Below are 56,004 nucleotides of genomic sequence, written 5' to 3'. Positions count from 1 at the left end.
TCCTGATACAGGCCCGCCTGCTCGGCGAGCTGCTTGCCGTAACGCCAGTCCTGCACCTTCCATACGCCGCCAGCCGGGAAACCCCACTTGAGGCCAATGCCGAATAACAACGGTGTCGCGGTCAGAAAGGACACCGCCGGCGGCAGACCCGCTTTGCCCTTGAGGTTGGTCAGGATTGAGTTGCGCCAGATCGACGAAATGTCGAAAGCACTCACGGCACGAACGCGGGCCACATAGGCGCCAGCATAGATACCGACCACGTCGACACTGGTCATCCCGGTGCGCTGCAGCTTGATCCAGTTGCCGTTGTCCTTGCGCCACTCCACGTCATACCCGACCGCGCCGTTCATGCGGCACTCTCATTTAAGTGCTCACATGACAGACCGACTTTCTTAGCTTTGAGCATCATGCACGGTCACCCTCACTCCCGTAGCCACAATCTCGTACTCAGTCTCAGAAATCTTTTTCACGTCACCACCAGATTGCATTTCGAAATGCTTCAGACCCTCATGTCGAACCATGCCGCTTGAAGAGCGCTCAATGGTCTCGTCCTGATAGATGTTAATCACGTAGTCCAAGTTATCCGTGCCAACCCCAACTATTCTCCCAACATATTTATCTGCCATGTTCGAACTCCTTGCGTGAAATCTCAAAGTAGCTGGTACTGAAAGATGAATCCACAGCATTGAACAGTTCACTTCACCATGATGTTGGTCTGCACCTGAGCGTGCCCGTGCAGGAGAGATACGACCAAGCCCTGAGGCAGGCCGGCAGCGGACTACTGACCAGCCCCACGGGTGGGGAATCTAATCTCGGCAATCCGATCTGCAATGTCGGCCAGCTTCTTTACTCCCTGGAAGCCAATGAACACACCGGCGGCTGTCGCAAGGTTCTGAGGTAGCCCGAAGTATTCGAGGACCGGGATCAGCCCAATGGTGATCAGTGTGCAGATCGCCGCCTCGAGCAGTGTCCTGACGACGAGTCCCCCCGCCGTAGATGATCCTGATGCCGGCCATTAGGGCAGAAAGACCAGCAGCATAAAGAGTTGGCGAATGCTGACTCAGCGATGCAAGCACGATGAGCCAGGTTTCTGGTTTGTCTGGCATGTTTGGCATCCGGATGTCCCTCCCTTTCGGGGAGCGAAGTATATCCGGCCCCAGCATCACTCCCAGCTCAGAGCGATGGGTGTGGTGGAGCCGAAAATGAGAAAGCCCCGAGCTAGTCGAGGCTTTTTTATTCCGCCTCCGCTTAAGTAAGCAGAGGCTTAATTGCTAGCTTTAACTGCCTGGGCCGTCGTAAGACGGGGCTGGCCGCGGCCTTTTTGGCTTGACCGGTTGCTGAGGCTTCTCGGGAGGTACTTGGTTCGGAGGGGTTACAGGCAGCTCCGGGCACTTTGGAAGTTTGAGGGCTTCGTCATTTGCCTCGTCGAAGGAATTGTGAGGACCACCTTTCTCATTTCCACTCTGGTCGTAAACATACCACTTACCGTCTTCTTTCTGGCTGATGGTGTAGCCGTTGGCATTTGACACTCAAATCTCCTCATTGGGTGAGGAACTACTAAACAACAAATCAGGGGAATACAAAAGCCCAACGAATGTTGAGGCCTTGAAAAGGTGCGTGATCTTTCCGAGCTGTCCGCCAAAGACCTTCCCAGCGTCGACGCCCCATTGCATCGATCTCGCTGATCCACTCTCAAGCCACCCTGCAAGCATGTGAGGTCAGGGTGCGCGGGCTGCCGGTGTTGATCCGTAGCACTGCACTTGCCGGCTTATCAGTGTCCAGGCCTTCCGTGAGGCTGCCCTGGCTACAGTGGACTCAAAAAGCTGGTGAGATATCGAAGTAGTAGTCCTTCCCTTCCTCGAAATGCTCGGCGCGATCGGCAGCCACGCTCACGACGTATTCGCCGCACGGGGTGTACTTGCCGTAGATTGAATCCTCTTCGGCTGGATTGGCCGACCACACCGCACCGAAGTGCAGGCGGGTCTCCGAGTCGGACCGAGCGCCAGGCTCTTCGCAAAATGGCGGACTCTCTATGAGCAAGCGCAATCCCAACAACGGTTTTGCCCGGGCTGAACGAAGCTGCCGGGCACTTCTGCGAACCAATCACGTCGCTGTGGTGAACATCGACCCCAGCGGCGCGCAGATCATGGCGAACTGGAAGAGCTGCCGACAGATCCGGAGTCTGGCGATCGCCAACGCGATTTTCGACTTCGCCTATCGCTGGACGATCTACATCAGCGCCATGTGTCGAGACGAGCGCGGCGTCGAGTACGTGAAGTCAGTGGAGATATCGCCGGAGGGAACCTACAAAGTGGCGCGCCTAACGGATGCCATCGAGCATTACTACCTGGAGCTGCGAAACAGCTGCAACCCGAATCACCTGGTTGCATCCGGATGGGTCGCCATCCCTGCAGAGGTTTCGCTCGAAGAGGCTCAGGCCGCCAAGCTGTTCTACGCCGCCGGCGCCTGGCATCAGGTGAAGGTCGCAGCATGAAACGAATCAACAACCAGGTGCGCCAGCGCCGACGACAGACATGGCTGGATCTACCGGCCCACGGAATTGAAGAGGCAGGCCATGGCCAAGAGCAACGCGGAACGGTCAGCGAAAGCCGCGGCAAAGAAGAAGAGTCGCGGCGAAGAGGAACTAAGGCTGCACTGCCTGCCTGGCACGCGCCAAGCCCTGGCTGAACTGATGGCCTGGAGCGGCATCGAGGAACAGGGCGAGGCCATCACGCTGATGATTCATCATCTTCATGCATTAGGGCCTCAAAAGTCCGCGCCTCTGCTGACCCCGCCGCGACACGAAATCACGATCAGCGAAAACGTGTCGCGCAAACTTGAGCTCGCCTACAACCGCGAAGCCCTGCGCATTTGTCACGACGAATACCCCCCCCCAACTGTCGCATCCAGTCATGGAGGGTGGCGCCTCGAGGTTAATGCCGACCGCTATCGTGGCAGGCGAAGAAAGTGCACTGCTACCAGCTGCCCTCATTTCGGTAAATTTGCGCGACCAACTCAAAGCTCCGCAGCAAATGCCTTTTCAGATATACGCGGTTTTTTCCGTAATAAACGGCGATGTCATCAGCGTAATCGCATCCCATTTCTTGATCATTGATAACAAAGGCCCGAGGCCCATACCCTGAAGCTACGCAGAAAGTAAATTTCCCCGCGTCAATCTTGTGTTCCCCACTCGTAACGTGACACGCAGCATTTCTACACGCTCTAACGAGATCAGTGACATCGGTCATGCTTTCAGTGACTTCCATGTCGTCATCGAAATTTATTCTTTGTCCATCTAGTTTGGCTTTCTGCAACAGGTCATTGAGATGGACCAACACAAGCGTTACCGCTGACTCGAACATTACTCCCGCGCTGCTGCCCGCGTTGAAAACTCCGGAGTTGAATACATCCGCACAACGCGTGACTGAGGACTGGATGTCGGCTGCCCTCATCCATGCTGCGAAGTTCTTCGTGTCTTCTGCCATCTGCTTCTCCTTGATCCGGCTCCATGCCGGTCACTCGTAATACCCCACCACAACCCAAATTGCCACTGTCGCATCCGGTCACGGAGGGCGGCGCCTAACCGATCAACGCCATGAATTCAGCAAAGCTGTTTGCCACCGTCTGCATGCTCCCGTCTGGGTCTACACCATCGAAGGTAACTATCGGCCAAGGAGCGGCCACCCGCAGGTTCAAAGCAAACAGCTGACCACCGCCATCGCCTCCAAAAACAAATAGACCAGGAGCAGTTTTCGCAAACATGCCTATTTGCTCAAAATCCGAGGCTGTTTCAGCTGGATCAAGACAAAAATTAAAGAGAGGGTCGGGAAGCGGGCCCTCCCCACCATTGCTGTATTCCAGCAACCGGTAGTACTCGGAGGGTAGTTCTCGGGGCGCTGCAGCACGAAGAGTGTCCAAAGCCTGATAGGCCTCCTTGGTCCGGCTCCATGCCGGGCCGAACACAAATACCCCACTTCAACGAACCAAACCAGTTTTGTGACGCACTTTCAACTACCCCACTGTCGCATCCGGCCACGGAGGGCGGCGCCCAACCGAGGTAACCGCAATGCCAATTGCAACAGATACCGTCGAGTTCCTTGAAGAACTGAACGGCGGCGCATCGCGATTCTGTTGAAAAAGTCGGTCTACCCAAACTGCCTGATCATTTACTCGTGAAAACGCCTTTTTCGCACGCTGCTACGTGAAATCCGAGTCCGGAAGCCTCTGCCAAAAGTAAAGATTTCAATCTCGGACGCGTACTTTTCGGATGCGCAAACCATGGTCGACTTTTTCAACACAATCTCGCCAATGCTGACACTCGGCACCTTCGATCCAAAATGAAAAATAGGTAACCCGTTCGATACAGCGGGTTACCCCTTCAACCGGATGGCTCGCCTATATTTGTTGCATCCGGCCGCGGAGGACTACTCCATCTTGATTGATGGTCGATCGGCGCAACTCTGGATCGTTTTCATTAAGGCACCGAAACTGCAACTCGGCATTGGTATAGCGACCGTAACCAGAATCCCTGAATGCATCTTTTACAGGCATCAGCTGCTTGTCTTTACTCTCACAAAAAGCATTGGCCTCTTGATATAGCTCAGCCTTTACAGCTCCTCCGCTAAAGGTCGTGAAGCTCCCCTCCTTCGCGATCATGTAGGTGTCTCGACCCATGGGCACGACTCCCAGGCCGGAGCAGCCGGCGATGAGTAAAGCAATCGTTGAAACCAGCAAAAGCCGCATCTGTTGCGCTCCATGCATAAGGGGATGGCGATCATAGAGCCATCACTCTGCCGCATCACCAAATTTCAAACCCATTTTCGCATCCGGTGACGGAGGGCGGCGCCAGATTGCTGAGTTGTGGCTACCAGGCACTGGGCGAGCGCCACGACTTCGAGGAATGGCAGGAGACGATGTCGACACTCCTGATCAATCTTGCTGCAGCGTCTGCCGATGAGTCCGCCCGCTTCGCCAGCATGTCGCGACACGTTTATGAGATCCCCGAAAACGTGTCGCGAAAGTTGGAGCTAGCCTACAACCGCGAAGCCCTGCGCATCTGTAACGACGAATAATCACTGCCCGCTGCCGCATCCGGTCACGGAGAGTGGGACCAATTAACGGTTGTTGTGTTTATCCATGACTTTTTTCACTACCCGTGCCTGTTTCGCATCCTGAATAGACTGGGAGATCGCATCATTTTCAAGATGCAGCTTCTCCAGCGACTCAGCTGTGAGAGAGTTTGTCTCGATCAGATTGAGGAGCCCCTGTTGGTAATGCACGTGGGCCGCCAATGGTGTGACAGCCACCGGTCCGGCAATTTTGTCTGCGTACTCAAAAGCCTCACTTCTATGGCGTATAGCGAAGTCCAAAACAGCTTTGGCGCGCTCTCTCTTGGCTTGGTAATGCGCTTGAATCCAAACCGTTACCACTGAGCCGCCTGCGCCGATCGCCGCACCTATCAGCCCTGCTACTGCAGAATCCACATCGCTCTCCTTGATCCGGCTCCATGCCGGTCACCCAAAATGGCAATATTTAGACCATTGCAGCAATAGCAACCGCTAATTGGGACCAGAAAGCCAGGTTTATGCCCTGTTTATCAAACCAAGTTCTGAGTTCTGAGCCTTCAATTGTTCCAGTCGATTTTTGACGGGTAATAGCATCTTGCACAAGTTCGACGGGGGGCTGTGCAGGTAGGTTTTTTAACACCTCAGCAAGATTTTGGGTTGTTGGCGATATGTGATTCAGTTCATTGATATGCCCATTACTACCGTTTTTTAAGTCGACTCCGGTATCGGCAACAATGGTGGCTTTTCCTACTGTAAATGTGCTGTTGTCGGATCGAATTCCAGTAGACATATTACCCCCGTAGCCGTGGCAGCGTTTGAATTTAATCCCTGACCCGCATGGGCAAGGACTATTTCTTCCTGTTTTTTTATTGGACGTCTGGCGCGTATCGAGAACCGTCTCGCCTACGAAAATATTGCCATGACTATCCTTCATGTCTATTCCGGTTTCGAAGCCGGAAGACTGGAAATCAATTGTGTTGTTATGACAATCCACCATCTTTAAACCCGCAACACCCGCCATACCTGCCGCCTTCGGTTTTTCCTACAAATACCCCACTTCAACGAATTACGCCAGCCGGCGAAACGTCTGGTCCTTTAGCGTTCTTTGTGGAGGATGGAAGAAATAGCAGAGATCACGATATCCACATGCTCCTTCTTCGATAGCCCGACTCTCGGCCATTTGTGTTGAGGATCAATGTTTACCGGTTGACCGGTTTCAAGACGCAGCCTTTCAACAAGTGAAGCCATTGAGTTTTCTGACTGCTCAGCTTTTGCGGCTAGATTTTTAACTTCGAACGCAATCTCTGCCAAATTTCCTGAAGCGAGGTTGCGAGAGTAAAGGGTGGCGAACCCTGTCGATCCTGTCCTGAATCGAACCCCATTTCCGCTATCCAGTGGCTGAGCCACTCCGAGCAATTCGGAAAGCTGCGCCTGTGCATCGCTGAATACACCCATTTACGAATCTCCTTTTCAAAAAATCACGTTGCAATACAACGCGAGGATAAGTCTATGTCCGCACAACAGAAGAAACACCCCTTCGATTTCAAAACTCAATATGGACTTGGCTTAAGCACTCAGGATGATGAAATCGTAGTCGATTTCTTCTGCGGAGGTGGCGGTGCCGGTATCGGACTAGAAATGGGCCTAGGTCGCGCGGTGAATATCGCCAAGAACCACAGCGCCAGCGCGATCAGCATGCACACTGTGAATCACCCGGGCGCAGTGCATTTCACGACCGACGTGTTCGATGGTGACCCGGACACCGAGTGTGACGGACAGGCCGTTGGCTGGTTCCACATGTCGCCGGACTGCACGCATCACAGCCAGGCCGCCGGTGGTCAGCCGCGCAAGCGTGAGATTCGAAATCTATCGTGGATCGGCCTGAAGTGGGCAGGAAAGAAAAAGCCCCGCGTCATCAGCCTGGAAAACGTGAAACAGACCCTTCAGTGGGGGCCGCTCATCGCCAAGCGCTGTAAGACCACCGGCCGCGTCGTGAAATTGGGCGGCGGTGTTGCTGCACCAGGCGAAGTGGTACCGGTCCACCAGCAGTTCCTGGTGCCTGACCCGAAACGCCGCGTGCAGACCTGGGCCGTTTTCGTTGCCGAGCTGCAGCACCTGGGCTACGTCGTTGAATGGCGAGTGCTGAGGGCCTGCGACTACGGCGCACCTACCAGCCGCGAACGTCTGTTCATGATTGCCCGCTGCGACGGTCAGCCGATAGTCTGGCCAGCACCCACTCACGCGAAGCACCCCGTGAAGGGCCAGCAGAAGTGGCGCACTGCCGCCGAGTGCATCGACTGGACGATCCCGAGCAAAAGCATCTTCGACCGGCCAAAACCGCTGGCACCTGCCACGCTGCGCCGGATCGCAAAGGGGATGAAGAAGTTCGTCATCGATGCCGCTGACCCGTTCATTGTGCCGATCGCAAACTGGTCCGGCGAAAGTGTGCTGTCAGCACATGACCCGTTGCGCACCGTGACCTCTTGGCCACGCGGCGGCTCGTTCGCCATGGCCAGCCCGATCATCGCGCCAGCAACGCATCAGGGTAGCGATCGCATCAACGACCCGGACGCCCCGCTGCCGACGGTAACCTGCGCCAATCGCGGCGAGCTGACGCTCATCAGCCCGGTGATGGTTGGTGTCGGTGGACGAGCAGGACAAACAGAACCTCGGCCAGGCAGCGAGCCTTTCTACACGATCACGACGAAGGCAGACACTGCGATCGCCGCGGCACACCTGGTAAAATTCCGATTTGCTGACGAAGGCAAGTCGCTCGACGAGCCGCTGCCAACCATCACCAGCGGCGGCAACTACCAGCGTCCGGCCGGGGCCGCACACGCGATGGGTATCTCGACGGTGTTCATGGCCCAGATGAACGGCGGCTTCAACACCACCGACGCCAAGAGCATCAGTGACCCGATGACCACTGTGACCAATACCGGCAGCCAGCAGCAGCTGGTGACCGCCAACCTGGTGCACATGCGCGGCAACTGTGATGCCCGCGACACCACCGATCCACTGCATACGATCAGTGCCGGAGGAACCCACCACGGAGTCGTCACAGCATTCATGGAACGCCAGTTCGGAGCCAGCGTTGGCCAAGCTATGAACGAACCCGCGCCAACCATCACCGCCGGTGGTGGCGGCAAGAGTTCGCTGGTCGAGTTCCAGCTTTCGCCAGAGGTTGAAGCCGGAGCCCTGCGCGTCGCGGCATTTTTGATCAGCTACTACGGCACCGAGAACGTGAGCGGCGCCGGCGAGCCAGCACCGACGATCACGACCAAGGATCGGCTGGGTCTGGTCACCGTCACGATAAAGGGCACGCCCTACGTTATCGTCGACATCTGCTTGCGAATGCTGCAACCAGCCGAGCTGTACAAGGCTCAGGGCTTCCCTGCCGACTACATCATCAGCCACGGCGCCGACGGCAAGCCATTCACCAAGACCCAGCAGGTGCACATGTGCGGGAACAGCGTTAGCCCGCCGCCAATGGCTGCTCTGGCCCAGGCCAATGACCCTTGGCGTGTCACTGATTGCGAAGCAGAAGCTGCCTGATTTACACAAACCACAGCTGCCACGACATCGTGTTGAGCCATGCGATTAGATGGCTCAGTTGCGTTATTACTTGGTCGACTAGCAGTTGCAAGAGCAAGTCTTCGAGTAATCGATACATCAGTGCCACCCCACCAATTTCTGGAAGCCGGGAACTCCGGCGATTGCTAATGCTACTCCGGCAAAGAAGCTTGAAAGGCAAGATGCGTAATTAGTTGTGGCAGACCGCTCGTCACTTCCCCCCCCTCCACCACCCGGGCATGACCCGGCATAGGACGCCCCATGCCCACAGAAAAAATCCGGCCCTAACTGTCTCACCTCGGGTGTATATCATTAGGCGCGATATGGAATATTAGATTTGTATATTGGTATGTGTCCCATGTCGCAAGATCTCAACAACGATTTCAAAGATCGCTCTGCTAATGACTGATCCGCAATGGGACCAATATGAATCGCAGATATACTTTCAGAGCCAATAGGAAGCTCAATGTACGGAACAAGATAATTCCCGCGAGACCTATGAAGCACTGAAGACTTCACATCTGCCCCTGAGACTATTAGTCGAACCTCGTGCTCTGCTTCAAAGTGCCTATTTTTGAACGCCGCTGCACCAATTCTTAACTTTGCAATAGCGGGATCATATTGATACTCACCATAACTTTCTTGATTCCAGTTGCGAAATTCACCAACAACCTCACCTATCAATTGTTTCGCCACTCTATTCTTCTTAACTTGCGTATAAACGCACTCAACCAATGAGTGCTCTATTTCGATAGATTTTCTAGAAAATTCTACGGCAAAATTCCCGTAGCCTCTCCATTGACTTAAAAGATTTGAAGCCCTACTGAAAGAGCAGGTAAATATAAAGCTATCCATATCTGCGCTGAGCGACCCAAGCACCCCCATTAAGAAACCTTTAGAAAAGTTTTCAGCGATATATGAACATTCTGAAAAATCGTATTTTTTAGATTGATTAAGAATGCACCGAACGCCCTCGACCATTTCCTCATAATCATTCAAAAACCCAATATTCGTCAGCCATAGCTTTTTATTTTTTATTATCGAGGCGATGGCGCCTATGTCGCTATAGTGAAAAAGAGACTCATCCTTGCAGCTCATAAAAAACCTTTATGGGAAATTATAATCTGGTACCGAATACTCAATTCAATCATACCCTCTTCCTTTATGTCTCTCTCAAACGTCAGCCGCTATAGCGGCAAGGAATCGTCATGCCTGAAGAAAGGTATCCGCTCGAGGTCGAAAGCGTCGGCTCTGACACCTACATCGTCATGAGCAAAGGCCATCACGACCTGACCGAGTTTATGACCGAGGCCGTGAAGCAGTACCCAGTTTGGTTCCTCGGCGGCGCCGAGCACGTCTGGTGCAAGACAACGCCGCGTCCGGGCGGCTCTTGGTATCACTTCGTCGAGCCCAGAACACGCGGCGCATGGCCGGCGACGTATTGCTGGGAGTACGCCGGCGATTACAAGGAGTGGATGAAAAAGGAGGTGGCGGCGTGATCGCCTTCGCCTGGTTCGCCTACGTGTACTGCTACAAGGGGCCGCGGTGATGACCTGTATTAGGTTTGGCGACGCCATTGTGTGCGTAAGTCCGTTCTATCGCCTGCCACTACGTGACGGCACTCATGTGTTCATGGAGTGGCATCACTACCTCGGCCCGACATTCTTCCGCGACCGCGACTGCAACAGAATCATTGAGCACTGGTACGACGATCCTCGGATGGTGGAGGCCTGTGAGTGGTTTACCGGGCGCGGAGAGAAAGCCTAACCCCTCTTCCACCTACCAGCCTGCCGGTGAACGGTCATCGACACCATTGCGACTCACACGGTATCCCATCGTTGTCTCCGTCCATTTCCATTCCTGGGCAATTTTGCAGAAAGTTTTTGGCCTCTGCGCACGAGGTCATCTGCGAGCAATATTTGCGCCCATCGCATTTGACTGGAGCCGAAACAGACTTCGGCGCAGTCACGACCGTAGAGGTTCTTTGGGTACTCGATAGCCGAGCCTCAGCCCAGGACTGTAATTCAGGGGAAAACTTCCAAGCCAACAGACCAACAACAAGCACTATCAAAATCAGTTTCATCTTGATCCATCCATGATGAGAGACCGTTTGCGTTCTCACGTTGCCTGCATTCCAGCGTAACCCACTAATCCACATACAGCCTGCCGGTGAACGGCGGGCGAGGACTGCGCGTGAATATTTACAGACATTCGTTCGCAGCTGTCTGCCCGTCGGACGGCGAATTGATCATCTACCGGCTGGAAGTTAGGTCTCCGGCGATGATCCGAGTCGAACACATCAAGGCCGCAACCGCGGTCTTCAAGAAAGGCTGGCACGAACAGATCGCCGACCGCCTGGCCGAGGACATCGGCGGCGATCAAACGATCATTGCCACGCATCAGGGCGTCGAGATTGAGACAGTGAGGCTCAGCGGATGATCGCTTATCACGGCACGCCAATTGGCGGCACGCGGCAAGACGGCGCCCGGTTCCTTGCTGGCCGGCATGCGCTTGTACCGTTCCCGCGCCAGGACGACATGGGCATTGTCGCCGATGTCTGCCAGTCGTTCGTCTTCGACAACGGCGCGTTTTCGGTCTGGAAGAAAGGCGGCACGCTGGATGTCGATGGGTACACCCGCTGGGTCGAACAGTGGCATCGACACCCGGGCTTTGACTGGGCGCTGATCCCCGATGTTATTGACGGAGATGAAATAGCGAACGATGCACTTCTGGCAGTCTGGCCGACGGAATTGCGCGGCGTGCCGGTCTGGCATCTGCACGAATCGCTTGAGCGCCTGACGCGCCTGGCTGACGACTGGCAGACGGTGGCTATCGGCAGTTCAGGTCAGTGGGCAAGCCCGGGAACGCCAGCATGGTGGAAACGGATTAGCTCAGCAATGGACGCAATATGCGACGACCAGGGCCGCCCCGCGTGTCGCCTGCACGGCCTACGAATGCTTGACCCAGCGATCTTCCAGCACTTGCCATTCGCCTCGGCTGACTCCACGAACGCCGCGGTGAATGGCGGCAGCATCAGCCGCTTCGGCATGTATGCCCCGCCCACCGCCGGCCAGCGCGCCAACGTCATCGCCGAACGCATCGAATCACACAACAGTTCGCCGATCTGGCAGCGAGAAACTCAGGCCGAGATGGCCATCTAATCCACCACCTTCTGTCGCCATACGCGGCATGGAGCATGCACATGGTCAGATACAAGACCGTAGAGCAGTTCTCTCGGGAGTCGGGCTATACCCCCGACGCCATCAGAACCAAAATCCGCGACGGCAAATGGCCGAAACATCTTGTTTGGCGGAAAGCGCCAGACGGCAGAATTTTAATAGACGTAGAGGGATATTACTCATGGGTCGAGATGGGGGAGGCGTCCGCGCCGCATCTGCAAGTAGTATCGAAATCACTTTCCAATACCAGGGCGTCAGGTGCCGTGAGCGCATCGCGCTCAAGCCCACCGCCGCTAACCTGAAAAAGGCCGAGCAGCACAAGACTGCGATTGAGTATTCGATCGCGAACGGGACTTTCGATTATGCCGCAACGTTCCCGAAGTCGAAGCGCGCCGACGCATTCAAGCGCACCGATGCCAGACAAACCATTGGGGATTACCTGACAGAATGGCTGGAGCGGAAAACTCCGACACTCAAATCAAGCACGGTCGCGTTCTACGAAACGACAATCCGCGCAACCCTCAAACCGATGTTCGGCGACCTGCCTCTTAATGAGCTGTCAAAAAAGATCATCAGAGAAAAGATGTCGACCTATAAGGTGGTCAACAAGACGCTGATGAATGTTCAGAGCTGCTTTCGCTCTGCACTTAACGACGCAGTTGAGGATGAAATTTTGGAGAGCAACCCGCTTTCTGGGTGGGCATACAAGAATCGTGAACAGCTAAAGGAGGAAGATGACGTTGACCCATTCAACCGCGAGGAGCAATTGGCGATATTAGCTGCAGCCAGGGGCGATACGTAGCCGCAATTGCAGTTCTCTTTCTGGACAGGTCTTCGACCCAGCGAACTGATCGCCTTGGAATGGGGGGATATCGACTGGATCGCGGGGGAGATAAGGATCGTCAGGGCCAAGACGCGGGCTGCGAAAGAGCCAGAGTCGACCAAGACGTTAGCAGGAAGGCGCACCGTGAAGTTACTGGCTCCGGCGCGAGAAGCGTTGCTCAAGCAGAAAGAGTTGACCTTCCTGGCTGGCGGCAGGGTGTTTCTCAATACAATCACCGGAGAGCCCTGGAAGCATGCCGGATACATTTACCGGGTCATCTGGATGCCGGCGATGAAGAAGTCAGGTGTTAGGTGGCGGCGACCCTATCAGAGTCGCCACACCTATGCCTCGATGATGCTATCTGCCGGCGAGAATCCAATGTGGGTAGCCAAGCAACTTGGCCACAAAGACTGGACCATGATCGCCAAGGTTTATGGTCGCTGGATGCCCTCCGCTGATGTCGGAGCCGGAGGGCGAGCCGAGGCACTTTTTGCCGGTAATGCCAGCGTTATGACAACATCTCCTCTAGACAGTGCGGTTTAAGTCGAAACGATCCAGGTTCATCACTTTGGTCCACGCAGCCACGAAGTCCTTGACGAACTTCTGCTGCGCATCGGCGCTGGCATAGACTTCGGCCAGCGCACGCAGCTGCGCGTTCGAACCGAAGACCAGGTCAACCCGGGTGCCCGTCCACTTCACCGCACCGGTTTTGCGGTCACGCCCTTCGAACGCCTGCTGGGCATCCGACACCGGCTTCCACTCCACGCCCATGTCCAGCAGGTTGGTGAAGAAGTCATTGGTCAGCGCTTCCGGCCGTTGGGTGAACACACCGTGTTTACTCTGGCCGACGTTGGTGTTCAACACCCGCAGGCCGCCCAGCAGTACCGTCATTTCCGGTGCGCTGAGCGTCAGCAGTTGTGCCTTGTCGATCAGCAAGGATTCGGCGGGCACGCGGTACTGGGTTTTCAGGTAGTTACGGAAGCCGTCGGCAATCGGTTCAAGGAAACCGAAAGACTCGACATCGGTCTGTTCCTGGCTGGCGTCCGTGCGACCCGGGCTGAACGGCACCGTCACACTGTGGCCGGCGTTTTTTGCCGCCTGTTCGACACCCGCGCCACCGGCGAGCACGATCAGGTCGGCCAGGGAGATTTTCTTGCCGCCGCTGTTGAACTCCTTCTGGATGCCTTCAAGTTTGGCCAGCACATTGGCCAGTTGCTCCGGCTGGTTGGCCGGCCAGGACTTCTGCGGCGCCAGACGTAGGCGCCCGCCGTTGGCACCGCCACGTTTGTCGGAGCCACGGAAGCTGGACGCGGCGGCCCACGCCGTCGATACCAGCTGCGAGACCGACAGGCCGGACGCCAGCACCTTGCTTTTCAGGCCCGCCACATCGCTGTCATTGACCAGCGGATGATCGACAGCAGGGATCGGGTCTTGCCACAGCAGTTCCTCGCCCGGCATTTCCGGGCCGAGGTAGCGCGAGAGCGGGCCCATGTCACGGTGAATGAGTTTGTACCAGGCGCGCGCGAAGGCATCGGCCAGTTGATCGGGGTTGGCCAGGAAGCGCCGCGCGATCGGTTCGTAGATCGGGTCGAAACGCAGGGCCAGGTCCGAGGTCAGCATGGTCGGATCACGACGTTTGGACGGATCAAAGGCATCCGGAATGATCCCGGCACCGGCACCGTTCTTCGGTTTCCACTGATGGGCGCCGGCCGGGCTCTTGGTCAGTTCCCAGTCGAAACCGAACAGGTTTTCCAGGTAGTTGTTGCTCCATTTGGTGGGCGTAGTGGTCCAGGTCACTTCCAGGCCGCTGGTGATGGCATCGGCCCCTTTGCCGGTGCCGAATGTGCTCTTCCAGCCCAGGCCTTGCAGCTCAAGGCCGGCGGCTTCCGGTTCCGCCCCGACGTTGTCGGCAGGCCCGGCGCCGTGGGTCTTGCCGAAGGCGTGGCCACCGGCGATCAACGCCACGGTTTCCTCGTCGTTCATCGCCATGCGGCCGAAGGTTTCGCGGATGTCCTTGGCCGAGGCGACCGGGTCCGGTTCGCCTTCCGGGCCTTCCGGGTTCACATAGATCAGGCCCATCTGCACCGCGGCGAGGGGGTTTTCCAGATTGCGGCCATTGTCGGTACGGCTGTCCTCGTTTCTTCCGGGCTCAGCCACCAAGGGCACATCGCCGGGTTTCTGCGCCGGTTTGTCTTCTTTTCCGTAACGCGTGTCACCGCCCAGCCATTTGCTTTCAGAACCCCAGTAAACGTCTTCGTCCGGTTCCCAGACATCCGCGCGTCCACCGGAAAAACCAAACGTCTTGAAGCCCATGGATTCCAGGGCGACGTTACCGGTGAGGACGATCAGGTCGGCCCAGGAGATCTTGTTGCCGTACTTTTGCTTGATCGGCCAGAGCAGCCGGCGGGCCTTGTCGAGGCTGACGTTGTCCGGCCAGCTGTTGAGCGGTGCAAAGCGTTGCTGGCCGGAACCGGCGCCGCCCCGGCCGTCACCGGTGCGATAGGTGCCTGCGGCGTGCCAGGACATGCGGATAAAGAGAGGCCCATAGTGACCGAAGTCCGCCGGCCACCAGTCCTGGGAGTCGGTCATCAGCGCAGTCAGGTCTTTTTTCAGCGCCTGGAAGTCAAGGCTCTTGAAGGCTTCGGCGTAGTTGAAGTCGCCCCCCAACGGGTCAGACTTGGGCGAGTGTTGACTCAGGATCTTCAGATTCAGTTGGTTCGGCCACCAGTCGCGGTTCGTCGTGCCACCGCCAGCGGCGTGATTGAACGGGCATTTCGATTCAGTTGACATGGCATCTCCTCTTGATTTTGTTTTCAGCTAACCATCCTTGAGCGTGGATCCGGATCACCGATTGATGAAATAGCTTTTCGGTATGGGATCCATAGCCTTAAGGCTATGACAGCCCCGCGATCAGTCGCTCCAGACCATCCATTAAAGTACCGGTCCGGGAAACTGTCGCTTCATCCAGGGGAGATAACTGACAAACAGTGCAAATCAGTCACGCGATGCAAGATCATCAACACCTGCCACAATGGATTAACACCATTTGCTACAAGGACGTTGGCAACTGGAAGGATTGTTTGCCGCGAGAGGTTTCGCCATGTACCTCAAAGCCATTGTCATCTGGGTATTGCTGGCGATCATCGTTGTCGCCGTGCTCGGTCGCCTGGTGCATAACGCCAAGGTCGCCGACCGGGCGCTCAAGATCGCCAAGCCGGATCATCAGCCTCACGGGCGAAAGAATGACAAGGCCCCATGACTGACCCGGGGCAAGAGGGGCGGCGACGATTCGGATCGCCGCGCGGCCTCAATCACTCGAGACTTTGCTCCAGGCAATAAAAAACCGGCCTTTCAGCCGGTTTTTTATTGTTCACTCAACAGCACTTGGGTCCGGCTTTACTGCCGTAACGGGCTTCCTGGCGCTCGCGGAAGAACGCCTCGTAGTCCATCAGCGGTTTGTCCGGGTGCTTGGTCTGCATGTGCTCGACGTAGTTGTCGTAGTCGGGCATGCCGACCATCAGGCGCGCGGCCTGACCGAGGTATTTGCCCAGGCGACTCAGGTCATTGAACATGCTGCCCTCCTCGCCTATGCATTCGGCAACGCCTGGAATGGCGCTTCTTTATCCGTACGCTCTTTGTTGCCCCAGGCGGCAATACCGACCTTGAGCGCGAAGAACAGGATGCTGAACACCACGAACAGGAACAGCGCGGTCAGCGTGGCGTTGGTGTAGGCGTTGAAGATCACGTGCTGCATCTGCTCGATGCTCTTGGCCGGGGCCAGTACCTGACCATTGGCCAGGGCATCGCTGTATTTCTTCGCCAGGGCGAGGAAGCCGATCGCCGGGTTGGCATCGAACAGTTTGATGAAGCCGGCGGTGGTGGTGCAGATCAGCAACCACACAGCCGGCAGCAAGGTGACCCAGGCATAACGCTGGCGCTTCATCTTGATCAGCACCACGGTGCCGAGCATCAGCGCGATACCGGCCAGCATCTGGTTGGAGATACCGAACAACGGCCACAAGGTGTTGATGCCACCCAGCGGATCGATCACGCCCTGGTACAGCAGATACCCCCACATGGCCACGCAACCGGCGGTGGCGATCAGGTTGGCGGTCCAGGATTCGGTGCGGCGCAGGGCCGGCACGAACGAACCGAGCAGATCCTGAAGCATGAAGCGCCCGGCCCGGGTGCCGGCGTCGACTGCGGTCAGGATGAACAGCGCTTCGAACAGGATCGCGAAGTGGTACCAGAACGCCATGGTGTTCTCGCCCGGCAACAGCTGGTGCAGGATCTGCGCGATCCCCACCGCCAGGGTCGGCGCACCACCGGCACGGGCCAGGATGGTGGTTTCACCAATGTCATGGGCCACCGCTTGCAGGGCTTCCGGCGTGATCGCAAAGCCCCAGCTGCTGACAGTTTGCGCAACGGCCACTGCATCGGCGCCGACCACGGCCGCCGGGCTGTTCATGGCGAAGTACACGCCCGGATCGATTACCGACGCCGCGACCATGGCCATGATCGCCACGAAGGATTCCATCAGCATGCCGCCGTAACCGATGTAACGGGCATGCCCCTCATTGGCGAGCAACTTCGGCGTGGTGCCCGAAGCGATCAGCGCATGGAAACCCGAGACCGCGCCACAGGCGATGGTGATGAACAGGAACGGGAACAGGCCGCCCTTCCAGACCGGGCCAGTGCCGTCGATGAACTGGGTCAGGGCCGGCATTTTCAGCTCGGGCATGGTCACCAGGATGCCGATGGCCAGGGCCACGATGGTGCCGATTTTCAGGAAGGTCGACAGGTAGTCACGGGGTGCCAGGATCAGCCACACCGGCAACACCGCGGCAACGAAACCGTAGCCGATCAGCATCCAGGTGATCTGGATACCGGTGAAGGTAAAGGCCTTGGCCCACACCGGATCCGCGGCAATCTGCCCGCCGAGCCAGATCGAACCGAGCAGCAACAGCACGCCGATCACCGAGATCTCACCGATGCGGCCCGGGCGGATGTAGCGCATGTAGATGCCCATGAACATCGCGATCGGGATGGTCGCCATCACCGTGAAGATCCCCCAAGGGCTCTCGGCCAGGGCCTTGACCACGATCAGCGCCAGCACCGCGAGGATGATGATCATGATCAGGAAGCAACCGAACAGCGCGATGGTGCCGGGGATGCGGCCCATTTCTTCACGGACCATGTCGCCCAGGGAGCGGCCGTTGCGGCGGGTGGACATGAACAGGACCATGAAGTCCTGCACGGCACCGGCCAGCACCACGCCGGCGATCAGCCACAGGGTGCCGGGCAGGTAGCCCATCTGCGCCGCCAGTACCGGACCGACCAGCGGACCGGCACCGGCAATGGCCGCGAAGTGGTGACCGAACAGCACGTGTTTGTTGGTCGGAACATAGTCCAGACCATCGTTATTGAGCACAGCCGGCGTGGCCCGAGTGGGGTCGAGCTGCATCACTTTGTTGGCGATGAACAGGCTGTAGTAGCGGTAGGCAACGAGGTAGATGGCGACGGCTGCGACTACGATCCACAGGGCGTTGATCGCTTCGCCGCGGCGCAGGGCCACGACACTCAGCGCAATCGCTCCCAGGACAGCCACGGCAAACCAGGCGAGGTGTTTAGCCAGACGGGGCATAGCGTGTCTCCTGCCGACAGCCAGTGACTGCGGCGGTAATTTTTATAATTGTGTCCGCGGTGCGGAGCTGGCCCAATATCTGCGCATGCCGTCCACAAATAAATCCGCGTTACTACGTACGTGGCGTCTACGTAGTTCTACGTAGACGCCATAGATCCCCTGTGGGAGCGGGCTTGCCCGCGATGGCGGCCTGACGGTCGACATAGATGTTGAATGTTATGGCCTCATCGCGGGCAAGCCCGCTCCCACAGGTTCAATATTCCAACTGAATGACCTCACCCGCCAATGGTCATTGCGTCCAACAATGCTGTGTATCTTTGGCATATGATCCCCAGCCTTCGCGCGGGCAGGAGTCAACATGCAGCTCAAACACAAGATCGTCGCCCTCGGGATTCTGCCGCTGGTGCTGGCCATTGCCGTCATCTGCGCGCTGGTGATTTCCCTCAACCGCCAATTGGGCGATCAACAGGCGCAACTGATCGAAGACAGCATTCTGGCGAGCAAACGCGCGGAACTGAAAAACTACGTGGAAATGGCCCAGAGCCTGATCGCCCCGCTGTACGACGACGGCCATGGCGACGCCCGTGCCCAGCAGCAAGTGCTGGAGGAACTGCGCAAGCTCAGCTTCGGCATCAACGGCTACTTCTTCGTCTACGACCACGAAGGCCGCAGCCTGATGCATGCGCGCCAGTCGGACCTGGTGGGCCAGTACCTGTGGGACATGAAGGATCCCCATGGCCTGCCGGTGATTCAGGAGTTGCTCAAAAGCGCGCAATCGGGTGAAGGCTTTCAACGCTATGCCTGGAACAAGCCCTCCTCCGGCCAGGTGACCGACAAGCTCGCCTACGTGGTGATGCTCGACCGCTGGGGCTGGATGCTCGGCACCGGCATCTACCTCGAAGACGTCGAGCGCGCCACCCAGCAGGCCCGTGCCGAAGTGGCCATGGGCATCCGCAAGACCATGATGGCGATTGCCGTGGTCGCACTGGTCGCGGTGCTGTTTGTCTTCGCCACGGGCATGACCCTCAACGTCAGCGAGCATCGCCTGGCGGACAAGAAACTGCAGCGCCTGACCCAGCGCATCGTCAGCCTGCAGGAAGAGGAGCGATCCCGGGTGTCCCGCGAGTTGCACGACGGCGTCAGCCAGGTGTTGGTCTCGATCAAGTTCCAGTTCGAACTGGCCAGCCATCTGCTGGAAAGCGGACAAGCCCAGGACAAGGGCCTGAACACCCTGAAGGACGCCACCGAACGCCTGGGCGATGCCATCGGTGAAGTCCGCAGCCTCTCCCATGACCTGCGCTCATCCTTGCTCGACACCCTCGGCCTGCCGGCGGCCATCGGTCAATTGGCCGCGGAATTCGAGCAGCGCAGCGGGCTGACCGTGACCTACAACGAAAATGAATTCGACTGCCAACTGGTCGACGGCGCGGCGGTGTCGCTGTTTCGCATCGTCCAGGAAGGCCTGACCAATATCGAACGCCACGCCCAGGCGAAGCACGTGTCCATTACACTGCGCGGCTGCGACGAGTCCGTGCGGCTGACGCTGGTCGATGACGGCATCGGTTTCAATGTCGCCCAGGTCGAACGTCGTCATGCCGGCATTGGCTTGCGTAACATCCGCGAGCGCGTCGAACATTATGGCGGGCGCTTCGATTTGATCTCGATGCCGGGCAGAAGTGAGCTGGACGTACGACTGCCGATGAAACCCGGCGCAAAACGCTGAGCCGGCCCCACCACTACAAGAGTGAATAGCTGCGATGAACCTGCCCTCCCCGATCCGCATCGCCCTGGTCGACGATCACTCCCTGGTGCGTGACGGCATCAAGGCGCTGCTGGCCGTGATGTCGCCCCTGGAAATGGTCGGCGAAGCGGAAAACGGCGCCGACGCCATCGACATGGTCGGGCGCTGCCAGCCGGACCTGCTGCTGGTCGACATCAGCCTGCCGGACATGAACGGCCTGGAACTGACCCGCGTGCTGCGCAGCCAGTACCCGTCGCTCAAGGTGCTGGTGCTGAGCATGTACGACAATTACGAATACGTCAGTGAATCGGTGCGCTCCGGCGCCAGCGGCTACGTGCTGAAAAACGCCCCGTCACGGGAAATCATCGCCGCCATCGAAGCCATCACCAGCGGCGGGACCTTCTACAGCGCCGACATCGCCCAACGACTGATCGCCGACAGGAACACCGACAACGAACTGACCCCGAGGGAAAGCCAGGTGCTGTCGAAGATGGCGCAAGGGCTGAACAACAAGGAAATGGCCCGGGAGCTGGACATCAGCGTGCGCACGGTGGAGACACACCGCCTGAGCATCCGGCGCAAGCTCAACATCGACAAACCGGCGGCGCTGGTCAAATACGCCATCGATCATGGCCTCATTTCCCGCTAACCCCCCGCCCACTGTGGCCACTGCAAAAACCTGTGGGAGCGGGCTTGCCCGCTCCCACAAGGGGGCACCGAATCATCCATTGACTGCATCAATAGTCACCATCAACTCAATGAAGTTCTCATAAAAAATCCACGGCGTAACATCTGCTCCATACCAACCCATAAGCACCCCGGAGCACACGATCATGAAACGCCAGACCCTCCTCAGCATCGCTTTCTCGGTTTTCGCAGTTAACGCTTTCGCCGCAACTTCTGCTCAACCTGTGGTCGCTGAAGGCGGCTCGGATCGTCTGATCGAAAACCGCGTCGCCGCCGATGGCTCCGACAAGTTGATGGAGAACCGCGTTGCTGAAGGTGGTTCCGACAAACTGCTGCAGAACCGCGTCGCTGAAGGTGGCTCCGACAAACTGCTGCAGAACCGCGTTGCTGAAGGTGGCTCCGACAAACTGCTGCAGAACCGCGTCGCTGAAGGTGGCTCCGACAAACTGCTGCAGAACCGCGTTGCTGAAGGTGGTTCGGATCGTCTGATCCAGAATCGTGCGGCATAACTAATCGCCGCACCACAACGCCCAACAAAAAACCCGGCCTGATCAGCCGGGTTTTTTCATGTTGTTTTGAAGGCTTTCACTGGCTTGGAGGTCACTTCATTTTCTGCGTGGGCACGTTCCCTTGTGGGAGCTGGCCTGCCAGCGATGGTCGTTAACGATAACGCGTGTGAACCGGATAAACGCGGTGCACTGGAGTCCATCGCCAGCAGGCTGGCTCCTACAGTTTCCGCGTGGGCATGGCCCCTTGTAGGAGCCAGCTTGCTGGCGATGGTCGTTAACGATAACGCGGGCGAACTGGATAAACGCGGTGCACTGGAGTCCATCGCCAGCAGGCTGGCTCCTACAGTTTCCGCGTGGGCACGTTCCCTTGTGGGAGCTGGCTTGCCAGCGATGGTCGTTAACGATAACGCGGGTGAACTGGATGAACGCGGCGCATTGGAGTCCATCGCCAGCAAGCTGGCTCCTACAATTTCCCGGTGGGCATGGCCCCTTGTGGGAGCTGGCTTGCCAGCGATGGTCGTTAACGATAACGCGGGTGAACTGGATGAACGCGGCGCATTGGAGTCCATCGCCAGCAGGCTGGCTCCTACAGTTTCCGCGTGGGCACGGCCCCTTGTGAAACCACCCGCACAAAGAACAAAAAGGAATTAACAAATAAAAATTAAGTATTTATCGTTATAAAAGTAGAAGCGTACTCTCCAGTCATCCCGTCATTCATCACCACAGTGAAGTGCCCCATGAATCCGACTGACAACCTCATCGATTTCGCCAGCTACCGCAAACGCAAACAAGCTCAGCAACGGGCACGGGCCATGTGGGAGATGTACGCACGCAACGCCGGATTTCAGGCATTCCAGTGGGTTCAGGCGTCTCGGTCTACCGAGACACGTCAGGCGTGAACGCGCACGAACCCTCGCGCTTTCTGATAAGCGCGGGCGAGCCTGTGCTGGACCTGAACAATCCGGATGCCCCTGAAGAGGACCCGATCTGCGAACGGGTAGCTCAAAACCTGCTGCGCCTGCGGGGCAAGCGCCATCTGTCCCTCGATGCCCTGGCCCGACAGTGCGGCGTGAGCCGTGCCATGCTGGCGCAAATCGAATCGGGGCGCAGTGTGCCGTCCATCAAGGTGCTGTGCAAAATCGCCAAAGGCTTGAAGGTATCGGTGGCTGCGTTTCTGGAGCATCGGGCCTTCGAAGGTGTGGCCGTGCTGTCGGCGAGCCAGAGCAAACGCCTGGTCAGTGCCAACGGCGCTTTTGTCAGCCGCGCTCTGTTCCCCTTTGACGTGGCGCGCCAATCGGAATTCTACGAGCTGCGCCTGAGCCCGTTGGGAGAGGACCATTCGCAGGGCCATGGCCCAGGCGTCCAGGAAAACCTGGTGGTGGCGCAGGGTGTGCTGGAAATCAGCGTCAACGACGAGCGTTACCTGCTGTCCACGGGGGATTCGATCCTGTTTTATGCCGACCAGCCCCACCGCTATCGCAACCCCGCCGACAGTGAAGCGGTGGCTTATCTTGTGGTGACCTACCCGGAACGCCTGGACTGAAACGACCTTGTAGGAGCGAGCCTGCTCGCGATGGGCTCAAGGCTGACGCGTTTTTTCAGAAAACCCGCGTCATCGTTGACGTCCATCGCGAGCAAGCTCGCTCCTACAGTTACAGGTACAGTGCAGGGATCAGCAGGTGCAGCACATCAGCGGCATGCCGTTGCAGCTCATCATCATCGGCATGCTGCAGTCGTTCATCATTTTCATCATCAGCTCGCAGCAGTTTTTCAACATGTCCATGTTCATGCCGGCCATCGGCATGATTTTGCACATCATGCCGTCAGCCATCATGGTGCATTCCATCACGCACTTCATCGACGGCATCGGCATGCCCATCATCGGCATTGGCATCATCATGTTCATCATCGGCATGGCCATGCTCGCCCGGGACATGCACATCATGCTCATGTTGCCGCAGTGCATCATCATCGGCATGCCGCAGTTCATCATCATCTGCATCATTTCAGCGCTGTTCTTGAACATGGCCATGTCCATGCCAGCGGCCGGCATCATCTTGCACATCATCCCGTCGTCCATCATGTCGCAGGACATGGTCGCCATCATCATCGGCATGCCCATCATCGGCATCATTGGCATGGTGGCGTTCATCGGCATTTGCATCTGCATGGCATTCATCATGGTGTTGCTCCCTGAAGGACTGGATAGTTGGGCGAAGCTGATGGAGGCCGATTCTAGGGAATCGGCCGAGCGCAACAAGCTGGCGATCGAACAGCCAAAGTCGATGTCAGGGCAGGCTTAACGAGGCAGGCAGGACGATTGTTTCTGCTGTGACAAACAATCGGATTCGATCACAGACAAGATGAAAACCATGACGCTGATTATTCGGTTATGGATATGCAGATTGCATCTATATAAATAGCGGAAAGAAATAATCGTTCTAACCGGTGCCACAATCTTCCCCTCCAGGTGCACCGACACGCCGCTTCACCGCTGATCCCCTTCTTTACGCTGCCTTTCTCTCTCGATGTTGGGCCTGTGCCCGAAGCAACCCCGTGCCTGCCGTTTGTCCGCTGCGACCGGTGGCGCACACTTTTGCACGCCATCCAGCCAGAAACTCCGTTCGGGGACTTGTGCTATCGGTATTATGGTATACCATCAGACGCACAGACACCCAAAACCTCCACGGAGCAGCTCATGAGTTTCGAAATCCGCAAGATCGTCAGCTATGTCGAAGAAACCTTTATTGAAGGCGGCAAAGCCACCGATAAGCCCGTGACCATGGTCGGTCTGGCCGTGGTGATGAAAAACCCCTGGTTGGGCAACGGTTTCGTCGAAGACCTGAAACCACAGATCCGCGCCAATTGCTCCGACCTCGGCGCACTGATGGTTGAGCGTCTGGTGGGCATCATTGGCGGCGCTGAAAAAATCGAGGCTTACGGCAAGGCTGCGGTGGTCGGTGCCGATGGCGAAATCGAGCACGCTTCGGCGGTGATCCACACCCTGCGCTTCGGCAACCACTACCGCGAAGCGGTCAAGGCCAAGAGCTACCTGAGCTTCACCAACAAGCGCGGCGGCCCGGGCACTTCGATCCAGATCCCGATGATGCACAAGGACGACGAAGGCCTGCGTTCGCACTACATCACCCTGGAAATGCAGATCGAAGACGCCCCGCGTGCCGACGAAATCGTCGTGGTCCTGGGTTGCGCCGACGGCGGCCGCCTGCACCCGCGCATCGGCAACCGCTACATCGACCTGGAAGAACTGGCCGCCGAAAAAGCCCAGTAACCGGCCAGCAGAACGACAACAAGAAGGCATTGCAGGAGCGCTCCATGATTCGGCTCACCGCTGAACTCACCCCGGCTGGCACCAGTTACCTGGCGACCGGCCAAGGCCAGCCCGTGGTCTTGATCCACGGCGTGGGCCTGAACAAAGAAATGTGGGGCGGCCAGATCGTTGGCCTGGCCACGAAGTACCGCGTCATCGCCTACGACATGCTCGGCCATGGCGCCAGTCCGCGGCCAGAGAGTGGCACACCGCTGCTCGGCTATGCCGACCAGTTGCTGGAGCTGCTCGACCACCTGCAATTGCCCAAGGCAACGGTGATCGGCTTTTCCATGGGCGGGCTGGTGGCGCGGGCGTTTGCCCTGCACTACGCGCAACGCCTGGAAGGCCTGGTGGTGCTCAACAGTGTCTTCAACCGCAGCGCCGAACAGCGCGCGGGGGTCATCGCCCGTACCAGCCAGGCTGCCGAACACGGGCCGGACGCCAATGCCGAAGCGGCGCTGTCGCGCTGGTTCAGCCGCGAATACCAGGCCGCGAACCCGGCGCAGATCGCCGCGATCCGCCAGACCCTGGCCGGCAATGACCCGCAGGGTTACCTGACCACCTATGAACTGTTCGCCACCCAGGACATGTACCGCGCCGACGACCTGGGCAGCATCCGGGTGCCGACGCTGATCGCCACCGGCGAGCTGGACCCCGGTTCGACCCCGGAAATGGCCCGGCAACTGGCCGAACGCATTCCCGGCGCGACCGTTGCCGTGCTCGCCGAGCAACGGCATATGATGCCCGTAGAATCGCCGCGCCTGGTCAACCAGCTGTTGCTGGAGTTTCTGCAGGCCGCGCACTCCCAACAAAACCAGATCAAGGGGATCGTTGCATGACACTCGCACGCTTCCAGATGTGCATCGGCGGTGAATGGGTCGATGCCCTGTCCGGCAAGACCTTCGAAAGCCTCAACCCGGCGCTGGCCGAGCCTTGGGCCGAATTGCCCGATGCCGACGAAGCCGATGTCGAGCGCGCCGTACAAGCCGCGCAAACCGCTTTCGACAGCCCAGCCTGGCGCGGCTTGACCGCCACCGCACGCGGCAAATTGCTGCGACGCCTGGGCGACCTGATCGCCGAAAACAAGGAACAACTGGCGCAGCTGGAAAGCCGCGACAACGGCAAGCTGATCCGCGAGACCCGTGGTCAGGTCGGTTATCTGCCGGAGTTCTTCCACTACACCGCAGGCCTGGCCGACAAGCTCGAAGGCGGCACCCTGCCGCTGGACAAGCCGGACCTGTTTGCCTACACAGTGCACGAAGCCATGGGTGTGGTTGCCGCGATCATCCCGTGGAACAGCCCGCTGTACCTGACCGCGATCAAACTCGCTCCGGCCCTCGCCGCGGGCAACACCATCGTGATCAAGCCGTCGGAGCACGCCTCGGCGACCATCCTCGAACTGGCGCGCCTGGCCCTGGAAGCCGGGATTCCGCCGGGGGTGGTCAACGTCGTCACCGGTTATGGCCCGAGCACCGGTGCCGCCCTCACCCGCCATCCGCTGGTGCGCAAGATCGCCTTCACCGGCGGCGCGGCCACGGCGCGGCATGTAGTGCGCAGCAGCGCGGAGAACTTCGCCAAGCTGTCGCTGGAACTGGGCGGCAAATCGCCGAACATCATCTTCGCCGACGCCGACCTCGACAGCGCGATCAACGGCGCCATCGCCGGGATCTACGCCGCCTCCGGGCAGAGCTGTGTCTCCGGTTCGCGCCTGCTGGTGCAGGATGAAATCTACGACGAGTTCGTCGGTCGTCTGGTGGAGCGCGCCCAGCGCATTCGCATCGGCAACCCCCAGGAAGACAGCAGCGAAATGGGCCCGATGGCCACCGCGCAGCAACTGGCGGTGGTCGAAGGCCTGGTGGCCGATGCCATTGCCGAAGGTGCGCGCCTGCGCCTGGGCGGCAAGCGTGCGCAGAATCTGGGCGACGGCTGGTTCTACGAACCGACGCTGTTCGAGTGCGACCGCAACTCGATGAAGATCATGCAGGAAGAAGTCTTTGGCCCGGTGGCTTCGGTCATCCGTTTCAAGGACGAAGCCGAAGCCCTGGCGATCGCCAACGACTCGCAGTTCGGCCTCGCCGCCGGCATCTGGACCCGCGACCTGGGCCGTGCCCACCGCCTTGCCCGGGACGTGCGCTCCGGGATCATCTGGGTCAACACCTACCGCGCGGTCTCGGCCATGGCGCCGATCGGCGGTTTCAAGAACAGCGGCTATGGACGCGAAAGCGGCATCGATTCGGTGCTGGCCTACACCGAGCTGAAAACGGTGTGGATCAACCTGTCCCAGGCACCGATGCCTGATCCCTTCGTGATGCGCTAGGAGTCCTGGAAAATGATCGAACCCGGCATTTACAAAGACGTGATGAGCTCGTTCCCGTCGGGGGTCACGGTGGTCACCACCCTGGACCCGGACGGCGGCATCGTCGGCATCACCGCCAGCGCCTTCAGTGCGTTGTCGATCGACCCGGCACTGGTGCTGTTCTGCCCCAACTACGGCTCCGACACCTACCCGGTGCTGCGCGACAGCAAGCAGTTCGCGATCCATTTGCTGTCCGCCGAGCAGACCGCCGAAGCCTATGCCTTCGCCGGCAAAGGCAAGGACAAGGCCAAAGGCATCGAGTGGCACCTGAGCGAACGGGGCAACCCGATCCTGGCCAAGGCCACAGCGATCATCGAGTGCGAACTATGGCGCGAATACGACGGCGGTGATCACGCGATCATCGTCGGCGCGGTGAAGAACCTGATCCTGCCCGAGCAACCGGTGACACCGATGATCTACCACAAAGGCAAGCTGGGCCCGCTGCCGGCCCTGGCCTAACACAGACCCTGTAGGAGCGAGCCTGCTCGCGATGGTCGTGAACGATAACGCGTGCTGCCTGACAGCCCTTGGCGTTCTCGGGTTTTTCGCGAGCAAGCTCGCTCCTACAGGTAACCCTCTTTTCTTTCAGGAGCCGGCATGAGCCCAGCAGCCTCGCAATTGTTCCGTCAGCAGGCCTACATCAACGGCCAATGGCTGGACGCGCCGCATGGCGCCTGTCAGGACATCTTCAACCCGGCCACCGGCGAGTTGATCGGCCAGGTGCCGAACCTCGGCGCCGACCACGCACGTCAGGCCATCGACGCTGCCAACAAGGCCTGGCCGGCCTGGCGCGCGCTGACCGCCAAGGAGCGCAGCAATACGCTCAAGCGCTGGCATGCCCTGATGCTGGAAAATGCCGACGCCCTGGCACACATTCTCACCCTCGAACAAGGCAAGCCACTGGCCGAAGCCAAGGGTGAAATTCTCTACGCCGCGAGCTTCATCGAGTGGTTCGCCGAGGAAGCCAAGCGCATCTACGGCGACACCATTCCCAGCCACAAGGGCGATGCGCGCATCGTGGTCAGCAAGGAGCCGATTGGTGTGGTCGCGGCCATCACGCCGTGGAATTTCCCGGCGGCGATGATCACCCGCAAGGCCGGCCCGGCGCTGGCCGCCGGCTGCCCGTGCATCGTCAAGCCGGCTCCGGAAACACCCTTCTCGGCACTGGCCATGGCTGCACTGGCGGAACAGGCCGGCATTCCAGCGGGTATTTTCAACGTGATCACCGGCGACGCCATCGCCATCGGTGGCGAGCTGACCGCCAGTGCGCAGGTGCGCAAATTGTCGTTCACCGGCTCCACCGCCATCGGCAAACTGCTGATGGCCCAGTGCGCGCCGACGCTGAAAAAAGTCTCGCTGGAGCTGGGCGGCAACGCGCCATTCATTGTCTTCGACGACGCCGATCTGGAGCGCGCAGTCGAGGGTGCGCTGATCGCCAAATTCCGCAACGCCGGGCAGACCTGCGTCTGCGTCAATCGCTTCCTGGTGCAGGCCGGCATCCACGATGCCTTTGTCGCACGCCTTGCCGAGCGGGTTTCGCAGCTCAAGGTCGGCAGCGGTTTCGAAGAAGGCGTCACCCAGGGCCCGCTGATCAACGAGCGTGCCGTGGCCAAGGTCGAAGAGCACGTGCAAGACGCCCTGGCCCAGGGTGCACGACTGCTGTGCGGCGGCGAGCGTCATGCGCTGGGCAACGGTTTCTTCCAGCCGACCGTGGTCACAGGCGTCACCCCACAGATGAAAGTCGCCCGCGATGAAACCTTCGGTCCGCTGGCCGCGGTGTTCCGTTTCGACACCGAGGCCCAGGCCATCGAGATGGCCAACGACACCGAATTCGGCCTCGCCGCCTACTGCTACACCCGCGACCTGGGCCGCGCCTGGCGCATGAGCGAGGCGCTGGAGTACGGCATGGTCGGGATCAACGAAGGGCTGATTTCCACCGAAGTCGCCCCCTTCGGCGGCATCAAGTCCTCGGGGCTGGGCCGTGAAGGCTCCAAGTACGGCATCGAGGATTATCTGGAACTCAAATACACCTTGATGGGCGGCCTTTGAGCCCACGGGAGCGACGCAAATGAACAACGAAAAATACGAAAAAGGCCTGAAGATCCGCACCCAGGTGCTGGGCGAAGCCTACGTCAATCGCTCCATCGAGAACGCCGACGACTTCACCCGCCCCTTGCAGGAGATGGTCACCGAGTATTGCTGGGGTCATGTCTGGGGCCGTGAGGGGTTGTCCCTCAAGGAACGCAGCATGATCAACCTGGCGATGATCTCGGCCCTCAACCGGCCCCATGAACTCAAGCTGCATGTGCGCGGCGCCTTGCGTAACGGCCTGAGTCGTGAGCAAATACGCGAAATATTGCTTCAGGTCGGCATTTATTGCGGTGTCCCCGCTGCCGTAGACAGTTTCCGGCTCGCCCGTGAAGCCTTCGCCGAAGCCGATGCCGAGGCCTCCAGTTAACCCTTGGCTGTTTGATCCGACCGAGCACAGGGATTCCCGTAATCGAAGTGCTCTTTTTGCATGGACAGCCACAATCAGAGCGGACCCCATGAAACGCCTGCCACTCGACGACAGCTTCAAGGTCAATCGCAACCCCGTCACCCTGCGCGAAATCGTGCTGGATAAACTGCGAAGCGCCATCATGAACTTCCAGCTCCTGCCGGGAGACCGTCTGGTCGAACGCGATCTGTGCGATCGCCTGGGCGTCAGCCGTACTTCCGTGCGCGAAGCCTTGCGTCACCTGGAATCCGAAGGCCTGGTGGAATTCGCCGATGCCAAGGGCCCGCGTGTCGCGATCATTACCCTGGCCGACGCCGTGGACATCTACGAGCTGCGCTGCGTGCTCGAAGGGCTGATCGTGCAACTGTTCACCCTGCGCGCCAAGGCCAAGGACATCAAGGCCCTGGAAAAAGCCCTCGAAGAAAACCGCAAGGCGCTCAAGGACGGCGAACTGCAACAGGTCATCGATTCGGTGCAGGGTTTCTACGACGTGCTGCTCGAAGGCTCGGGCAACCATGTCGCGGCCACCCAGCTGCGCCAGTTGCAGGCACGCATCAGCTACCTGCGCGCGACCTCGGTGTCCCAGGAGAACCGTCGCGGCGCCAGCAACCAGGAAATGGAACGCATGGTCGAGGCGATCAAGGGCGGCGATCCACTGGCCGCTCACCAGGCTTGCGTCGACCACGTGCGCGCGGCCGCTGCCGTGGCCCTGGACTACCTCAAGCGCAAGCAGGAAGAAACCGGCGACGTCCCGGCGATCACCCTGCCCATCGCGCTCAAAGAACCGCGCATAGGTCGCTGAGATGTTCAGCCCGAGCTTTTGCCCCAAGTGCGGCAGCGCTGATCTCGCTCAGCAGCTGCCGCCGGGCGATACGCACGAGCGCCTGATGTGCCGCGGTTGCGGCTACATCCATTACATCAATCCGAAAATCATCGCCGGCTGCATCATCGAGCAGGACGGCAAGTACCTGCTGTGCCAGCGCGCCATCCCGCCGCGCCCCGGCACCTGGACCCTGCCCGCGGGTTTCATGGAAAGCGGCGAGACCACCGAACAGGCGGCCTTGCGCGAAGTCTGGGAAGAAAGTGGCGTGCGTGCGGAAATCGTCTCGCCCTACTCGATTTTCAGCGTGCCCAAGATCAGCGAGGTGTACATCATCTTCCGCGCCATCGCGCTGGAGATCACCGGGCAGTATGGGCCGGAAACCCTCGACTACAAGTTCTTCGCGCCTGAGGAGATTCCCTGGGACAGCATCTACTATCCGGCGATCCGGCAGATTCTCGAGCGTTATATCGAGGAGCGGCAGGCCGGGGTTTATGGCATTTACATGGGCAATGATGACAGCGGGAAGATTCACTTTATTCGCTGATTCGTTGTGGATTTTTCCGTGTGCATATCCGTTTTTGCGGTAACGGCCGCTTACGGTTCCGCCCTTACGGCGGGTCACTTTCGAAAAGCGCGAAAGTAACCAAAGCGCTTTGCCCCTTACGTTCGGTGCCTCGCCTAGGCTCGGCATGCCCTCGCTCCGGTCCTGCTCCGTGGGCCCGCCGCCATCGGCCATCCATGGCCGGGGGCGGCTAACCCGGCATCCATGCCGGGTTGCCCACTGCGCAGAACCTCCACTCGGCCTCACGAGGGGGCGTACACCGCAACAGCGCCCGAGGCGGCCTACCGGCCGGCCTGGTCGCGGGTTTCGTTCGTCTGTGATGTACCTGGTCGACTGCCAGACCGCCTTCGCGAGCAGGCTCGCTCCCACAGGTATTCAGTACATCTACAAGATTTCGGTCGGCTGGCAGACCGCTTTCGCGAACAAGCTTGCTCTCACAGGTATTCGGTACATCTGCAAGATTTCGGTCGGCTGGCAGGCCGTCATCGCGAGCAAGCTCGCTCCCACAGGTATTCGGTACATCTGCAAGATTTCGGTCGGCTGGCAGACCGCTTTCGCGAGTAGGCTCGCTCCCACAGTTTTGAATTGAGCACGGTCAGGAAAATCAGGCCGGCCGGTAGGCCGCCTCGGCTGCTTTTGATCTGCCCGCCCCTTCGGCAGGCTGAGCGGAGGTGTTCATCCGGGGATGGGCGCGCAGCGCCGTTCGACGCAGTCGAACTCATTGCATGTAGGTCGAAGCGAAGCCGACCGGAGGGCAATGCCCCCGGATGAATACCGCAGCGAAGGAACCCCGAGCCTCAGCGAGGGGCCGTACGTTCGGGGCGAGCGTTTTTTTGGTTACTTTTTTTAGGCGCTTGTAAAAAAAGTGACTCGCCGTAAGGGCGAAACCATAAGCCGCCGTTACCGAAGAAACGGATATGTACCCAACAAAGACTACACCCCCAGACGAAACTGCTTGGGCGTAACCCCAAACCGCTTACGAAACGCCCGAATAAAATTACTGGCCTGCCGATACCCCAACCGCTCGGCAATCCGCTCAATCGGCTGATCGCCGGCAGTCAACCAGTGCCGCGCCAACTCCAGACTGTCGCTACGACGATGTTGCGGCGCAGCAGTCTGCCAATGCCGCAACATGCTCTGATGCAAAAACGCATTGGCCCCCAGCAACGGCTCATCAAGGCTAGCCGCTGGCAGGCTCAAACACGGATGCGCCCCCTCCAGCACCTCGATGCCAACGCTACGCAACCACTGCCCGGCAGCCTGCTGCGGCGTCAGGCGAACACTGACAAACACCTCGGCCGGCGCCCGCCCCAAGCGTCGGGCAATGTTGCGCACCAACGTCAGGGTCGCCGCATCGAGGCCGAAAAAATGCGCCTGCCGGCCAGCACTGCGCAAGTGCAGGCGGGCTTGCCCGTCACCCTCCTCCAGTTCCGCCACCACATAGTTGGTCACCCGAGGCAGGAAATCAGTGAAGCACGCCAGGCTCGCGCGCAGGGTGGCGGCGGAGTCCAGCAGGATGTTCAACCCCCGCAACGTGGTGGTCGCCATACCATTGACCAGTTCACAGCCAAACGACACCCCCGCGCCCGCACGCTCGCATTCGTTCCACAAGCGCTCGACCAGGTGCGCAGGCACGTGCAGATCCTGCCCTTCGAGCAATGAAAGACAGATGCCGGCCCGTTGCAGCAGTTGGTCCTGACACAGGCCGGACTGCCGGGCATGGCTGAGAATGGTGCGGGTGAAGGCGCTGGAAATGAACGGTTGGCAGGTCATGGCACGTTACGACGAGAAGACAGGCGTGTACTTATGCCAGCCTCTGTGTTATCGATCCAATGCATTAAAAGTATCCGCCAAATGCAGGAGACGCATGATGGATCTACGACAACTCCGCCACCTTGTCGCCCTGGCCGATTACCGCAATTTCGGGCGTGCGGCCGAGGCGATCAACCTCAGCCAACCGGCCTTCAGTCGCAGCATCCAGACCCTGGAGCGCGACCTCGACTGCGCGCTGGTGGAGCGCAGCAGCCGCGAATTCCGCCTGACGGGCCAGGGTGAACTGGTGCTGCAACATGCCCGGCGCCTGCTCGCCGGCAGCCAGGCCCTGCACAACGAACTGACGCAATACAACGGCCTGACCGGTGGCGAGTTGCACTTCGGCTGTGGCCCGTATCCGGCACAGTTGCTGGTGCCCGAGGCGCTGGCGGAATTCATCCAGGCGCACCCGGCGATCCGCATCAGTTTCCACCAGGGCGACTGGGAACAACTGGCGGTCTGGCTTCGTGAACAGCAGATCGAATTCCTCGTGGCCGACGCGCGGTACTTCACCGGCGACCCGCAATACCAGGTACAGCTGTTGCGCCCCCGGCGCGGGCGGTTCTTTTGCCGTGCCGGTCATCCCCTGGCGCAACAGCCGGACCTGTCCCTGCGCGCCCTGCTCGACTACGCGGTGGTCGGCACGCGAATACCGCCGATGATCCGCAAGATCCTGGCCGACGCGCAGGGCGAGGCGGACTTCAACCCAAGTGTGGAATGCGCGCAGTTCGATGCCATCCGCCGCGTGGTGATGCGCTCCGACGCGGTGGGCATCGCAACCATCGAGGCCCTGGCCGAACTCGCCGACCAGGGCCTGATCCGCCTGCTGGAGTTTGCCGATGTGCCCAAGGACGACCCCGGCCTGCAATTGCACTACGGCATCGTCAGCCGCGCCGGCCACTCCCTGACACCGGCGGCGCTGGCGATGGTCGAGGCGGTGCTGACGGTTGACCGGCGTTTGTTGGCGTCGAATTAGGTGCATCTGAACTGCATGCGATCCCTGTGGGAGCGGGCTTGCTCGCGAAGAGGGAGTGTCAGTCGACGACATTGTTGTCTGATACACCGCTTTCGCGAGCAAGCCCGCTCCCACAGGGTTTCACGCACGCCGCGCCAGCGCCTGCAATGCCCGGGGCTCACCGAGCGCGCGCAGCAGGCAATGCATCGCCTCCTCGCGGCTGCGCTCGAAGCGATAGCGGGACTCGATGTACAGCGCCAGTTTCAACTCCACGGGTTCGTCCAGGGGCAGCGGCACCTGTTGCAGGCCCAGCACACTGGCGACCCGGCTCGGCAGGCTGATGCCCAGCGGCTGGCGGTCGGCGATCAGCTTCGCGGCCAGGGTGCTCTGGGTGCTCATCGCGACATGGCGGCGCAGGCCTTTCAAGCCAAGCTGCAAGTCCACCGGGCTGAGTCCGTCGCGGCGGCTCGACACCTGAATCTGCGGTTGCTCCAGATATTCCTGCAGGGTGCGCGGCGGCGCCTTGAGCGCGGCGCCATAGGCAAACACGTATTGGTCGGCGGGCAAAACCTGCTTGTGCAAGCCGGCAAGCCCGGCCAGCGGCTGGTCGAGGTCGATCAGGATATCCAGCTTGCCGCTGGCCAGGTCCTGCAAGGCGTCACGGCGCCGGGGCTGGAAATAACGCACCTGCCAATCGGCATGGGGCGATTCGAGCAAGGCATCGAGCAGCACCGGTTGCAGGCAATCCAGACAACTGATGCGCAGCAGCGGATTGTTCTGCCGCGCAGCGGGGATCATGCGCAAGCCATCGCGCAATGACTCGAGCGCCGCACGCACGTAGTCGGCCAGACGATGGGCGACCAGTGTCGGCGTCACGCCCAGGCGACTTTTGATGAACAGCGGATCGCCGCACAACTCGCGCAGGCGACGCAACGCATTGCTCATGGCCGGTTGCGACAGGCACATCACCTCGGCGGCACGGGTGACGCTGCGCTGCTGGTAAATCGCATCGAAGGCGAGCAACAGGTTCAAATCGAGCTGGCGTAAATCAAGCATGGTCTTGCTCCGGCAAATCGCTTAACGTCGGGCAGCCTAACCAGTGTTCCGGAACAAGCTGTGAGCCCTACATGACAAAAAGCGATCAGCCACTGCACGATCAATCCATACCCAATGCGTTCTACGCGCCGACCCTGCTGCCGGCCGTCGAAGAGTTGCTGGCCCGCGGGGTGGACTGCGAACACATCGAAGGCCTGTTCCGTCGCAGTCTGTTCGAGTTGCGCACACCCTTCATGCGCATTCCGCTGTTCATGTCGCGGCGCTTCTGGGCGTTCGCCCTGGAACAGACCGGCGACCCGCTGATCGGCCTGGCGGCCGGTCGGCGCTTCGTTTCCACCGCCACCAATGGCCTGACGTACCTGTTCGACGTGGCCGACTCACTGGACAGCGCCTGCCAGTATTTCGTGCGCTTCTTTCCGTTTTTCAACGGGCACTTTCAGGCGCAGATCGTGCGCGGCGGCGACAACGTCGAACTGCGTCTGCTCGATTGCGGCAGCGTGAAAGCCAGCGCAGCCACCGCCGATTACATCCTCATCAGCCTGTGCAGCATGTTGCGGCGCAAGTTCCTCGCCAGCGGCCTGGAGCGCGATCCGGTGCTGGGCATCGGGCTGACCGGCACCTGCACCGCCAACCCGCAGGATCACGAGCAAGCCTTCCGCGCCCCGGTGCAGTGGCAACAGGCGCAACACTCGATCCGCCTCGATCCACAGCTGTTCGTCATCCCGTTGACGCCGGGCAATCATGAACTGGAGCAGACTCTGGTCGAACTGCTGGAACAGACCCGGCGCAACAGCGAACCGACCTTGCTGGAGCAAGTCTGCGACCACTTGATCGTCGACCTCGCACAAGCCAACTGGCAGCAATGGTGTAGCACCCAGCACCTGCTCGAGCGCACCGCAGCCCGGCGTTTGAAAGCGTTGGGCTGGCGTTTTTCCGAGTTGCTCGACGAGTACCGCCGCTACCGGGCCGAAGACTTTTTGCAGGGGACAGACCTGGAGCTGGTGGAGATTTCCGACCGCCTGGGCTACAGCGATGTACAAAGCTTCAACCGTGCCTGCCTGCGGTGGCTGGGGTGCGCGCCGGGCGCCTGGCGAGCCCGGCAAGGTCGATAAAAAAGGTTCTTTACTCATTCCCGGGAAACTGCAGGAGCCAGGTAAAGCGCAAAACCCTGTGGGAGCGAGCCTGCTCGCGAAAGCGGTATGTCAGTCACATCGATACTGGACGTGCCGCCGTCTTCACGAGCAGACTCGCTCCCACAAAAACCAGGCTTGTGCGTCACGGCTGCCTTTGGTTTTTTGCGTCCCCCCGGTATCCAGCTACAAATGATGGGTGGGTTGAGTGTCCGCAATCCTGACAGCGAATTTCGACATGGCGGCGCTGCTCGACAGTGATGAAGCCATTAGCGAGTACCTGTCTCAGGTACTCGCAGACGGTGACAACGAGGAGTTTCTTCGCGCTATCGGCTATGTGGTGAAAGCCCGTGGCATGACACAGATTGCCAAAGACTCGGGAATGGGTCGCGAAAGCCTCTACAAAGCCTTCGCGCCCGGAGCAAAACCACGTTTTGATACGGTCCTGAAGGTCATTCATGCCCTGGGCATAGATCTCTGCGCGCAGCCAGGGCACACGGTCAATCACTCAAATCTCTGATTTGATTCCGCGCGTTATGTCACTGGCTTCACCACCACCCAGGTAAAACACAACGGCAACTGCGCCACCTGCTGCTGATAGCGGTCATAGAGTTCTTCGCGGTTGGAGTGCGGGTATTCCTTGAAGTGACGGATCTGCAGGCCTGCGGCAATGGCGGCGCCGAAGAGGTCGCCCAGGGTGTGGACGAACCAGTAGGACGGCGCGGCCGGCTGTTCGATCTTGCCCTCGTAGACGATCGGTTCGTGCTGCACGAACGGTTCGCGACGGAAGTATGAACTGGTCGGGCGAAAAGGATCGGCGGCCTCGGGGTCGAACATTTCCAGGAACGGGTGGGTTTCGTACACCACCAGCGCGCCCCCCGGCTTCAGGGTACGCGCCACATGGCTGAAGAATTCGCCGATGTCCGGCATCCAGTTCAGGACCCCGATGGTGATCAGCGCCAGGTCGAAGCGCTCCTGCAGTTGCGCAGGCAAGCGGTGAATGTCCGCTTCGATGAATTGCGGCGCATGGGGCGAGCGGCAAGCCAGCTCCCGTGCCTGCTCGAGAAATGCGCCGGACTGGTCGACGCCCACCACGCTGCGCGCACCCAGGGCAAACAGCGACAGGCTTTCGCGGCCGTTGTTGCAGCCCAGTTGCAGCACCTCCTTGCCGTCGACACCGGTCTGGGCCAGCAACGCGGTCAGGGTGTCGTCCAGGCAGGAAAAATCCGCCTGTTCCACGCCCTTCAACAAGGCTTGCCATTCGCTGGAGTCTTTGTGGTGACGGGCGGAGTCATTCCAGGCCTCGCGGTTGCTGGCGATGGCTTGTTCTTTTGTCGGCAGTTCCATTGCACGCTCCAGGGTTCGGGTTGTCGAATTGACCGGCCGAAGTCTAGATCAAGCCCATACTAACAGCTGTTGCGAACTTGTAATTCGCGCAGCGTCGACGCCTGCTCACGGCGCCAGCTATAGTTAATGACCATGGGGGAAATGTGGTTAAACCGATTTAGCAGGTGTTGCCATGAAAAAGACCGACCTGACGCTTCTGCTCGCCTTCTTCCTGAGCGTGTCCGCTGCTGCCCACGCCGACGACTTTCCAAACACCACTCAATACAGCAGTGAATTCAACTATTACGGCGCCGACCAACCCTTCGCCCACCCCGCACCACCGTCCATGAACTTCATCCCGCCGGGCTCATACATCCCGACCGCGCCCGGGGATTTCATTCCGGTTTCCAGCGAGCATGTGTTTTCCGACTCGCGCCTGCCAACGGTGGCCGATGCCACGGTCCGGGTGTTTATTCGCTCCTACGATCCGGAGCGTGGCGTGTATGTGAACCAGGAAGTCGAGAATCCCGCTTGCATGATGTCTTGCCTGAGACAGGGCCCGGTATTGCAGTGAACACCAGGGGCGTTCTCTACCACTGGCGCTTGTCCGGGCGGGCAAGACCGAGCTTTTCGATCCGGTAGCGCAACATGTCACGGCTAAGACCCAGCAGGCGTGCCGATTTGGTGACGTTCCAGTCCGTCTTGTCGAGCATCTTGCGCACCATGTCGCGCTCCACTTCCGGCAGGTTCATGGATTCGCCGCCGTTGTAGGACGGACGCTGTTCGCTGAAATGTTGCGGCTCGTGATGGAACATCGGTGGCTCATCCACCAGGCTCAGGCAAACGTTCAATTGATGGGCAGCGATGGTGTCGCTTTGCGCCAGCAACACGGTTTGCTCCAGCATGTTGCGCAGTTCGCGTACGTTGCCTGGCCAGCTGTAGCTGAGCAGCAACTCTTCGGCCTGGTTGCTGAAATTCAGGTTCGGCTTGCCGTAGCGTTTGCCATGCAGCCCCAGGAAGTGCCGGGCCAGCAGCAGGATATCGGCGCCACGGGCGTACAGGCGCGGCACCTTGATTGAAATGATGCGCAGGCGGAAAAACAGGTCGCGGCGGAATTTGCCTTGCTGGACCATCTGTTCGAGATTGCAGTTGGTGGCACTGATCACCCGCAGATCGACCTTGCGCTCCTTCACCGAACCGACCCGGCGAACGGTCCGGTCTTCCAACAGCTTGAGAAGCTTGGCCTGCAACAGCAGGTCCATTTCACCGATTTCATCGAGGAACAGCGTGCCGCCATCGGCCGCTTCCACCAGCCCCATGCGACGGTCCTTGGCGTCGGTGAAGGCGCCCTTCTCGTGGCCGAACAGCTCTGATTCCACCAGGTTGGACGGGATCGAAGCACAGTTGAATTCAATGAACGGGCCTTTGCTGCGCGGGCCGTCGAAGTGCAGTGCCCTGGCCACCAGTTCCTTGCCGGTACCGGTCTCGCCTTCCACCAAGACCGGCGGCAGATCGCTGTTGGCCATCCGCCGTTCGGCGTCGAGCAACTGGCTGATGGTGCCCTTGAGATACACCATCGGCGCCGACTCGCCAATCAGTGCCTGCACCCCCGACTTCTGGGCCTCACGCTCCTGATAAAAGGACAGCGTGCGCTCCATGCGGTCGGTCGCCAGGGCCTTGTCCAGCAGCAGCTTGAGCTCTGGCAGGGCTACCGGTTTGGTGACGTAGTGAAAGGCGCCCTCTTTCATTGCCACCACGGCGTCTTCGACGTTGCCGTAACCGGTCATCATGATCACTTTCAGATCCGGCGCGCTGATGCGCAGCTTCTGGATCAGGTCGTGACCACTCATGCCCGGCAACGAGTTGTCGGTCAGTACCACGTCAGGTGCGAAAGAACCCAATTGCTCCAGTGCATCTTCAGCCGAGTGGCAGACGGTCACCTCGAAGTCCTTGCGCTCCAGGTAAGTCTGAATATTCTCGGCGAGGATCTCGTCATCCTCGACCAGCAGAATGCTGTGCTCCATATACCCCTCCCGTTGCCACTTTGAAATTGAGACAAACGCGGGTTCCCTCCTGCTCCCGGCTGGTCAGTTCGACCGAGCCGTCAAACCGCTCCATTATTCTTTTGACCAGGGCCAGGCCCACACCCAATCCACCTTGTTTGGTGGTGAAAAACGGCTTGAAGACCATTTGTTGTTGTTGTTTGGACATCCCCTTGCCGGTGTCGGTCAGGATCATGCTCAAGTAGCCGGGCACCGAGGAATCGATCTCGATCGTCAGCATGCCCTCCTTGGGCATGGCTTCCAGTGCGTTAGCAAACAGGCTATTGAGTATTTGCGTCAGCAGCACCTGGTGGCTGACGACCGGTGGCACGCTGGCGGGAGAGAAACGCACTTCGACGTTCGAACGCTTGATCAGGGACTCGAAGGCACTCAGGGTGTCTTCGATGGCGAGCACCAGGTCGACCGTTTCAAAGTCGTCATTCATCGGCCGCAACGACACCAGCAACTCGCGCACCCAACGCGACATGCGGTCGACCTGATTGATGATGTCGCCAATGTTTTTCTGTGCCGGCTGGCTGGCGATGACCTGGGCCAGTTCGGCGCTGGAACGGATATTGGCCAGTGGATTGCGCAAGCTGTGGGCGACCGCCGAGGACATCTCACCCAGGGCGACAAAGGTTTCATTGGCGATCAGCTGTTTTTGCTGGCTTTGCAACAGCATCGCCGCACGCCGCACGATCCAGAATAACCCCAGGTAGATCGCCGCCCCGCCAATCAGGGTCGCCAGCCAGATCGCCTTGAAGCCACGCTGGATGCGGCCCACCAGGTCCACCGGTTCCTTGTAGATCTCCACCATGGCAATCACTTTGCTTTTGTCGGCGTTGAACATCGGGATGTAGTTCTCGACGAACAGGTATTCCGGTTCACGCAACAGGCGCTGCTCGGGACGCTCTTCATCGATCTCGTGGTAGCTGGTGGACACCGGCGATTTCATTTCGAAGGATTCATCCAGCTCATCGTCGCCTTCGATGCGCACGCCGATCAACTCGGAGTTGGTCGACCAGACCACGGTGCGGTCCTGGGCATACACCGTCGCCAGCAGGATGTCCGGCAGATGCTTCACATGGTCGAGAAACTCGGAGCGTACGGTGGCCCGGGATTCGGGAGGGACGTCGGCATAGGCATGGTCCAGTCGCGGGTCGAGCATTTCGCCCATGGTCCTGCCCGGCGAAATCCCGGCATGACGGACTTCGGCCTCGCCAATGGCGTGGATGAACTGCGCGGTCAGCATCGAATCGCGCTCAATGCTTTCATCGACCACAAAGCGCGTGGAGATGTAACCCAGCCCCAGCGCCACCACGCCAATGATGAAAAAACTGGCCAGGGAGAACCAGCGCAGCAAGTTGAACTGGGGCAGCCACCCCTTGCGCGGAGCGGCCGGGGCCTGCGGCGCAGGTACTTTTTGTTGTTCCAGTATCTGCATGGGGTCTGTCCTGAGTTCTTGAAAACCAGCCTTTGCAGCCATGTATCCAGTCAGTGTAGGTAACATTGATAGCAATTGACCGGCCCACGAAACTATTTCGACGCTATTGCATTTGGGGCACGTTCGGTTGCGCGACTGAGTGATGCTGTTCAGGTTCCTCGCTACCACTGGCCAGTGGCGCCACTGGCGGATGCTGACGGTCGGTTTCTTCTTGCAGGAAGTCGATGATGGACTGGGCGGACTTCTTGTCCAGCCGCAGGTTGGGCATCGAGATCCTGTTGTAGCGTTCGAACAGCTGCATCGCTATCGGGTCCTTTTCCGCCAGCATGCGATCCGGTTCGCGGATCCAGCGGTTGAGCCAGGCCGGATCGCGCTGACGGGTCACGCCGATCAGGTCCGGGCCGATGCTGCGCACACCGATGCCCTGCCCGTCCGTTGGGCCGAGGCTGTGGCAAGACGCGCAGCGGGTGCGGAACAGCTCTTCGCCATTGCTTGGGGGACGGATTTGCGGTGCATCGACGTAGCTTTCTTCCACGCTGGGCTGCTTCCAGTTCTGCAGGGTGTTGGCCAGTTGGTCGGCCAGAATCCACGGATTTTCGAACGGCGAGGCTTTCATCCAGCGGCCCGTTTCCTGGTTGCCGACGATCAGGCTCAGGTTGTGGTCCTTGTTGCGCCCGTTATCGACGCCGTCGATGAACAGGCCCAGTTTCTGCCGCAGCTCGGTGACGTCGGCGAATTCCCCGGTGAGGAATTTCCACCCGGGCCCGACCTGGAAGCGTTGCGCATAGGCCTTGAGCACCTCGGGGGTATCGCTCAAGGGGTCGATGCTGATGGAGTAGAAGAAAATGTCCTTGCCGACCCTGTCGCCCAGCAGTTTCTGCACCTGACGCAGACGCGCGGTTTCCAGGGGGCAGGAGTCGCTGCACGTGGTGAAGATGAAATTGATCACCACCACCTTGCCTTTGATCATGTCATCGAAAAAACGCAGTTGCTTACCGTCCTGGTCGGTCAGCAGGGTGTTGGGGAAATAGTCGCCGCCCCACGGGGTGGCGTCCTCAACGACAGCAGGTTCGGCAGCGGCTGCCGGAGCCGGTGCGGGCGTCGACAATGGCTGGCTGGCGACCAGCAACTGGCTGGCCAGCAAACCGGTCACCAACATCAGCACCAGGTGCATGCCCAAAGCGCGTGAGCGTGGTGAATGCGTCTTCATGTTCATGTCGACACCCTCCCTGTTCAAGTTCAGGACTGAAGCCGTTGCGATTGAGGAAGGTTGGCAGTGCGGCGCAACGGGCCAATGGCCGTCGGTGGAAACGGCAAGGGCGCCGCTGGCGTGGTGGGGTAATCAAAACGGGCCTGCACTGCAGGCAACAGAGCGTTCTGCACCCGCGCGGTGTTGCGTGAGTCTTTGACCCCGTCAGGCAAATCGAAGAATTCTTCGCTGCACTGCGCTTTTTTTTCCATCACCAGCCGCCTTGATGTCGTGAAGGGGGGTGATGATGGTTTTGCAAGGATCTCGCCAGTTCTGTAACTGTTTTATGCAAAGTCATTAACATTTGATAAACAATGGCTTATCAACATCAATGCGCTACGACCGGGGAAATGACTGGGGATTTGACCCGATAACGGGGAAAGTTCATCCCCATTTTCAGGGGGCGAGATTAAATGAAAGGCGGACGGTGGTGCCCTCGCCTTCACGGCTATCGAGGGTCACTGCCCCGCCAAAACGCTCCATGATCCGCTTGACCAGCACCAGCCCGACGCCCAGCCCGCCCTGCTTGGTTGTGAAGAACGGCCGGAAGGCCATGGTGCGCTGTTCTTCGCTCATGCCTTTGCCGGTATCGCTGACCGTCACGCTGACACGCTGGGCTTCGCGCGGCTCGATCCGGATGGTCAGTGTTCCGCCGTTGTCCATGGCTTCCACCGCGTTGGACAGCAGGCTGTTGAGGATCTGGGTCAGTTGCACGTGCTCGCTCAGGACCATGGGCGTCTGGTCCGGCTCGAACACCACGTTGACCCTGGCCTTGCGGATCTGCTGCTCGTAAGCCAGCAGGCTGTCGTGCAGTGCAGCCACCAGGTTCACCGGTTCAGCCTCGTCATTGAGCGGTCGCAGGGACTGGAGCAACTCCCGTACCCAATTCGACATGCGATCGACCTGTCCAATGATGTCGTTGATGTTGCCGTGTGCCGGACCGTCGTCGAACTCTATCGCCAGCTCGGCGCTTGAACGGATGTTCGCCAACGGATTGCGCAGACTGTGGGCGACCGCCGAGGACATCTCCCCCAGCGCGACGAAGGTTTCGTTGGTGATCAATTGCTTCTGCTGCGTCACCAGCAGGATCGCCGCACGCCGCACGATCCAGAACAGGCCCAGGTAAATCAGAGCGCCGCCCAGGGCGGTCGCCAGCCAGATCAGCACCAGACCGCGCTCCATGCGGTTGATCAGGTCCTGCGGCTCCTTGTAGATCTCGACCATCGCCGTGACGGTGGTGCCATCGGCGTCGAACAGGGGAATGTAATTCTCGAGGAAGATGAATTTGGGGGGCACCACGAACTTCTGCTCCATGCGGGATTTGTCCACATCGTGGTAACTGGCCGACACGGAAATCCTGGAGTTGAATGCCCGTTCGAGGTCTTCATTGTCATGAATCGTGGTGCCCATCAAGGACGGATTGGTGGACCAGATCACCATGCGGTCGGGGGCATAGATATTGGCCAGGATCACGTCCGGCAGCTTTTCGATATGGTCGAGGAATTCACCACGGGCACTGGCCCGGGCCAGCGGGTCGACGTCGGGAAAGTCCTTGTCTGTTCGTGGGTCGAGCAACTCGCCCATGGTCCGCACGTTGGGAATCGATACATGACGTACCTCGGCCAAGGCAATCGACTGAACGAACTGTGAGGTCAACAGCGCATCGCGCTGCACGCTTTCGGTAATCACGAACCGCGTGGACACCGCCCCCAGCGCCACCACCACCGTGCCGATCACCGCCATGCTGATCAGCGAGAACCAGCGCAGCAGATCGAACGGCTGCTTGCGCGTTCTCAAGCGGACTTCGCTTTCGCTCGCAAGCACTTTAGCGATTGTGGTCATGGACACCTTCCCGGTAACCCCCCATTGGTTTATAGCCCACCCAAGGCAGTTTGCCCGAACCTGGGGACTGCGGTTCCCCTGCGTCCCTGCGCCCCCTTTACCCCCAATGTTGGGGACAACCGCCCGTTTGATCACTTCCCGGTCTATCGGCCGCGACTGCGTCAACGCCTTTGTTCAGGCCTCTGCCGGGCGTTTTCGCTGATTGGTATGGAAGTTGCCCCTCCCTGTCAGCTGACCCATCCCCAAAGGGCAGGTACTTCGACAGAGGGAATACCCATGCACCCTTTTCTGTGCAAAACCGCGACCGCGCTGGGCGTGATCGCTCTAGCCCAAGGCATCGCCCAGGCAGCGTTGTTTGCCGTCGACCCCGGACCCTACCAGCCAGCCAATGGCAATTTCGCCGCCTGGTATCAAGATGCCCACGGCCGAACACTTGACCTGTGTCTGTCAAAGGCTGTCAGTTCCAGGGTTGCCAGCGCGCCTGGCGCCCCGACTTACATGTGCTCTTTGATCCCTAACCCCGGGATTTTCGACGACACCCAACCGTTGGTCTTCCCGACCAATTTCCCCGACGAAGCGTTCTGGGCGACAGGCGAAACGACCATCGTCGACGCCGCCCGAGGCATCGACCTGACCTATGTCTCGGCGCTCGAAGCCGCCTTCAGCGGGGGTGATCCGCTAGAGGGCGATCAGATCAGCTTCGCCCGTATCCGTATCCGCGTCGACGTGCCCGTCGCCGGCACCTATGTCATCACCCACCCCTATGGCGTCGAGGTATTCAGTATCGACACTCCCGGCCGGCGGGCGATCAACATGACCCGGGACATCGGCATCGGTGCGCCAAAGACCTATGACGGCGCGCTCAAGGGTGACGTCGGGCCGTTCCTGCGCAGCGTCAACGGCCCCTACACCGAGACCAACCCGAGCACGGGCCAGGCGGAAATATTCGTCGGCGATCCGAACCTCAACGAAGCCGTGACCGGCAGCCCGTTCAACACCAACTACGTGCGTATCGAAGGCCCCAATGGCCTGGACTTGCGCACCACTCTCTTCGCCGTTTCCGGCAAGTTGTCGTCGGTGGTCCGGCCGACCCCGGTGATCGCCGAACGCAGCACCTACTCGCGACATGCCGGCGCCAGCGCACCGGTGGCCCAGCAGGATGTGTTCGTGTTGGCCCCACCGCCACCGGCCAGTGTGACCCTGACCAGCAACAACCCGGTCCTGAGCTTCTCCGAAGCGAACACCACCGGCCACTGGTATGCGCAGTCGCCGAACAATCCGACCCTGCCGAGCACCTTGCAGGTGACCGCCGACAACCACCTGGCGATCACCAGCAGCACGCCGACCGTCTTGCCCATGCCGCTGACCGACCTGGTGACGATCTCACGTGCCGAGTACAGCCTGAGCACCGGGCAAATCAGCATCACGGCCTCGACCAGCGACGAAACCTCACCACCGGTGCTCACCGCTACCACCGGCTCCGGTCTTGCCATCGGCGCCCTGAGTGGCGACGGCGCCGTGAAAAGCCTGGCCACCGGCATCACGCCGATTCCGCCAGCCCAGGTTCGCGTGACGTCATCCAATGGCGGCAGCGATACCGAAGAAGTGGTCATCGTGCAATGAACGCCCACATGCCCGGATCCTCATCAGGAGGCATCATGAACAACTGGCCACGCCTGGCGGTCAACGCCCTGGGACTGACTCTATCGCTGTCCGGCACTGTTTTCGCGCAACTCGCCGCCGTCGATCCCGGCCCCTACACCTTTGCCACCGGGAAATTCCCCATCTGGTATCAGGACAACAATCAGCTGTCGATGGAGCTGTGCCAGTCCCGCGCCGTCAGCACACGGGTCGCTGCCAGTGTGCCACCGGCGTACATGTGCACCCTGCTGCCGACACCCGGGATTTTCGACGACACCCAGCCGATGGTGTTCCCGGACAACTGGCCGGACGAAGCCTTCTGGTACCTGGCCGAGACCAGCATCCCCGACAATGCCGCCGGCTATGGCATGGACGCTTATGTCGCCGGGATCGAGGCTGCATTTGCCGGCGGCAACCCGGTCGACGGCGACCAGATCAGCTTCGCGCGGATTCGCATGCGGATAAATGTTCCCACTGCCGGGACCTACACCATTACCCACCCCTATGGTGTGGAAACGGTCAACGTCACCACTCCCGGACGTCGTGCGATCAACATCACCAGGGACGTCGGCATCGGTGCACCGGGGGTTTTCAGCGGTGCGGTCAACGGCGCGATCGGGCCGTTCCTGCGCAGCGTCAACGGCCCCTACACCGCGGTGAATCCGGACACCGGCGCCATCGAAACCTTCATCGGCGACCCGAACCTCACCGAGGCCGTGACCGGCAGCCCCAACAACACCAACTTCGTACGCATCCAGGGCCCGGCCGGGACCCTGCAGACCAACCTCTTCACCGTGGCCGGCAAGGTGCTCGACAGCCGTGCGCAAACCGCGGTGGACATGAGCCGTGCCACCTACCGGCGCACCGCCGGCACGGGGGGCAACAACACCCGGGTCGAAGTGTTCGCCAAAGCCGACAATGGTTCGACCCTGTGCTTTCGCGAAAGCATCGCCCTGGTGCCCGGTCCGCCGCCGACGCCTTGCCAGACCAACATGGTGAGCGATGACAACGGCACGTTCTTCGCCCAGCATCTGCTGGCCAACGGCACCGTGCCGCCGGTCGTGGTGGTCACCGCCACCAACCCGGCCGGCACCACCCGCCCGACCGCGGTGTCGAGCAAGCTCTCGGACCTGGTGAAAATCCAGACCGCCAGTTATAGCTGGAGCAATCACAGCCTGCTGATCGAGGCCACCTCCACAGACGAAGTGGTGGTACCGGACATGGTCGCCCAGGGTTACGGACGGCTGTCGAAAACCGGCACCCTGCAACGCCTGACGGTGGCTGACCTGTCCCAACCACCTGCAACCGTCACGGTGAAATCCGCCGCCGGCGGCAGTGACACCGAGCCGGTCGTAGTCGTCGGCACTGCACCGGACACCGGCGCGAACCAGGCACCGATCAGCGTCGCCGATACCGGCAGCACCAGCTTCGGCGTGCCGATCACCGTCAATCTGCTGGCGAACGACAGTGACCCTGATGGCAACACGCCGCTGAGCATTACCGCGCTGACCCCACCGGCCGCCGGCCAGGGCACCGTGGCATTGAGCGGCACCACGGCGGTGGTCTACACACCTCCCGCCGTGGTCAACGCGCCGCTGACCGCGACCTTCACCTACAAGGCCCAGGACGTCAAAGGCCTGGCCTCGACGACTGCGGCAACCGTGACCATTACCGTGGCGCCTAACCGGCCTCCGGTGGCGGTCGCCGATGCCGTCACGACACTGGGTGTGGCGATCCCGATCAGCGTGCTGGCCAACGACACCGATCCGGAAGGCAACCTGCCGCTGGCCGTCGCCAGCTTCACTCCACCACCGACAGATCGCGGCACCGTCAGCAGCAACGGCACGGTGCTCACCTACACCCCACCGGCCTCCGTCCCCACGGCCTTCACCACGACCTTCACCTACTTCGCCCGGGACAGCTTCGGCGCCGTGTCGACGACACCGGCCACGGTCACGGTGCAGGTTTCGCCACGGCCTGTTGCGGAAACCTTCGCAGTGACCACCGCAACGGTGAGAGCCCGCTCCAACAACCGCTTCACCTGGGACTTTGCCGGCACCTCATCGGTGACCACCGGCAACACCATCACCGTCAAGGTCACTACTCCTGCCGGGCTGGTCACCCTGGGCACCACCTCCGTACCGGTGAATGGACGCTGGAAGTTGACGGTGAACAACACCACCACGGTGGTTCCGTCGGCCAGCCCGACCGCCACGATCAGCTCGTCCCAAGGCTCCGTGCGCACGGTGCCGGTGATCGCCAACTGAGCCCGCGCCCCATCAGCCACGCTGGTTGATGGGGCCGGTTTCCCTGGGTTGGCGTACACAAACGCTCTTGCCTGCATGCGAATCCTGCTGATCAGGCTGAAGGCCATGTTGCGGGACGGCACCGAATGGCGGTGACGAATGGCATGGTGAAGACAGTTGCTCCCACAGGGATCCAATGCAGGAGCGACGGTGCGGCTTAAGCAGACACCACTTCAACCACCGGCATTTGCCAGCGTTGATTGACCACCTGCTGCCCGGGCCCATACAGGCGCAAGATCAGGGTGAACGCCCCGCTCGCCGGCGTCGGCAACCAATTGCTCTGCTCAGGCGGCGTGGTGTTCTGCAGGATCAACGTCAACCCGCCGTCCGCGTCCATCTGCATATGATCCCGACTGCTCAGGCAATAACGATTGATCGGATTGGCCACCAGTTGCCGGTCCGGCAAGTCATACAACGTCAGCGACCAGAACTCGCTGGCGGGCGGCAATTGACCCGGTGCGAAACGCAGGCGATAGCTTCGCCCGCCCTGCAAGGGTTGCCCCTGACTATCCACGCGAGTGCCGGTGTAGAAGGCCTCCTCCACACTGTTGCCGTAAATGCCGACATTCGCCGCAACAGCGCGGTTGAGGTAATTGCCGTCCAGCGTTTCGCGCGTGCCGAACAGGCCGAGGGTGGTGCGTACCTGGCTCACCGCCGTTTGCAGTTGCGCCTGGGCGTCCTGAATCCCGGCGAGCAGTGCCTTGCGCGTAGCTGGCGCCAACGTCGCCGGGTCGAAGCCCTGGCCAGGCACGATGCCGATCCGCGCAAAGCGTGCGCGCAAGGCTTGCTCGGAAGGTTGCGTCGGACACAGGCTGAGGATCTGGTTCAACACCGGGATAAACTCAAGCCCCAACCCGGTCTTGCTGTCCCAGGGTTGCCAGTCAATGACTGGCGCAGCCACGGGCGCTGCACTGCCGATGTATTCATGCAACGAACGCAAATCGTATTGCTGCTGCAAGGCACGCACCGCCGGCAGGTCCCCGGCGTTTTTCAGGCCCGTTCGGCCAAGCACCATGACGATTTCGGTTTCGCTGCGCAGCACGGCCGTGACGCCGTCCGGTATCTGTCCTTGCCAGTCGGGTCCGGCGATCAGGTAGTTTCCCGCATCGCGCCCGGTGCTGAGCACGCCGACATAGGCAAAGTTGTGGGTGTACTGGTCGACCAGTTGCAGCACGTAATAGCGGTCGTCAGGCACGGTCGGCACACTCAACACTTGCGGTTCGCTGCGCAGGTCGAGCCAGGCCCAGGAGTACGGCGTGTCGTTGTTCGGCGTGACGACGTCGCGATTGCTCGGGGTGAACAACTCGCCGTAGTGACGAAAGCGGTTGAAGCCGCCGACGTACTCCGGGGCAGACGCGTTGAGCGCCTGTTTTTCCATGGTCTGGTAATGCATGAGCATGGGGTACGCGTAAATCCACGCCTCCTTGGCAATCTGGCGCAGGTCATCGGGATCAGCGGCCAGCAACCAGCCTGGAAACATCAGGCTGCCTCCCAATACCCCCATGCTGCCCAACACCCGGCGGCGACTGAACATCAGGTTCACGGTTCGATCCTCGCAATCGTCGGCAACTGATAACTCCCGTCCAGTGCCCCGCCCTTGGGCAGGTACAGGCGCAACAGCAGGTTGAACGGACCTTGCGGCGTCGGCAGCCAGTTGCCCTGCGGCGCATCCTTGGGCGCATCGGCTTGCAGGGTCAGGGTCAAGCCGCCGTCGGCATCGTAGTGTAGACCAGGGCTGCGGTCGCCCAGGGCATAACGCTGGATCGTGTTGGCGGCGAGCAGTTGGGTTTTGCCGTCGTACAAGGTCAGTGACCAGAACGCATTCACCGGCGGCAATTGCCCGGCGGGGAAATGCAGGCGATAGGCGTGCTGGCCGCTGAGCATCTGCCCCTGGGCATCGTGCAGCGCCATCGGGTACAGCGCTTCCACCGCATCGTTGGCGTAGATGTAGCGCCAGGCAACCGCGGCACGGGTCAGGTCGTCGTCGCCGAACTTGCCGACGTTGGACGGCGACGGCAACCAGCCCTGCTGTTCCACCGACAGCTGGCTGGACGCGGCGCGTACTTGCTCGCGACCGGCTTCGGCGCCTTGGGCGACGGCTTCGTGCAAATCCGCCGGCGCCTGGAAGGTGGCGCCCGGCTTCACACCGATGGCGGCGAAACGGGCCAGTTTTCCCTGCTCGCTGGCGCTCCACTGGTGCAGCGGCGCCAAGGCGTTGAAGGTGCTGAACAGCGCCTGCGCCGGCCCCTGCTTGGTGTCCGTATACGATGGAAGCTGCAGCGTTGCCAAGGGTTCAGGCGCCGCGCCGCCGCTCACTGTGGACAGTGGCTGCAAGGCGTAGCCCTTGAGCACTTGAGCGGCGTCTTTCTGATCGGCTTCGCCCTTGACCTCGGTACGCCCCAACAGGAACACCAGGCGACTCGGCGAGCGAATCACGCCGCTGAAACCCGATGGCACCTCCCCCTTCCAGTCCGGCCCGGCGATCAGGTAGCGCCCCGCTTTATCACCCGTGGCACGGGTGCCGATGTAGTCGAGGTTGTCGGTGCGCATGTCGACCAGTTGAAAGCTGTAGTAGCGCCCCTGCACGGCTGGCACATCCAGCACCATCGGTTCGCTGCGCAAATCAAGCAAGGCTCGGGAATAGAAGGTGTCGTTGTTCGGCGAAACCACTTTGTTGTCCTGCGGTCCGAGCAAGCGCGGTTCGCTGTAGAGCCGGTTGAACGGCAGCTTCGCGGCGATGGCGCTGAGCACTTTGTCGTGCTCGACGGTGGCGTAGGCGAATACGTAGGCCTCCTGGGCCAGTGCCTTCGCCTGGGGTTGATCGAGGGTTGCAGCGTGAACGGTACCCAGGCTTGCGCCCAGGGCAAGAGCGGATATCCAGTAGCGCACGGTAGATCTCCTTTGTGGAATCAACGATTCACCGCAAGTCCCTGTGGGAGCGGGCTTGCCCGCGATGGCGGTGTGTCAGATAGCAATGCAGTCGACTGACACACCCTCTTCGCGGGCAAGCCCGCTCCCACAGGGAGTTGCAGTGTTGCTGCAATACGAATTACTTGGCCCAGCGCCGCAGGTCCGACGGGGTGTAGTCGTCGGTCTTGGCGGCGAAGCCCACGCGCATCGGTTCGGTCTCTTCGTTGGCCAGGCCGCCGGCGTAGTAGCGTCCGGAGATCAGGTCGTACGAGGTTTCCAGCACGTTGTAGGTGAAGCCGTGGTCGTACTGCTGGATCGCATGCAGTTCACCGCTGCGCCACAGTTCACCGCGGCTGTCGTACTGGTCCGACTGGGCGATCTGCCAGCTGTCCTCGTCCACATAAAAGCGGCGCTTGGCGTAGATGTGCCGGGCACCCGGCTTGAGGGTCGCTTCCACCACCCACACCCGATGCTTCTCGTAGCGGGCCAGGTCCTGGTTGACGTGATTGGGCTTGATCACGGCGTCGTACTTGAGGTCGCGACTGCCGATCCTGTAGCTGTTGTAAGGAATGAACAGCTCTTGCTTGCCCACCAGTTTCCAGTCGAAACGGTCCGGCGCACCGTTGTAGCCGTCGACGTTGTCGGCGGTGATCAGGCCATTGCTGTAACGGGCGCTGTTGTCGTAGGCGATCATCGGCGCACGACGTACGCGACGCTGGCCCGGCAGGTATTGCCAGGCCGAACGCGGCTCGGCGACCTGGTCGATCGGCTCATGCACCAGCACCGCTTCGCCGGACAGACGCGCCGGTTCCAGAACCCGGCTCTTGAACATGAACAGCACGTTGGAGCCCGCCTCCAGGCCACTGACGGTGTCGGCGAAGTTGATCAGCGACTGGTTGCGCACGTAGCTGGTGGCGCCGTTTTCACGCACCAGTGCGGCGCTGCTGATGCGCTCGTAGCTGCCGCCGCGATAACGGGTCATGTGGTTCCACATCACCTCCAGGCCTTCGGTGGGCAACGGGAACGGAATGCCCCTGGCGTAGTCATGCAGACCGTTGCCGCCATCGGCCATGCTGGTCTTGGCCACGTTGTCGCGGCTTGCCGCCAGCACATCCCTGGGCAGGTTGGCGCTGCGATGGGTCGGGTAGATGTTCATCTTGTAGGTGTCGGGAAAGCGCTTGAACAAGGCGATTTGCCCGGGGCTGAGATACTTCTCGTACTGCGCCACATTCTTTGCTGTGACAGTGAACAAGGGCTTCTCGGCCGCATAAGGGTCGCTGTAGCCGCCCTTGCTGTCGACGGTGCCGGCGTTGCTCGCCAGGCCACCGGTCCAGGCCGGAATGCTGCCGTCGGCATTGGCTGCCATTTCCGAGCCCATGGGGGTCAGGGTCTTGCCCAGGGCTGCCGAATCGGTGCCCTTGGCCTGTGCCAGGCCGACGGTGCAGGCCAGGGCCAGCACGCACAATTGCATACGCATAACGGTTCTCCTCAGAAGTCTGCCTTGAAGCTGACGGATGCGAAATCGCGGTCGTCGAGGGTGCTGTAGTCGTTGGAACCGAAGAAGGCGTTGTAGGCCAGTTCCACGCTGTAATCGTTCATGTAGACGCCGGTCAGGCTCACGCCAAGCGCTTGCTGGCCTTCCTGGAACGGTCCTTGCGGATCGTAGGAATAACCCTCGACGTCATGCCGCCAGTTGACGGCCGGAATCAGGTTGATGCCCGGCAACACATCGCTGTATTCGAGGCTGGCGCGCAGGCGATAACCCCACGACCACTCGGTGGCAAAGCCTTTGTCGGTGCAGTACTGGTTGGTGACGCCGGAAGCCACGGTGTTGCACGGCGTGCCGTTGCGCGGCGCACTGCGGCCGAACGCGGCGCTACGGCCAAGGCGCTCGTCGCCCAGATCGTCGATATGCACGACACCGGCTTCACCGAACAGGCTCAGGCGTGTGGCGCCCAGCACGTTGTCGATGGCCTGGGTGGCCGAGCCGGTCATCTGCCAGACACCCTTGCGCTCCCAGGCATCGAACTGGCTGCCATTGGTGGTGCTGAAACCGGGCGGCAATTGCACCCAGGAGCTGCCCCCCGGCCCGGAAATCACAGCGACGTTGACGTCAGGTGCGTTGATCGCCAGTGGCATGTTCGGCCGATAGCTCAGCTCACCGGCCAGGGAAATCCCGGTAACCGGTTCGACGCCGTTGAGGCTGATGCCGTACAGGTGAATGTTTTCCGGGAAGGCCGCCGCATAACTCGGCGCCTGGGTGCCACCGGGGAAGGTGCCGGGCAAGGAAGTGTTCCTGGCGTCGAGGGTGAAATACGGCAAACGCGAGTGATAGTTGATGTAGTAAATCGCCGCTTCAGCATCGTTCAGCGCCGGGATCATCTGGCGCAGGGCGAAGCCGAACTGGCCGTAATCGGACGGCGACTCATTGCCCCGAGAGGTGGCGTACAACCCCGCGGCCTGCATCTGTTCATCGGTCTGCACCTGGCTCAGGTACAACGGCCCGCACCCCGGCTGAATCACGTCGCTGCTGGCGAAGAACGTGCCGCAACCGTCGAGGACACTGGGCCGCCAGTTGTACTGATAGAAGCCTTCGAGGTTGGTGGTGTCGGTCAGGCCGAAGCTGAAGGAAACCATCTCCACCGGCAACTGGCCTTCCTTGATTTCCACGCCGGGACGGTTGAACGCCGAGATGTCCAGCGGGTTGATCACGTTGATGCCGTTCTGGATCAACAGCGCCTCGCCCCAGGACAACACCTGGTTACCGACCTTCACGTTCAGCGGATGGTCGGCCACCTGGAAGTCTTTCCAGACGTAGGCGTCGAGGACCTGGAAGCCCTTGAACTTCGACAAGTCGTCCCAGCCCGAATCGTCGAAATCCTTGAAGCGGCCATTGCCGGTTTCATAGGCGTGGTCGTACCAGTATTTGAAACGCAGGAACGCACCCTGGCCCTGGCCATCGAGACTGAAATCGGTGAGGCCCTTGAACAGCTGCGAGATGGGATCCCCCTTCTCGAAGTTCAGCCGGTTGTCATCGGCGCTGACGCTGCTGCCATTGGCATTCACGCCCTGGGCCTGCAAGGCATTGGCGCGGGTCATCAGGCTTTTGTCGGGGTTTTGCGTCGACCAACTGCTGCCCAGGCTCAGGCTGGTCCTGGTCGACAGGCTCCAGTCTTCGTTGAGGTCAAAAGTGGTGGCGCAGGCCGGCCCCGTGAGTACGGCAACAATCGCCAACGCAAGCGGTTGCGGGCGGGTATGGCCAAGCCGGTGAAGTCGTTGGCGGACTCCGGCTGTGGCCGAGCTTTTTTTTATCATTATTGGGCTCCGGTCAGGTTTGCTCAGCCCGGACACGTTGCCCAACTATCGAGCGCGACACGCAAGCGATGGCCGACAAAAAATATTCATCGGGGAGATCTGCGGTGCGGGTGGTATTTTTTGAAGGTGTACAGGTAACGGCGACTATTGGTCCCGCCCGTACGGCGGTTCACTCTGAAAAAAGGAACGCCGCCCGGCCTGTAGGAGCGAGCCTGCTCGCGATGGAGGTCAACGATAATGCGGGGAGCCTGATACCCCGCGGTGCTCTCGGTTTTTTCGTCGGAACGCCGCCCGGAGCAAGCTCGCTCCTACAGAGGATCGGCGTACACAAACGCTCTTCACCACTCATCAGGCCGAACGTTAGCTCGCCTGCCTTAGCGCACCAGTCGCTCGGCCAGCGCCTTGGCCTGGCTCGCCACATCAGTGACGGCCGTGCTTTCCCACCACATGCCACGCAACGGCGGGCCCATGGCAAACAGACGGCTGGCGGGCAGCCCCTGCGCGTTCAGCACCGCGCCATCGACCTCTGCCGCGATGCCCAGGGCCAACGGCCCCGGCCGCACCAGGCCACGGGCGAGCAGTTGCCGGGGCAGCGGTCGCGCGACCCGGCGCCAGTCGTATTCAATACCGCTGGAGTTGATCAGGGCAGCACCGCTGACCACACAGGCCTGCGCCTCGCCGCGTCGTCGAAGGCGGATGCTCACCCCGCCATTGATCGAAGGCTCAAGGCCCTGGTATGACGCTGCGTGAATACGCAGCCGTCCTTCTTTATACAAGCGCGCTACCAGTTCGGCACTCAAGGGTGGCGAGCGGTGGTGATGGCTTTCCCACCAGGGCCGCACATGCCGCACGAACTGCTGACGCTGCACATCCGTTGCCTGATGCCACAAGCGGCCAATGTGTGCCCGAACCGTGTCCAGTGGCGCCTGCCAGTCGATGCCCTGGGCGATGGCGTCCCGGCATTGACGACGCAATTCGCGCAACAACTGGCGAGGTGTGCGGATGTCCTGATCCTCGGCGAGAAAATCCACCCAGGCCGGAGGCTGGCGGCGCACATGGGGCAACAGTCCATGGCGGGAAAACACTTCGATCGGCCCGCGATGTCCGGCCTGTTCGAGGGACACCACGGCGTCGACCATGGTCAGGCCCGAGCCGATGATCATGACCGTCGATTGCGGATCGAGCTGCTGCATGGCTGCCACGTCCCACGGATCGAGGGCGGCCGCATTCAATCCGCTGGATTGGGTTTGTGGCGTGCGCGCAGCGGGGAACATCCCGGTGGCCAGCACCGCAAAAGCGCCCTGCAAGCATCGGCCGTCGCTCAAGGTCAAACGCACCGCGTCTGCACCGGCTTGCAAATCGACCACCTCGGCCTGCACATGCTCGACCGTCGAACCGATCAAGGCACCCACCGCCTGGGCTTCTGCGAGGCGCTGCCGAGCGTACAGGCCGAAGATTCCCCGAGGGGGAAACAGCTCGCTGATTGGCACGTGTTGCTGATCCGATTCCGGCCAGCCACCGCCGGCAATGTAGTCGGTGAGCCATTGGGTCAGGTCGTCGGGGTTGTCCGGGTCGACACTCATCCGCGCCGCGTTGCCGTTGAGCGTATGGCCCAACTCCACCGCGCTGTAGGCTTCGCCCCGCCCCAACTCGGTCCGTGGTTCGATCACCAACACCCGACGCCGGCCCGGCAATCGCATCAACTGCGCCGCCAGCATCGCACCACTGAGGCCGCCACCGACAATCAGGACATCGGCGTCATTGTTCAAGGTCTGGCCCATCCCGCTCTCCCTGTTCAGATCACCACATTACGCACAAACCGCGCCGCTACCGTGCCGTCATTGCGATAACAGTGCGGTTGGTTGCTGGCGAACATGAAGAATTCACCCGCCGCAATATTCTGTGGCCGGTCGCCGAGCATAACGGTCAGGCAACCTTCGAAGACATAAATCTGCTCGCTCCAACCATCGGCGTCCGGCTCCGAGGGATACACCTCGCCCGGTTGCAGGCACCACTCCCACTGCTCGACTTCGCGGCTGGCGCTGGCCTTGGACAGCAACACCGCCTTACTGCCGGGAATCGTGCCGGTCCAGGCCAGCTCATTGATACGGCTGGGATCGCGGGCATCGGGAGCCTGGATCAGATCACTGAAGGCAACGTCGAGGGCCTCGGCCACGCGGTCGAGGGT

General features: G+C 60.2%; 56 protein-coding genes and 4 pseudogenes (2 of these 60 running past the window's edge). 30 read left to right on the top strand and 30 right to left on the bottom strand.

Annotation, left to right across the window (positions count from 1 at the left end; genetic code table 11):
• The 5 genes and pseudogenes from Q8X48_RS22255 to Q8X48_RS22235 all read right to left on the bottom strand — a co-directional run.
• Positions 1-56: pseudogene (locus tag Q8X48_RS22255) on the bottom strand (lysis system i-spanin subunit Rz); it reaches 384 nt to the left of the window's first position.
• 12 nt (positions 57-68) lie between these two features.
• Positions 69-344: pseudogene (locus tag Q8X48_RS22250) on the bottom strand (hypothetical protein); the annotation flags it as partial.
• 48 nt (positions 345-392) lie between these two features.
• Entirely contained in the window at positions 393-626 is a 234-nt protein-coding gene (locus Q8X48_RS22245) for a hypothetical protein (RefSeq protein ID WP_102675205.1), read from the bottom strand.
• Between the two features lie 152 nt (positions 627-778).
• Positions 779-1,115, bottom strand: a pseudogene (locus tag Q8X48_RS22240) (phage holin, lambda family).
• Positions 1,116-1,815: 700 nt separating this feature from the next.
• The gene (locus tag Q8X48_RS22235; RefSeq protein ID WP_102675204.1) at positions 1,816-2,040 is read right to left on the bottom strand and encodes a hypothetical protein; all 225 of its coding nucleotides are present in this window, start codon (positions 2,038-2,040) and stop codon (positions 1,816-1,818) included.
• Between Q8X48_RS22235 and Q8X48_RS22230 the strand changes: the two genes are divergently transcribed.
• Together Q8X48_RS22230 and Q8X48_RS22225 are read left to right on the top strand one after the other, a co-directional pair.
• A complete protein-coding gene (locus Q8X48_RS22230; protein WP_407801529.1) occupies positions 2,033-2,494 on the top strand; it encodes a hypothetical protein in 462 nt (153 codons plus the stop codon). The two genes, Q8X48_RS22235 and Q8X48_RS22230, sit on opposite strands and share 8 nt — an antisense overlap.
• 81 nt (positions 2,495-2,575) lie before the next feature.
• Positions 2,576-2,884, top strand: a pseudogene (locus Q8X48_RS22225) (hypothetical protein); the annotation flags it as partial.
• Between the two features lie 695 nt (positions 2,885-3,579).
• Here the strand turns inward: Q8X48_RS22225 and Q8X48_RS22220 are convergent.
• From Q8X48_RS22220 to Q8X48_RS22200, 5 genes are all read right to left on the bottom strand, one after another.
• Complete coding sequence (locus Q8X48_RS22220) at positions 3,580-3,918, bottom strand: SMI1/KNR4 family protein (RefSeq protein ID WP_407801528.1); 339 nt, start codon at positions 3,916-3,918, stop codon at positions 3,580-3,582.
• 477 nt (positions 3,919-4,395) lie between these two features.
• Entirely contained in the window at positions 4,396-4,743 is a 348-nt protein-coding gene (locus Q8X48_RS22215) for a hypothetical protein (protein WP_102675200.1), read from the bottom strand.
• Positions 4,744-5,114: 371 nt separating this feature from the next.
• On the bottom strand, positions 5,115-5,483 hold the full coding sequence (locus Q8X48_RS22210; RefSeq protein WP_102675198.1) for a hypothetical protein: 369 nt from the start codon (positions 5,481-5,483) through the stop codon (positions 5,115-5,117).
• 49 nt (positions 5,484-5,532) lie between these two features.
• Positions 5,533-6,087, bottom strand: a complete 555-nt coding sequence (locus tag Q8X48_RS22205; protein WP_407801527.1) for a YecA family protein — start codon at positions 6,085-6,087, stop codon at positions 5,533-5,535.
• Positions 6,088-6,161: 74 nt separating this feature from the next.
• Complete coding sequence (locus tag Q8X48_RS22200; RefSeq protein WP_102675196.1) at positions 6,162-6,521, bottom strand: hypothetical protein; 360 nt, start codon at positions 6,519-6,521, stop codon at positions 6,162-6,164.
• A 54-nt stretch (positions 6,522-6,575) separates the two neighbouring features.
• Between Q8X48_RS22200 and Q8X48_RS22195 the strand changes: the two genes are divergently transcribed.
• Positions 6,576-8,621, top strand: coding sequence for a DNA cytosine methyltransferase (locus Q8X48_RS22195; protein ID WP_407801526.1), 2,046 nt, complete (start codon positions 6,576-6,578; stop codon positions 8,619-8,621).
• Between the two features lie 330 nt (positions 8,622-8,951).
• Here the strand turns inward: Q8X48_RS22195 and Q8X48_RS22190 are convergent, their stop codons facing one another.
• Entirely contained in the window at positions 8,952-9,737 is a 786-nt protein-coding gene (locus Q8X48_RS22190; RefSeq protein ID WP_407801525.1) for a hypothetical protein, read from the bottom strand.
• Between the two features lie 110 nt (positions 9,738-9,847).
• Between Q8X48_RS22190 and Q8X48_RS22185 the strand changes: the two genes are divergently transcribed.
• Both Q8X48_RS22185 and Q8X48_RS22180 read left to right on the top strand, forming a co-directional pair.
• The gene (locus Q8X48_RS22185; protein ID WP_407801524.1) at positions 9,848-10,138 is read left to right on the top strand and encodes a hypothetical protein; all 291 of its coding nucleotides are present in this window, start codon (positions 9,848-9,850) and stop codon (positions 10,136-10,138) included.
• 49 nt (positions 10,139-10,187) lie between these two features.
• Complete coding sequence (locus Q8X48_RS22180) at positions 10,188-10,406, top strand: hypothetical protein (protein ID WP_407801523.1); 219 nt, start codon at positions 10,188-10,190, stop codon at positions 10,404-10,406.
• A gap of 34 nt (positions 10,407-10,440) precedes the next feature.
• On the opposite strand, the gene Q8X48_RS22175 is transcribed toward Q8X48_RS22180, so the two are convergent.
• Complete coding sequence (locus Q8X48_RS22175) at positions 10,441-10,722, bottom strand: excalibur calcium-binding domain-containing protein (protein ID WP_407801522.1); 282 nt, start codon at positions 10,720-10,722, stop codon at positions 10,441-10,443.
• Between the two features lie 110 nt (positions 10,723-10,832).
• On the opposite strand from Q8X48_RS22175, the gene Q8X48_RS22170 reads away from it, so the two are divergent.
• The 4 genes from Q8X48_RS22170 (at position 10,833) to Q8X48_RS22155 (ending at position 13,184) form a co-directional block, all read left to right on the top strand.
• Complete coding sequence (locus Q8X48_RS22170; protein ID WP_407801521.1) at positions 10,833-11,078, top strand: hypothetical protein; 246 nt, start codon at positions 10,833-10,835, stop codon at positions 11,076-11,078.
• Positions 11,075-11,800, top strand: a complete 726-nt coding sequence (locus tag Q8X48_RS22165; protein ID WP_407801520.1) for a hypothetical protein — start codon at positions 11,075-11,077, stop codon at positions 11,798-11,800. Before Q8X48_RS22170 ends, Q8X48_RS22165 begins: the two co-directional genes overlap by 4 nt.
• Before the next feature lie 199 nt (positions 11,801-11,999).
• Positions 12,000-12,620: an Arm DNA-binding domain-containing protein gene (locus tag Q8X48_RS22160; RefSeq protein ID WP_407801519.1), complete on the top strand. Its 621-nt coding sequence runs from the start codon at positions 12,000-12,002 to the stop codon at positions 12,618-12,620.
• A 6-nt stretch (positions 12,621-12,626) separates the two neighbouring features.
• On the top strand, positions 12,627-13,184 hold the full coding sequence (locus Q8X48_RS22155) for a site-specific integrase (RefSeq protein WP_407801518.1): 558 nt from the start codon (positions 12,627-12,629) through the stop codon (positions 13,182-13,184).
• Here the strand turns inward: Q8X48_RS22155 and katG are convergent.
• The gene (gene katG, locus Q8X48_RS22150) at positions 13,167-15,431 is read right to left on the bottom strand and encodes a catalase/peroxidase HPI (RefSeq protein ID WP_407801517.1); all 2,265 of its coding nucleotides are present in this window, start codon (positions 15,429-15,431) and stop codon (positions 13,167-13,169) included. The two genes, Q8X48_RS22155 and katG, sit on opposite strands and share 18 nt — an antisense overlap.
• Positions 15,432-15,741: 310 nt before the next feature.
• On the opposite strand from katG, the gene Q8X48_RS22145 reads away from it, so the two are divergent.
• The gene (locus Q8X48_RS22145; protein WP_172435754.1) at positions 15,742-15,900 is read left to right on the top strand and encodes a hypothetical protein; all 159 of its coding nucleotides are present in this window, start codon (positions 15,742-15,744) and stop codon (positions 15,898-15,900) included.
• A 115-nt stretch (positions 15,901-16,015) separates the two neighbouring features.
• Here Q8X48_RS22145 and Q8X48_RS22140 read toward each other — a convergent pair whose 3' ends face one another.
• Both Q8X48_RS22140 and Q8X48_RS22135 read right to left on the bottom strand, forming a co-directional pair.
• Complete coding sequence (locus Q8X48_RS22140) at positions 16,016-16,213, bottom strand: YbdD/YjiX family protein (protein WP_034150399.1); 198 nt, start codon at positions 16,211-16,213, stop codon at positions 16,016-16,018.
• Positions 16,214-16,227: 14 nt separating this feature from the next.
• Entirely contained in the window at positions 16,228-18,285 is a 2,058-nt protein-coding gene (locus tag Q8X48_RS22135) for a carbon starvation CstA family protein (RefSeq protein WP_095967472.1), read from the bottom strand.
• A 358-nt stretch (positions 18,286-18,643) separates the two neighbouring features.
• On the opposite strand from Q8X48_RS22135, the gene Q8X48_RS22130 reads away from it, so the two are divergent.
• The 6 genes from Q8X48_RS22130 (at position 18,644) to Q8X48_RS22105 (ending at position 22,765) form a co-directional block, all read left to right on the top strand.
• On the top strand, positions 18,644-20,008 hold the full coding sequence (locus Q8X48_RS22130; RefSeq protein ID WP_407801516.1) for a cache domain-containing protein: 1,365 nt from the start codon (positions 18,644-18,646) through the stop codon (positions 20,006-20,008).
• 34 nt (positions 20,009-20,042) lie between these two features.
• Positions 20,043-20,675 carry a response regulator gene (locus tag Q8X48_RS22125; protein WP_407801515.1) on the top strand — a complete coding sequence of 211 codons (633 nt, stop codon included), beginning with the start codon at positions 20,043-20,045 and terminating at the stop codon, positions 20,673-20,675.
• Between the two features lie 184 nt (positions 20,676-20,859).
• On the top strand, positions 20,860-21,222 hold the full coding sequence (locus Q8X48_RS22120) for a hypothetical protein (RefSeq protein WP_407801514.1): 363 nt from the start codon (positions 20,860-20,862) through the stop codon (positions 21,220-21,222).
• A gap of 144 nt (positions 21,223-21,366) precedes the next feature.
• Positions 21,367-21,873, top strand: a complete 507-nt coding sequence (locus Q8X48_RS22115; protein ID WP_407802780.1) for a hypothetical protein — start codon at positions 21,367-21,369, stop codon at positions 21,871-21,873.
• 86 nt (positions 21,874-21,959) lie between these two features.
• Entirely contained in the window at positions 21,960-22,121 is a 162-nt protein-coding gene (locus Q8X48_RS22110) for a hypothetical protein (RefSeq protein WP_407801513.1), read from the top strand.
• Between the two features lie 53 nt (positions 22,122-22,174).
• Positions 22,175-22,765 (top strand): helix-turn-helix domain-containing protein, encoded by a 591-nt coding sequence (locus Q8X48_RS22105; protein ID WP_162130295.1) that lies wholly within the window; start codon positions 22,175-22,177, stop codon positions 22,763-22,765.
• A gap of 129 nt (positions 22,766-22,894) precedes the next feature.
• Here the strand turns inward: Q8X48_RS22105 and Q8X48_RS22100 are convergent, their stop codons facing one another.
• Positions 22,895-23,404 (bottom strand): hypothetical protein, encoded by a 510-nt coding sequence (locus Q8X48_RS22100; protein WP_407801512.1) that lies wholly within the window; start codon positions 23,402-23,404, stop codon positions 22,895-22,897.
• 516 nt (positions 23,405-23,920) lie between these two features.
• On the opposite strand from Q8X48_RS22100, the gene Q8X48_RS22095 reads away from it, so the two are divergent.
• The 8 genes from Q8X48_RS22095 to Q8X48_RS22060 all read left to right on the top strand — a co-directional run bounded on the left by Q8X48_RS22095 (position 23,921) and on the right by Q8X48_RS22060 (position 30,770).
• A complete protein-coding gene (locus Q8X48_RS22095) occupies positions 23,921-24,511 on the top strand; it encodes an amino acid synthesis family protein (protein ID WP_007978708.1) in 591 nt (196 codons plus the stop codon).
• A 44-nt stretch (positions 24,512-24,555) separates the two neighbouring features.
• Positions 24,556-25,389, top strand: coding sequence for an alpha/beta fold hydrolase (locus tag Q8X48_RS22090; RefSeq protein WP_007978706.1), 834 nt, complete (start codon positions 24,556-24,558; stop codon positions 25,387-25,389).
• Positions 25,386-26,867 carry an aldehyde dehydrogenase gene (locus Q8X48_RS22085; RefSeq protein WP_407801511.1) on the top strand — a complete coding sequence of 494 codons (1,482 nt, stop codon included), beginning with the start codon at positions 25,386-25,388 and terminating at the stop codon, positions 26,865-26,867. Before Q8X48_RS22090 ends, Q8X48_RS22085 begins: the two co-directional genes overlap by 4 nt.
• A gap of 12 nt (positions 26,868-26,879) precedes the next feature.
• On the top strand, positions 26,880-27,365 hold the full coding sequence (locus Q8X48_RS22080; RefSeq protein WP_007978701.1) for a flavin reductase family protein: 486 nt from the start codon (positions 26,880-26,882) through the stop codon (positions 27,363-27,365).
• A gap of 138 nt (positions 27,366-27,503) precedes the next feature.
• Positions 27,504-28,955, top strand: coding sequence for an NAD-dependent succinate-semialdehyde dehydrogenase (locus Q8X48_RS22075; protein WP_407801510.1), 1,452 nt, complete (start codon positions 27,504-27,506; stop codon positions 28,953-28,955).
• 19 nt (positions 28,956-28,974) lie between these two features.
• Positions 28,975-29,364 (top strand): carboxymuconolactone decarboxylase family protein, encoded by a 390-nt coding sequence (locus tag Q8X48_RS22070; protein WP_007991919.1) that lies wholly within the window; start codon positions 28,975-28,977, stop codon positions 29,362-29,364.
• Positions 29,365-29,452: 88 nt separating this feature from the next.
• Positions 29,453-30,205 carry a GntR family transcriptional regulator gene (locus Q8X48_RS22065; protein ID WP_007978695.1) on the top strand — a complete coding sequence of 251 codons (753 nt, stop codon included), beginning with the start codon at positions 29,453-29,455 and terminating at the stop codon, positions 30,203-30,205.
• 1 nt (position 30,206) lies between these two features.
• Complete coding sequence (locus Q8X48_RS22060; protein WP_407801509.1) at positions 30,207-30,770, top strand: NUDIX hydrolase; 564 nt, start codon at positions 30,207-30,209, stop codon at positions 30,768-30,770.
• Positions 30,771-31,721: 951 nt separating this feature from the next.
• Here Q8X48_RS22060 and Q8X48_RS22055 read toward each other — a convergent pair.
• The gene (locus Q8X48_RS22055) at positions 31,722-32,561 is read right to left on the bottom strand and encodes an AraC family transcriptional regulator (RefSeq protein ID WP_095967956.1); all 840 of its coding nucleotides are present in this window, start codon (positions 32,559-32,561) and stop codon (positions 31,722-31,724) included.
• A gap of 94 nt (positions 32,562-32,655) precedes the next feature.
• Here Q8X48_RS22055 and Q8X48_RS22050 point away from each other — a divergent pair, with 94 nt between their 5' ends.
• A complete protein-coding gene (locus Q8X48_RS22050; protein WP_256585798.1) occupies positions 32,656-33,576 on the top strand; it encodes a LysR family transcriptional regulator in 921 nt (306 codons plus the stop codon).
• Between the two features lie 120 nt (positions 33,577-33,696).
• On the opposite strand, the gene Q8X48_RS22045 is transcribed toward Q8X48_RS22050, so the two are convergent.
• Entirely contained in the window at positions 33,697-34,611 is a 915-nt protein-coding gene (locus Q8X48_RS22045; protein ID WP_407801508.1) for a LysR family transcriptional regulator, read from the bottom strand.
• A 71-nt stretch (positions 34,612-34,682) separates the two neighbouring features.
• Here Q8X48_RS22045 and Q8X48_RS22040 point away from each other — a divergent pair, with 71 nt between their 5' ends.
• Positions 34,683-35,723 (top strand): AraC family transcriptional regulator, encoded by a 1,041-nt coding sequence (locus tag Q8X48_RS22040; RefSeq protein WP_407801507.1) that lies wholly within the window; start codon positions 34,683-34,685, stop codon positions 35,721-35,723.
• A gap of 226 nt (positions 35,724-35,949) precedes the next feature.
• A complete protein-coding gene (locus Q8X48_RS22035; RefSeq protein WP_407801506.1) occupies positions 35,950-36,261 on the top strand; it encodes an addiction module antidote protein in 312 nt (103 codons plus the stop codon).
• Positions 36,262-36,275: 14 nt separating this feature from the next.
• Here the strand turns inward: Q8X48_RS22035 and Q8X48_RS22030 are convergent, their stop codons facing one another.
• Entirely contained in the window at positions 36,276-37,088 is an 813-nt protein-coding gene (locus Q8X48_RS22030; protein ID WP_407801505.1) for a class I SAM-dependent methyltransferase, read from the bottom strand.
• Between the two features lie 172 nt (positions 37,089-37,260).
• On the opposite strand from Q8X48_RS22030, the gene Q8X48_RS22025 reads away from it, so the two are divergent.
• Positions 37,261-37,641, top strand: coding sequence for a hypothetical protein (locus Q8X48_RS22025; protein ID WP_217835609.1), 381 nt, complete (start codon positions 37,261-37,263; stop codon positions 37,639-37,641).
• Between the two features lie 16 nt (positions 37,642-37,657).
• Here Q8X48_RS22025 and Q8X48_RS22020 read toward each other — a convergent pair whose 3' ends face one another.
• The 5 genes from Q8X48_RS22020 to Q8X48_RS22000 all read right to left on the bottom strand — a co-directional run bounded on the left by Q8X48_RS22020 (position 37,658) and on the right by Q8X48_RS22000 (position 43,644).
• Positions 37,658-39,091 (bottom strand): sigma-54-dependent transcriptional regulator, encoded by a 1,434-nt coding sequence (locus tag Q8X48_RS22020; protein WP_407801504.1) that lies wholly within the window; start codon positions 39,089-39,091, stop codon positions 37,658-37,660.
• On the bottom strand, positions 39,060-40,553 hold the full coding sequence (locus tag Q8X48_RS22015) for a sensor histidine kinase (RefSeq protein WP_015094524.1): 1,494 nt from the start codon (positions 40,551-40,553) through the stop codon (positions 39,060-39,062). The genes Q8X48_RS22020 and Q8X48_RS22015 overlap by 32 nt, the downstream gene beginning before the upstream one ends.
• Positions 40,554-40,656: 103 nt before the next feature.
• Positions 40,657-41,769, bottom strand: a complete 1,113-nt coding sequence (locus tag Q8X48_RS22010; protein ID WP_407801503.1) for an SCO family protein — start codon at positions 41,767-41,769, stop codon at positions 40,657-40,659.
• Between the two features lie 23 nt (positions 41,770-41,792).
• Entirely contained in the window at positions 41,793-42,014 is a 222-nt protein-coding gene (locus Q8X48_RS22005; RefSeq protein ID WP_126046266.1) for a hypothetical protein, read from the bottom strand.
• Positions 42,015-42,198: 184 nt separating this feature from the next.
• Positions 42,199-43,644, bottom strand: a complete 1,446-nt coding sequence (locus tag Q8X48_RS22000; protein WP_407801502.1) for a sensor histidine kinase — start codon at positions 43,642-43,644, stop codon at positions 42,199-42,201.
• A gap of 276 nt (positions 43,645-43,920) precedes the next feature.
• On the opposite strand from Q8X48_RS22000, the gene Q8X48_RS21995 reads away from it, so the two are divergent.
• Positions 43,921-45,267 carry a hypothetical protein gene (locus Q8X48_RS21995; RefSeq protein ID WP_407801501.1) on the top strand — a complete coding sequence of 449 codons (1,347 nt, stop codon included), beginning with the start codon at positions 43,921-43,923 and terminating at the stop codon, positions 45,265-45,267.
• A gap of 35 nt (positions 45,268-45,302) precedes the next feature.
• Positions 45,303-47,552: an Ig-like domain-containing protein gene (locus tag Q8X48_RS21990; protein ID WP_407801500.1), complete on the top strand. Its 2,250-nt coding sequence runs from the start codon at positions 45,303-45,305 to the stop codon at positions 47,550-47,552.
• Positions 47,553-47,748: 196 nt separating this feature from the next.
• Here Q8X48_RS21990 and Q8X48_RS21985 read toward each other — a convergent pair whose 3' ends face one another.
• The 6 genes from Q8X48_RS21985 to Q8X48_RS21960 all read right to left on the bottom strand — a co-directional run.
• Positions 47,749-49,125, bottom strand: coding sequence for a DUF1254 domain-containing protein (locus Q8X48_RS21985; RefSeq protein WP_407801533.1), 1,377 nt, complete (start codon positions 49,123-49,125; stop codon positions 47,749-47,751).
• 5 nt (positions 49,126-49,130) lie between these two features.
• Positions 49,131-50,480, bottom strand: coding sequence for a DUF1254 domain-containing protein (locus Q8X48_RS21980; protein WP_407801499.1), 1,350 nt, complete (start codon positions 50,478-50,480; stop codon positions 49,131-49,133).
• Positions 50,481-50,640: 160 nt separating this feature from the next.
• Entirely contained in the window at positions 50,641-51,978 is a 1,338-nt protein-coding gene (locus Q8X48_RS21975; protein ID WP_407801498.1) for a DUF1329 domain-containing protein, read from the bottom strand.
• Between the two features lie 11 nt (positions 51,979-51,989).
• Positions 51,990-53,816: a DUF1302 domain-containing protein gene (locus tag Q8X48_RS21970; RefSeq protein WP_407801497.1), complete on the bottom strand. Its 1,827-nt coding sequence runs from the start codon at positions 53,814-53,816 to the stop codon at positions 51,990-51,992.
• A gap of 374 nt (positions 53,817-54,190) precedes the next feature.
• Positions 54,191-55,597, bottom strand: coding sequence for an FAD/NAD(P)-binding protein (locus tag Q8X48_RS21965; RefSeq protein ID WP_407801496.1), 1,407 nt, complete (start codon positions 55,595-55,597; stop codon positions 54,191-54,193).
• 14 nt (positions 55,598-55,611) lie between these two features.
• Positions 55,612-56,004: the 3' portion of a helix-turn-helix domain-containing protein gene (locus tag Q8X48_RS21960; RefSeq protein ID WP_015094515.1), read on the bottom strand. It continues 171 nt past the right edge of the window; only the last 393 of its 564 coding nucleotides appear in the window; the start codon falls outside the window, past its right edge; it ends in the stop codon at positions 55,612-55,614.

Source organism: Pseudomonas sp. QLc11A (assembly GCF_052112305.1).
Classification (GTDB): domain Bacteria; phylum Pseudomonadota; class Gammaproteobacteria; order Pseudomonadales; family Pseudomonadaceae; genus Aquipseudomonas; species Aquipseudomonas laurylsulfatiphila.
Note: the sequence above shows the minus strand (reverse complement) of the source record. Positions and strands in the feature narration are given on the sequence as shown.

Bases quoted from the DNA above. Each gene is read 5' to 3' on its own strand.
- Q8X48_RS22245 (WP_102675205.1), bottom strand. From the start codon at position 626: ATGGCAGATAAATATGTTGGGAGAATAGTTGGGGTTGGCACGGATAAC.
- Q8X48_RS22230 (WP_407801529.1), top strand. From the start codon at position 2,033: ATGAGCAAGCGCAATCCCAACAACGGTTTTGCCCGGGCTGAACGAAGC.
- Q8X48_RS22215 (WP_102675200.1), bottom strand. From the start codon at position 4,743: ATGCGGCTTTTGCTGGTTTCAACGATTGCTTTACTCATCGCCGGCTGC.
- Q8X48_RS22205 (WP_407801527.1), bottom strand. From the start codon at position 6,087: ATGGCGGGTGTTGCGGGTTTAAAGATGGTGGATTGTCATAACAACACA.
- Q8X48_RS22200 (WP_102675196.1), bottom strand. From the start codon at position 6,521: ATGGGTGTATTCAGCGATGCACAGGCGCAGCTTTCCGAATTGCTCGGA.
- Q8X48_RS22195 (WP_407801526.1), top strand. From the start codon at position 6,576: ATGTCCGCACAACAGAAGAAACACCCCTTCGATTTCAAAACTCAATAT.
- Q8X48_RS22190 (WP_407801525.1), bottom strand. From the start codon at position 9,737: ATGAGCTGCAAGGATGAGTCTCTTTTTCACTATAGCGACATAGGCGCC.
- Q8X48_RS22185 (WP_407801524.1), top strand. From the start codon at position 9,848: ATGCCTGAAGAAAGGTATCCGCTCGAGGTCGAAAGCGTCGGCTCTGAC.
- Q8X48_RS22180 (WP_407801523.1), top strand. From the start codon at position 10,188: ATGACCTGTATTAGGTTTGGCGACGCCATTGTGTGCGTAAGTCCGTTC.
- Q8X48_RS22175 (WP_407801522.1), bottom strand. From the start codon at position 10,722: ATGAAACTGATTTTGATAGTGCTTGTTGTTGGTCTGTTGGCTTGGAAG.
- Q8X48_RS22165 (WP_407801520.1), top strand. From the start codon at position 11,075: ATGATCGCTTATCACGGCACGCCAATTGGCGGCACGCGGCAAGACGGC.
- Q8X48_RS22160 (WP_407801519.1), top strand. From the start codon at position 12,000: ATGGGTCGAGATGGGGGAGGCGTCCGCGCCGCATCTGCAAGTAGTATC.
- katG (WP_407801517.1), bottom strand. From the start codon at position 15,431: ATGTCAACTGAATCGAAATGCCCGTTCAATCACGCCGCTGGCGGTGGC.
- Q8X48_RS22145 (WP_172435754.1), top strand. From the start codon at position 15,742: ATGTACCTCAAAGCCATTGTCATCTGGGTATTGCTGGCGATCATCGTT.
- Q8X48_RS22140 (WP_034150399.1), bottom strand. From the start codon at position 16,213: ATGTTCAATGACCTGAGTCGCCTGGGCAAATACCTCGGTCAGGCCGCG.
- Q8X48_RS22135 (WP_095967472.1), bottom strand. From the start codon at position 18,285: ATGCCCCGTCTGGCTAAACACCTCGCCTGGTTTGCCGTGGCTGTCCTG.
- Q8X48_RS22130 (WP_407801516.1), top strand. From the start codon at position 18,644: ATGCAGCTCAAACACAAGATCGTCGCCCTCGGGATTCTGCCGCTGGTG.
- Q8X48_RS22125 (WP_407801515.1), top strand. From the start codon at position 20,043: ATGAACCTGCCCTCCCCGATCCGCATCGCCCTGGTCGACGATCACTCC.
- Q8X48_RS22120 (WP_407801514.1), top strand. From the start codon at position 20,860: ATGAAACGCCAGACCCTCCTCAGCATCGCTTTCTCGGTTTTCGCAGTT.
- Q8X48_RS22115 (WP_407802780.1), top strand. From the start codon at position 21,367: ATGGTCGTTAACGATAACGCGTGTGAACCGGATAAACGCGGTGCACTG.
- Q8X48_RS22110 (WP_407801513.1), top strand. From the start codon at position 21,960: ATGAATCCGACTGACAACCTCATCGATTTCGCCAGCTACCGCAAACGC.
- Q8X48_RS22100 (WP_407801512.1), bottom strand. From the start codon at position 23,404: ATGATGAATGCCATGCAGATGCAAATGCCGATGAACGCCACCATGCCA.
- Q8X48_RS22095 (WP_007978708.1), top strand. From the start codon at position 23,921: ATGAGTTTCGAAATCCGCAAGATCGTCAGCTATGTCGAAGAAACCTTT.
- Q8X48_RS22090 (WP_007978706.1), top strand. From the start codon at position 24,556: ATGATTCGGCTCACCGCTGAACTCACCCCGGCTGGCACCAGTTACCTG.
- Q8X48_RS22085 (WP_407801511.1), top strand. From the start codon at position 25,386: ATGACACTCGCACGCTTCCAGATGTGCATCGGCGGTGAATGGGTCGAT.
- Q8X48_RS22080 (WP_007978701.1), top strand. From the start codon at position 26,880: ATGATCGAACCCGGCATTTACAAAGACGTGATGAGCTCGTTCCCGTCG.
- Q8X48_RS22075 (WP_407801510.1), top strand. From the start codon at position 27,504: ATGAGCCCAGCAGCCTCGCAATTGTTCCGTCAGCAGGCCTACATCAAC.
- Q8X48_RS22070 (WP_007991919.1), top strand. From the start codon at position 28,975: ATGAACAACGAAAAATACGAAAAAGGCCTGAAGATCCGCACCCAGGTG.
- Q8X48_RS22065 (WP_007978695.1), top strand. From the start codon at position 29,453: ATGAAACGCCTGCCACTCGACGACAGCTTCAAGGTCAATCGCAACCCC.
- Q8X48_RS22060 (WP_407801509.1), top strand. From the start codon at position 30,207: ATGTTCAGCCCGAGCTTTTGCCCCAAGTGCGGCAGCGCTGATCTCGCT.
- Q8X48_RS22055 (WP_095967956.1), bottom strand. From the start codon at position 32,561: ATGACCTGCCAACCGTTCATTTCCAGCGCCTTCACCCGCACCATTCTC.
- Q8X48_RS22050 (WP_256585798.1), top strand. From the start codon at position 32,656: ATGATGGATCTACGACAACTCCGCCACCTTGTCGCCCTGGCCGATTAC.
- Q8X48_RS22045 (WP_407801508.1), bottom strand. From the start codon at position 34,611: ATGCTTGATTTACGCCAGCTCGATTTGAACCTGTTGCTCGCCTTCGAT.
- Q8X48_RS22040 (WP_407801507.1), top strand. From the start codon at position 34,683: ATGACAAAAAGCGATCAGCCACTGCACGATCAATCCATACCCAATGCG.
- Q8X48_RS22030 (WP_407801505.1), bottom strand. From the start codon at position 37,088: ATGGAACTGCCGACAAAAGAACAAGCCATCGCCAGCAACCGCGAGGCC.
- Q8X48_RS22025 (WP_217835609.1), top strand. From the start codon at position 37,261: ATGAAAAAGACCGACCTGACGCTTCTGCTCGCCTTCTTCCTGAGCGTG.
- Q8X48_RS22020 (WP_407801504.1), bottom strand. From the start codon at position 39,091: ATGGAGCACAGCATTCTGCTGGTCGAGGATGACGAGATCCTCGCCGAG.
- Q8X48_RS22015 (WP_015094524.1), bottom strand. From the start codon at position 40,553: ATGCAGATACTGGAACAACAAAAAGTACCTGCGCCGCAGGCCCCGGCC.
- Q8X48_RS22010 (WP_407801503.1), bottom strand. From the start codon at position 41,769: ATGAACATGAAGACGCATTCACCACGCTCACGCGCTTTGGGCATGCAC.
- Q8X48_RS22005 (WP_126046266.1), bottom strand. From the start codon at position 42,014: ATGGAAAAAAAAGCGCAGTGCAGCGAAGAATTCTTCGATTTGCCTGAC.
- Q8X48_RS22000 (WP_407801502.1), bottom strand. From the start codon at position 43,644: ATGACCACAATCGCTAAAGTGCTTGCGAGCGAAAGCGAAGTCCGCTTG.
- Q8X48_RS21995 (WP_407801501.1), top strand. From the start codon at position 43,921: ATGCACCCTTTTCTGTGCAAAACCGCGACCGCGCTGGGCGTGATCGCT.
- Q8X48_RS21990 (WP_407801500.1), top strand. From the start codon at position 45,303: ATGAACAACTGGCCACGCCTGGCGGTCAACGCCCTGGGACTGACTCTA.
- Q8X48_RS21985 (WP_407801533.1), bottom strand. From the start codon at position 49,125: ATGTTCAGTCGCCGCCGGGTGTTGGGCAGCATGGGGGTATTGGGAGGC.
- Q8X48_RS21975 (WP_407801498.1), bottom strand. From the start codon at position 51,978: ATGCGTATGCAATTGTGCGTGCTGGCCCTGGCCTGCACCGTCGGCCTG.
- Q8X48_RS21970 (WP_407801497.1), bottom strand. From the start codon at position 53,816: ATGATAAAAAAAAGCTCGGCCACAGCCGGAGTCCGCCAACGACTTCAC.
- Q8X48_RS21965 (WP_407801496.1), bottom strand. From the start codon at position 55,597: ATGGGCCAGACCTTGAACAATGACGCCGATGTCCTGATTGTCGGTGGC.